The 56505-nt window shown below is 71.7% G+C and carries 52 protein-coding genes, 1 tRNA gene, 1 pseudogene and 1 riboswitch (2 of these 55 only partly in view); of the genes and pseudogenes, 27 read left to right on the top strand and 27 right to left on the bottom strand.

Annotated elements, in window-relative coordinates; translation table 11 throughout:
* The 3 genes in view from ABZ406_RS12225 to ABZ406_RS12215 are tightly spaced (at most 8 nt apart) and all read right to left on the bottom strand, a layout consistent with a single transcriptional unit that may run on beyond the window.
* On the bottom strand, positions 1-827 hold the 5' portion of the coding sequence (locus tag ABZ406_RS12225) for a ferredoxin reductase family protein (RefSeq protein ID WP_357759440.1). It extends 592 nt beyond the left edge of the window; only the first 827 of its 1419 coding nucleotides appear in the window; it begins with the start codon at positions 825-827; the stop codon falls past the left edge of the window.
* Positions 824-2206, bottom strand: a complete 1383-nt coding sequence (locus ABZ406_RS12220) for a DUF1501 domain-containing protein (protein WP_357759437.1) — start codon at positions 2204-2206, stop codon at positions 824-826. The genes ABZ406_RS12225 and ABZ406_RS12220 overlap by 4 nt, the downstream gene beginning before the upstream one ends.
* A gap of 8 nt (positions 2207-2214) precedes the next feature.
* Positions 2215-4296 (bottom strand): DUF1800 family protein, encoded by a 2082-nt coding sequence (locus ABZ406_RS12215; RefSeq protein ID WP_357759434.1) that lies wholly within the window; start codon positions 4294-4296, stop codon positions 2215-2217.
* A gap of 430 nt (positions 4297-4726) precedes the next feature.
* On the opposite strand from ABZ406_RS12215, the gene ABZ406_RS12210 reads away from it, so the two are divergent.
* The gene (locus tag ABZ406_RS12210) at positions 4727-4984 is read left to right on the top strand and encodes a DUF3040 domain-containing protein (protein WP_124817015.1); all 258 of its coding nucleotides are present in this window, start codon (positions 4727-4729) and stop codon (positions 4982-4984) included.
* Between the two features lie 46 nt (positions 4985-5030).
* Here the strand turns inward: ABZ406_RS12210 and ABZ406_RS12205 are convergent, their stop codons facing one another.
* Positions 5031-5930 (bottom strand): SWIM zinc finger family protein, encoded by a 900-nt coding sequence (locus ABZ406_RS12205; RefSeq protein ID WP_357759431.1) that lies wholly within the window; start codon positions 5928-5930, stop codon positions 5031-5033.
* Positions 5931-5957: 27 nt separating this feature from the next.
* On the bottom strand, positions 5958-9413 hold the full coding sequence (locus ABZ406_RS12200) for a DEAD/DEAH box helicase (RefSeq protein WP_357759428.1): 3456 nt from the start codon (positions 9411-9413) through the stop codon (positions 5958-5960).
* Positions 9414-9647: 234 nt separating this feature from the next.
* On the opposite strand from ABZ406_RS12200, the gene ABZ406_RS12195 reads away from it, so the two are divergent.
* Positions 9648-10520 (top strand): PfkB family carbohydrate kinase, encoded by an 873-nt coding sequence (locus tag ABZ406_RS12195; protein ID WP_357759425.1) that lies wholly within the window; start codon positions 9648-9650, stop codon positions 10518-10520.
* A 10-nt stretch (positions 10521-10530) separates the two neighbouring features.
* On the opposite strand, the gene ABZ406_RS12190 is transcribed toward ABZ406_RS12195, so the two are convergent.
* Positions 10531-11049 (bottom strand): DinB family protein, encoded by a 519-nt coding sequence (locus ABZ406_RS12190; protein ID WP_357759421.1) that lies wholly within the window; start codon positions 11047-11049, stop codon positions 10531-10533.
* 82 nt (positions 11050-11131) lie between these two features.
* On the opposite strand from ABZ406_RS12190, the gene ABZ406_RS12185 reads away from it, so the two are divergent.
* Complete coding sequence (locus ABZ406_RS12185; protein WP_030488784.1) at positions 11132-11338, top strand: hypothetical protein; 207 nt, start codon at positions 11132-11134, stop codon at positions 11336-11338.
* A gap of 10 nt (positions 11339-11348) precedes the next feature.
* Here the strand turns inward: ABZ406_RS12185 and ABZ406_RS12180 are convergent, their stop codons facing one another.
* Together ABZ406_RS12180 and ABZ406_RS12175 are read right to left on the bottom strand one after the other, a co-directional pair.
* A complete protein-coding gene (locus tag ABZ406_RS12180; RefSeq protein ID WP_357759418.1) occupies positions 11349-12491 on the bottom strand; it encodes a polysaccharide pyruvyl transferase family protein in 1143 nt (380 codons plus the stop codon).
* Positions 12492-12585: 94 nt separating this feature from the next.
* A complete protein-coding gene (locus ABZ406_RS12175) occupies positions 12586-13065 on the bottom strand; it encodes a GNAT family N-acetyltransferase (RefSeq protein ID WP_357759415.1) in 480 nt (159 codons plus the stop codon).
* 116 nt (positions 13066-13181) lie between these two features.
* Between ABZ406_RS12175 and ABZ406_RS12170 the strand changes: the two genes are divergently transcribed.
* Positions 13182-14381 (top strand): glycosyltransferase, encoded by a 1200-nt coding sequence (locus ABZ406_RS12170; protein WP_357759412.1) that lies wholly within the window; start codon positions 13182-13184, stop codon positions 14379-14381.
* A 186-nt stretch (positions 14382-14567) separates the two neighbouring features.
* On the opposite strand, the gene ABZ406_RS12165 is transcribed toward ABZ406_RS12170, so the two are convergent.
* From ABZ406_RS12165 to ABZ406_RS12135, 7 genes are all read right to left on the bottom strand, one after another.
* The gene (locus ABZ406_RS12165; RefSeq protein WP_357759410.1) at positions 14568-15185 is read right to left on the bottom strand and encodes an HAD-IA family hydrolase; all 618 of its coding nucleotides are present in this window, start codon (positions 15183-15185) and stop codon (positions 14568-14570) included.
* Positions 15186-15637: 452 nt separating this feature from the next.
* Positions 15638-15709, bottom strand: a tRNA-Val gene (locus ABZ406_RS12160).
* Between the two features lie 76 nt (positions 15710-15785).
* Positions 15786-16250 (bottom strand): peroxiredoxin, encoded by a 465-nt coding sequence (locus ABZ406_RS12155; protein ID WP_357759407.1) that lies wholly within the window; start codon positions 16248-16250, stop codon positions 15786-15788.
* A gap of 88 nt (positions 16251-16338) precedes the next feature.
* Positions 16339-16776, bottom strand: a complete 438-nt coding sequence (locus ABZ406_RS12150; RefSeq protein WP_354942412.1) for a DUF3052 domain-containing protein — start codon at positions 16774-16776, stop codon at positions 16339-16341.
* A 112-nt stretch (positions 16777-16888) separates the two neighbouring features.
* The gene (locus ABZ406_RS12145) at positions 16889-19564 is read right to left on the bottom strand and encodes a thiamine pyrophosphate-dependent enzyme (RefSeq protein ID WP_357759405.1); all 2676 of its coding nucleotides are present in this window, start codon (positions 19562-19564) and stop codon (positions 16889-16891) included.
* A 51-nt stretch (positions 19565-19615) separates the two neighbouring features.
* On the bottom strand, positions 19616-20020 hold the full coding sequence (locus ABZ406_RS12140; RefSeq protein ID WP_357759758.1) for a MarR family transcriptional regulator: 405 nt from the start codon (positions 20018-20020) through the stop codon (positions 19616-19618).
* 435 nt (positions 20021-20455) lie between these two features.
* Entirely contained in the window at positions 20456-20860 is a 405-nt protein-coding gene (locus ABZ406_RS12135; protein ID WP_357759403.1) for a YjbQ family protein, read from the bottom strand.
* Between the two features lie 681 nt (positions 20861-21541).
* Here ABZ406_RS12135 and aceE point away from each other — a divergent pair.
* Positions 21542-24280, top strand: coding sequence for a pyruvate dehydrogenase (acetyl-transferring), homodimeric type (gene aceE, locus ABZ406_RS12130; RefSeq protein WP_357759400.1), 2739 nt, complete (start codon positions 21542-21544; stop codon positions 24278-24280).
* 133 nt (positions 24281-24413) lie between these two features.
* Here the strand turns inward: aceE and ABZ406_RS12125 are convergent, their stop codons facing one another.
* A complete protein-coding gene (locus tag ABZ406_RS12125; RefSeq protein ID WP_357759397.1) occupies positions 24414-24860 on the bottom strand; it encodes an SRPBCC domain-containing protein in 447 nt (148 codons plus the stop codon).
* Positions 24861-25048: 188 nt separating this feature from the next.
* On the opposite strand from ABZ406_RS12125, the gene ABZ406_RS12120 reads away from it, so the two are divergent.
* The 3 genes from ABZ406_RS12120 to gltX all read left to right on the top strand — a co-directional run bounded on the left by ABZ406_RS12120 (position 25049) and on the right by gltX (position 29146).
* A complete protein-coding gene (locus ABZ406_RS12120; RefSeq protein ID WP_357759394.1) occupies positions 25049-26398 on the top strand; it encodes a GH1 family beta-glucosidase in 1350 nt (449 codons plus the stop codon).
* A complete protein-coding gene (locus tag ABZ406_RS12115; protein ID WP_357759392.1) occupies positions 26395-27672 on the top strand; it encodes an MFS transporter in 1278 nt (425 codons plus the stop codon). Before ABZ406_RS12120 ends, ABZ406_RS12115 begins: the two co-directional genes overlap by 4 nt.
* A gap of 64 nt (positions 27673-27736) precedes the next feature.
* A complete protein-coding gene (gene gltX / locus ABZ406_RS12110) occupies positions 27737-29146 on the top strand; it encodes a glutamate--tRNA ligase (RefSeq protein WP_357759390.1) in 1410 nt (469 codons plus the stop codon).
* Positions 29147-29323: 177 nt separating this feature from the next.
* Here gltX and ABZ406_RS12105 read toward each other — a convergent pair whose 3' ends face one another.
* The gene (locus ABZ406_RS12105; RefSeq protein WP_357759387.1) at positions 29324-29950 is read right to left on the bottom strand and encodes a copper resistance CopC family protein; all 627 of its coding nucleotides are present in this window, start codon (positions 29948-29950) and stop codon (positions 29324-29326) included.
* A gap of 243 nt (positions 29951-30193) precedes the next feature.
* Here ABZ406_RS12105 and ABZ406_RS12100 point away from each other — a divergent pair, with 243 nt between their 5' ends.
* Complete coding sequence (locus tag ABZ406_RS12100; RefSeq protein WP_357759384.1) at positions 30194-30844, top strand: hypothetical protein; 651 nt, start codon at positions 30194-30196, stop codon at positions 30842-30844.
* 78 nt (positions 30845-30922) lie between these two features.
* Here ABZ406_RS12100 and ABZ406_RS12095 read toward each other — a convergent pair whose 3' ends face one another.
* Positions 30923-31228, bottom strand: a complete 306-nt coding sequence (locus ABZ406_RS12095) for a hypothetical protein (protein WP_357759381.1) — start codon at positions 31226-31228, stop codon at positions 30923-30925.
* Positions 31229-31406: 178 nt separating this feature from the next.
* Positions 31407-31565 (bottom strand): hypothetical protein, encoded by a 159-nt coding sequence (locus ABZ406_RS12090; RefSeq protein ID WP_357759378.1) that lies wholly within the window; start codon positions 31563-31565, stop codon positions 31407-31409.
* Positions 31566-31684: 119 nt separating this feature from the next.
* Here ABZ406_RS12090 and ABZ406_RS12085 point away from each other — a divergent pair, with 119 nt between their 5' ends.
* The 7 genes and pseudogenes from ABZ406_RS12085 to fabF all read left to right on the top strand — a co-directional run bounded on the left by ABZ406_RS12085 (position 31685) and on the right by fabF (position 38396).
* Positions 31685-32866: a histidine kinase gene (locus ABZ406_RS12085; RefSeq protein WP_357759376.1), complete on the top strand. Its 1182-nt coding sequence runs from the start codon at positions 31685-31687 to the stop codon at positions 32864-32866.
* The gene (locus tag ABZ406_RS12080; protein WP_357759373.1) at positions 32863-33564 is read left to right on the top strand and encodes a response regulator transcription factor; all 702 of its coding nucleotides are present in this window, start codon (positions 32863-32865) and stop codon (positions 33562-33564) included. The genes ABZ406_RS12085 and ABZ406_RS12080 overlap by 4 nt, the downstream gene beginning before the upstream one ends.
* A gap of 24 nt (positions 33565-33588) precedes the next feature.
* Positions 33589-34896, top strand: coding sequence for a helix-turn-helix domain-containing protein (locus ABZ406_RS12075; protein WP_357759755.1), 1308 nt, complete (start codon positions 33589-33591; stop codon positions 34894-34896).
* Between the two features lie 78 nt (positions 34897-34974).
* A pseudogene (locus ABZ406_RS12070) lies at positions 34975-35883 on the top strand (ACP S-malonyltransferase); the annotation flags it as partial.
* A gap of 14 nt (positions 35884-35897) precedes the next feature.
* Positions 35898-36842, top strand: a complete 945-nt coding sequence (locus ABZ406_RS12065; protein WP_357759370.1) for a beta-ketoacyl-ACP synthase III — start codon at positions 35898-35900, stop codon at positions 36840-36842.
* Between the two features lie 85 nt (positions 36843-36927).
* Positions 36928-37167, top strand: a complete 240-nt coding sequence (locus tag ABZ406_RS12060) for an acyl carrier protein (protein ID WP_030330276.1) — start codon at positions 36928-36930, stop codon at positions 37165-37167.
* A gap of 2 nt (positions 37168-37169) precedes the next feature.
* The gene (gene fabF / locus ABZ406_RS12055; protein WP_357759367.1) at positions 37170-38396 is read left to right on the top strand and encodes a beta-ketoacyl-ACP synthase II; all 1227 of its coding nucleotides are present in this window, start codon (positions 37170-37172) and stop codon (positions 38394-38396) included.
* Between the two features lie 51 nt (positions 38397-38447).
* Here fabF and ABZ406_RS12050 read toward each other — a convergent pair whose 3' ends face one another.
* The 3 genes from ABZ406_RS12050 to ABZ406_RS12040 form a co-directional block, all read right to left on the bottom strand.
* A complete protein-coding gene (locus ABZ406_RS12050) occupies positions 38448-38666 on the bottom strand; it encodes a hypothetical protein (RefSeq protein WP_357759364.1) in 219 nt (72 codons plus the stop codon).
* Between the two features lie 57 nt (positions 38667-38723).
* On the bottom strand, positions 38724-40457 hold the full coding sequence (locus ABZ406_RS12045) for a glycoside hydrolase family 3 N-terminal domain-containing protein (RefSeq protein WP_357759361.1): 1734 nt from the start codon (positions 40455-40457) through the stop codon (positions 38724-38726).
* Positions 40458-40553: 96 nt separating this feature from the next.
* Positions 40554-41045 (bottom strand): DUF3145 domain-containing protein, encoded by a 492-nt coding sequence (locus ABZ406_RS12040; protein WP_091409261.1) that lies wholly within the window; start codon positions 41043-41045, stop codon positions 40554-40556.
* Between the two features lie 308 nt (positions 41046-41353).
* On the opposite strand from ABZ406_RS12040, the gene ABZ406_RS12035 reads away from it, so the two are divergent.
* The gene (locus ABZ406_RS12035) at positions 41354-41683 is read left to right on the top strand and encodes a hypothetical protein (protein WP_357759358.1); all 330 of its coding nucleotides are present in this window, start codon (positions 41354-41356) and stop codon (positions 41681-41683) included.
* Between the two features lie 70 nt (positions 41684-41753).
* On the opposite strand, the gene ABZ406_RS12030 is transcribed toward ABZ406_RS12035, so the two are convergent.
* On the bottom strand, positions 41754-42377 hold the full coding sequence (locus ABZ406_RS12030) for a carbonic anhydrase (protein ID WP_357759355.1): 624 nt from the start codon (positions 42375-42377) through the stop codon (positions 41754-41756).
* Between the two features lie 171 nt (positions 42378-42548).
* On the opposite strand from ABZ406_RS12030, the gene ABZ406_RS12025 reads away from it, so the two are divergent.
* From ABZ406_RS12025 to ABZ406_RS12005, 5 genes are all read left to right on the top strand, one after another.
* Positions 42549-43520: an alpha/beta hydrolase gene (locus ABZ406_RS12025; protein ID WP_357759352.1), complete on the top strand. Its 972-nt coding sequence runs from the start codon at positions 42549-42551 to the stop codon at positions 43518-43520.
* Positions 43521-43628: 108 nt separating this feature from the next.
* The gene (locus tag ABZ406_RS12020) at positions 43629-45746 is read left to right on the top strand and encodes an AAA family ATPase (protein WP_357759349.1); all 2118 of its coding nucleotides are present in this window, start codon (positions 43629-43631) and stop codon (positions 45744-45746) included.
* A gap of 106 nt (positions 45747-45852) precedes the next feature.
* Positions 45853-46770 (top strand): cation diffusion facilitator family transporter, encoded by a 918-nt coding sequence (locus tag ABZ406_RS12015; RefSeq protein ID WP_357759346.1) that lies wholly within the window; start codon positions 45853-45855, stop codon positions 46768-46770.
* A gap of 117 nt (positions 46771-46887) precedes the next feature.
* A riboswitch (cyclic di-AMP (ydaO/yuaA leader) is annotated at positions 46888-47019 on the top strand.
* Positions 47020-47075: 56 nt separating this feature from the next.
* On the top strand, positions 47076-48089 hold the full coding sequence (locus ABZ406_RS12010) for a hypothetical protein (RefSeq protein ID WP_357759752.1): 1014 nt from the start codon (positions 47076-47078) through the stop codon (positions 48087-48089).
* A 142-nt stretch (positions 48090-48231) separates the two neighbouring features.
* Positions 48232-48741, top strand: coding sequence for a hypothetical protein (locus ABZ406_RS12005; RefSeq protein WP_357759343.1), 510 nt, complete (start codon positions 48232-48234; stop codon positions 48739-48741).
* 137 nt (positions 48742-48878) lie between these two features.
* Here ABZ406_RS12005 and ABZ406_RS12000 read toward each other — a convergent pair whose 3' ends face one another.
* Together ABZ406_RS12000 and ABZ406_RS11995 are read right to left on the bottom strand one after the other, a co-directional pair.
* Positions 48879-49343, bottom strand: coding sequence for an SRPBCC family protein (locus ABZ406_RS12000; RefSeq protein ID WP_357759340.1), 465 nt, complete (start codon positions 49341-49343; stop codon positions 48879-48881).
* A gap of 282 nt (positions 49344-49625) precedes the next feature.
* Positions 49626-49988, bottom strand: coding sequence for an STAS domain-containing protein (locus tag ABZ406_RS11995; RefSeq protein WP_357759337.1), 363 nt, complete (start codon positions 49986-49988; stop codon positions 49626-49628).
* Positions 49989-50372: 384 nt separating this feature from the next.
* Between ABZ406_RS11995 and ABZ406_RS11990 the strand changes: the two genes are divergently transcribed.
* Both ABZ406_RS11990 and ABZ406_RS11985 read left to right on the top strand, forming a co-directional pair.
* Entirely contained in the window at positions 50373-50510 is a 138-nt protein-coding gene (locus ABZ406_RS11990) for a hypothetical protein (RefSeq protein WP_357759334.1), read from the top strand.
* Positions 50511-50664: 154 nt separating this feature from the next.
* On the top strand, positions 50665-51063 hold the full coding sequence (locus ABZ406_RS11985; protein WP_357759331.1) for a hypothetical protein: 399 nt from the start codon (positions 50665-50667) through the stop codon (positions 51061-51063).
* Between the two features lie 153 nt (positions 51064-51216).
* On the opposite strand, the gene ABZ406_RS11980 is transcribed toward ABZ406_RS11985, so the two are convergent.
* A complete protein-coding gene (locus ABZ406_RS11980; protein ID WP_357759328.1) occupies positions 51217-53970 on the bottom strand; it encodes a cellulose binding domain-containing protein in 2754 nt (917 codons plus the stop codon).
* Positions 53971-54326: 356 nt separating this feature from the next.
* On the opposite strand from ABZ406_RS11980, the gene ABZ406_RS11975 reads away from it, so the two are divergent.
* From ABZ406_RS11975 to ABZ406_RS11965, 3 genes are all read left to right on the top strand, one after another.
* Positions 54327-55013: a BON domain-containing protein gene (locus ABZ406_RS11975; RefSeq protein WP_357759326.1), complete on the top strand. Its 687-nt coding sequence runs from the start codon at positions 54327-54329 to the stop codon at positions 55011-55013.
* Between the two features lie 79 nt (positions 55014-55092).
* Positions 55093-55590 carry a redoxin domain-containing protein gene (locus tag ABZ406_RS11970; RefSeq protein ID WP_357759323.1) on the top strand — a complete coding sequence of 166 codons (498 nt, stop codon included), beginning with the start codon at positions 55093-55095 and terminating at the stop codon, positions 55588-55590.
* Complete coding sequence (locus ABZ406_RS11965; RefSeq protein WP_357759320.1) at positions 55587-56135, top strand: DsbA family protein; 549 nt, start codon at positions 55587-55589, stop codon at positions 56133-56135. The genes ABZ406_RS11970 and ABZ406_RS11965 overlap by 4 nt, the downstream gene beginning before the upstream one ends.
* A 5-nt stretch (positions 56136-56140) precedes the next feature.
* Here ABZ406_RS11965 and ABZ406_RS11960 read toward each other — a convergent pair whose 3' ends face one another.
* Positions 56141-56505 carry the 3' end of a LuxR C-terminal-related transcriptional regulator gene (locus tag ABZ406_RS11960; protein ID WP_357759317.1) on the bottom strand. The gene runs 2482 nt beyond the window's last position, so 365 of the gene's 2847 nt are visible here — the last part of the coding sequence; its start codon lies beyond the right edge, outside the window; its stop codon occupies positions 56141-56143.

Below are 56505 nucleotides of genomic sequence, written 5' to 3'. Positions count from 1 at the left end.
CGGCCGAGCCGCTCCCCGGTGAGGTAGATGGAGATGGTGTCGGGGCTCTCGGCGACGACGTCGGCGACGCGCAACCTGTACCGCAGGTTGAACGCCAGCGGTGCGATCACCCGACCCCAGAGCAGGGCGGCGACCACCAGCAAATAGAGAGCGATCCAGCCGGTGCGCACCGGTCCGGGCCGGTACAGCTGCGCGCCGTGGGTGAACTGGTGGCCGTAGCCGAGGAGCAGGATCAGGTAGCTGGACAGGTGCAGCGCATGCCACAGCTCGTAGGGCAACGCCCGGCGGATCGCCCGGATGCTGCTGAACCCGACAAGCATCATGATGCCGGCGGCGACGAACGCCGAGAGCATGTCCTCGTAGTCGCCGAGCAACGTGCCGACCTCGGCGAGGATCGACTGTTTACGCAGGTCGGCGTAGCCGACGAGGATCAGCGACATGTGCGCCAGCACGGTGACCAGCAGGGTGGCGCCGATGTCCCGGTGCCAGCGGGCCGTCTGCTCGCCGCCGATCCACCGTTCCAGCACCGGCAACCGGCTCATCATCAGCACCTGCACCAGCAGCAGGTAGCCGGCGATCAGGCCGGTGATCCGGCCGGCCGCGGTGACGGTGGCCGCTGTGGTCCGCAACGATCCGGCCGGGGTGCCCAGCCACCAGGGCAACAAACTGGCGAGCAGACCGACCAGGAGCAGCACACCCAGCAGCCGTCGGCCGCCGGGCCCGCGCCGGGCCGGGATCTGCGGGGGTACGGGTGCAGCCGACCGGCCGCCGTGCCGGGACGAGGTCCCGGTACGACGGCCGGCGGCGTGGGTGTGCGGATGCGTCACGCGTACAGCTTCATCGGGGCGTACTTCTGGCGGGGGAAGACCTTGTCGACCTCCGCGTTGGTGAGCCCGAACCGGCCCTGCGCGACCGAGCCGTAGACGTTGAACATGTTGTTGTACTCCGGCACGTCACCGGAATCCAGCTTGTCCAGGCCGTTCCAGGTGCCGAGCAGCGAACCGGCCAGCTTCTTGCCGGAGAGCACCGTGACGACGCCGCCGTGGCCGTGGTCGGTGCCGCCGGTGTTGGAGCCGACCCGACGGCCGAACTCGCTGGACACCATGATCGTCACGTCGGCGGCCTTCGGGCCGAGGTCGGTGAAGAAGGCGGCCATCGCGCTGGCCAACTCGTTCAGCCGGCGGTGCAGCTGGCCGCCCTCGCGGGTGCCCTGGTTCTCGTGGGTGTCGTAGCCACCCATGCCGACAGTGGCGACGCGCACGTTGGCGCCACCCTTGATCAGCTGTGCGAGTTGCTGGAAGGCGTTGCCGACACCCTCGTACTTGACGCCCTCGGCGGGCTGGTACGGCTTGGAGGCGAGCTGCTGGGCGGTGGCCAGCGCGCCCATGCCCTCCTTCACTGCCTCCTCGACCGGGTGGTTGATCCCGGTGAAGAGTCCCTTGATGGCCTTCTCGGTGGCGGCGCGGTACCGCTCGTCACCGTTGAGCCGCAGGGAGCCGACGCTGTTCAGCGAGAGCGCGCCGTTGTTGCCGACAAGCGAGCGGGGCAGCGTACTGCCGATACCGACGCTGCGGAACGCGGTGCCCTTGCCCAGGTTGTCGACCAGACCGTCGAGCCAACCCCGGCCGCCGGTCTCGTTGGGCAGCCCGCCCAGGTTGCAGGCGTCCGCGGCCTGGAAGTGGCTGCGGGACAGCCGCTCGTCGGAGACCGCCGGGATGAAGCCCAGTTGTCCGGCCGTCAACCACTTCTCGAGGGGCTTGAAGGCACTCGTCAACTTGAAGCCGCGGCCCAGGGCCAGCGAGTCGTTGCCGAGCAGCAGGTCGGGGCGGGCCTTGTTGAGCGTCGCGTCGTTGTCCGGCGCGACGAGGCTCAGCCCGTCCAGCCCCCCGTAGAGGAAGACGTGGATCAGGGTGCCGGTCTTGGTCGCCGCGAACGACGCCGAGGTGGTGACGAACTGGGCGGTGGCCAGCGCGGTGGCGGTGGCCGCGGCACCGGCGACGAACGTCCGCCGGGTCACGCCCCGCCCGTCCTGCTGGGCCTCCTCCAGGTTCTCCAGGGTGCGGTACCTGTCGAACTCGGCGGCGTTCTCCGCGGCGACGATGTCCGCCTCGGCACGCAGCAACGCCTCGGCCGGGTTGTCGGCCAGCCGTCGCACGTCGGGGCATTCGGGGTGCAGGGGGAAAGAGTTGTACACAGTCTTCTCCATCGGGTGCCTCACCGGAGGTGGTGCTGGGGGGAAGCGAGGATCGCCCGCGCGACGGCGGTGATGGCCCCGTTGAACGTGGCGTCGACCTTGGCGGTCGCCGCCACACCGGCCACGCCGAGGATGAGGTTCTTCTCCCGCGTGCTCAACTTCTGGCCCACCAGCCGCTGGGAGAGCGCGTCCACGTACGCCCCGGCCGTCGCCGGCGGCTTGGCCACCAGCTTCTCCGGAGCCGTGTACGTGAAGGTGGTGCGGTAGCCGGCGAGGATCTCGCCCGCCTCGTTCCAGCCGTTGACCATGGCACCGGCGGAGGTCCAGGCGACGTAGACGTCCGGGTAGCCGTCCGGGGTGGGTTGCCCCATCGGGTACTGGCCCAGCTCGCGCATCTTGTCGTGGATCTGGCGCAGCCCCCGGGCGTACGCGGTGCGCTTGCTGTCGCCGTTGTCGTGCTTCGGCGACGCCTCCGGCGACACACCCAGGGTGCGGTACGTGGCGACCAGGTACTCCATCGGCCGACGCACCTTCTGGCCCACACCGGCCCAGAACTCCGAGGAGCAGAACAGCGTCATCAGGACCGGCTTGATCATGCCCTTGTTCGTGGTGTACGTCTTGGCCAGCCGGTCCACCAGGGACTTCGGCGGGGTGTCCGAGACGAACCGGGTGGCGAGGCTCTGCGCCACGTACTTCGCTGTCGACGGGTGCGTCGCGATGTAGGTGATGTACGCGTCGATCGCCGCTTCGGCCTTCTTCGGGTCCGCCGAGTTGTTCGCGTGGGTGAAGCCGAGGATCTTCACCTTGCCGACGTAGTGCTGCTCCGGGCGGAAGACGTACTTGCCCTTGTCGTCGACACCGCGGCCGGTCTGCAACATGGCTGCCTGCCGGACGTCCGGCTCCTTGTAGCCGCCGTCGACACCGACCGAGTAGAGCTCGAGGTTCTCCCGGGCGAGGTTCTCGTTGATGGCGTCCTTGCGGGAGTCCTTCTGGTTCAGGTAGATCAGCAGCGCGGGGTGCTTGTTCGCGGCGACGAGCATCTCCGGGTAGCTGCCCAGCGCGTGCTTGCGCACGACGTCCTGGTCGAACGAGTTGCGGTACACCTCGCCGCCGTCGAAGTCCGCCGCGACGTGCAGGAAGTCGTTCCAGAAGTCGACCATCACCTCGAACAGTTGGCGCTTGGACCAGATCTGCCGGGCGATGGTGGCGTCGACCATCTCCCGCTCCGGGCTGGCGTCCTGCTCGTTGAGCTTGTCCCGCTGGTCGCGCAACTGCTGCACGGAGAGCTTCTGGGTCGGCAGCTCGGCGAGCTTCAGCTCACCCTTGCTCGGCTCCACCTTGTCCGGGTCCATCTGGGCGCGGATCCAGGCGTCCATGCCCTCGCGCTTGATGTCGGCGATCACGGCGGGCGTCGCGCCGAAGGTGGCACGCCGGGCCAGGTGCAGGATCGGGTCCTTGGCCAGCACCGTCTTGACTGTCACCTTGGTCGCCGCCGCGGCAGCGGCCGGCCCGGAGAAGGTCCGCCCGGTGGCCGGCGCGTTCTTCTTCAGCGCCTCACCGGCCCGGGAGCCCATGTAGCTCTCGTTCTGCTCGGTGTACGTACGCACCGTGCTGGGCTGCTGGCCGCTGGGCCGCGCCGCGGTGCCGTCGGTCACCGTGCTGCCGGTCGCGTCGCCGGCCGCCGCCTCGTCGCCGAAGAGGCCACGGATCTGCGGGGTCATGGCGAGCGCCGCGCCACCGGCGACGACGGCGGCGGTGCCACCGAGGGCCACCATCGCCTTCCGTCGGCCGACCTTGCGACCCGGCTCGCCGTCATCGTCGAGGGTGGGCAGTCCGGTGCCGGCCGGTCGTGCCGGGGCCGGGCGGCCGAGGCCCTCCGGGCCGACCCACTGCGGACCGCGCGGGGCGGGCGCGGGCTGTCCGGCGTACTGCTCACGCGGGTCGGCCTGCGCGGCGTACCCGCCCTGGTAGGGGTGAGGCGAGTCGTAGCCGTAGGGCGCGGGCGGGTGGGGGTCGCCGTAACCGTCAGCGCTGGGGTGCTGGTGTCCGTCCCAACCGCGGTCGTCCCGCGGTCGACGTGGTGGCACATTCTGGTCGGCCATGTACCAATCCCGATTTCTGATGAGCGCCGAAGCTGCTACCGGGCAGGTGCGGCAGGTGCGGCGACTGTTGCCTGAGGGGGTTGCTACGGCAAGGTAACCAAGGCCCCAGGGCCCTTCAAGGTGGCCGGAACCCACTCGTGAGGGCACTTAAGACAGCGCTCAGCGCGACGGCGGCGACAGACGGTGGGCCGGGCCAGCCCACAGACCTTCCCAGCAGGGCGTACGCGCGGCAGCCGAGCACGGATCGGACCACTTCGCCGTACGCGACACTTTCGGCGGCGTTCAACACCAAAGGCAAACTTAAGGTTCAGGTAAGCCGGACATGAGGCGCGCTCGCGTGGAGGAAAAGTAGCAGCAGCGGGCGAGCGTGAGCCACCACCGCAGCGGGTATGCCGCCGAACCGCTGAACGCGTGAGGGGAAGGCAGCGCCATGCTCAGCAAAGAGGATCAGCGCAGATTCGACCAGATCACCCGTCAGCTCCGGGAAAGTGACCCGGCCTTCTTCAACCGGCTGGACCACCGGGTCCGGGCCCGTAGAGGCCGCTACCTGATGTTGTTGACCATCGTGCTGTGGGCGTCGCTGCCGGCGATAGCCGTGTTCGCCGGTCGACTGACCGGCGCGATCTGCGCGGTGGTGCTGGTGGCCAACGCGGCCATCATGTGGCGGTTCCGCCGCCGCTGGACGTGACCGCTCGACCGCCCGACCGGGCGGCTGAACCGGTGGACGTGACGAGTCACCGGTCGGCCGGGCCGAATGCCCGGTACGCGCGGCGCAACCGTTCGAGCAGTCCCGGCCCGCCGATGGCCGGGGCCGGCGCGCCGAGTTGGCGCAGCAGCAGGTCGGTGCCGGTCACCAGTCGAGGCGGCCGGTCCGGCAGCGGCACCGGCGCCGACCAGAAGCGGTCCGCCGTCTCCGCCAACGGCGTCGCCGCCAGGCCGGCGAGCGCGCGCGCGGCGCCGACAGGTGCTGGCAGGTCCACCGCCGACACCAGGCCGTCCGGTTCGGACGGTGGGTCGACCGGCGGGATGGCACCGGTGGCCGCGGAGCGCCGGGCGCGGAGCGCGTCGAGCAACTCCGTGCGGGACCGGCCGCGCCAGTGCAGCAGCTCGAACGGGTCCGCGTCGAACGCCTCGGCCAGCAGGTAGAACGTCGCCGCGAGGTGCTTGCACGGCACGGCGAAGTCGGGGCAGTTGCAGCGCTGGGTCAACTCGTCCACCGCGGCGGGGAACAGCGGCGCTCCGGCGGCGGCGAACAGCTCCTCCAACTCGTCGGGGAGGTCCCCGGCGAGCAGCCGGGCACTGAAGAACGCCTGCCCGGCCAGCTCGTCCTCGAGTCGGGACCAGAGCGCCGTCGGGAACGGCTTCACCGCGATCGACACCTGGTACGGCTGCGGCCGGGAGCCCTGCACCACAGCACTGACCCGGCCGGGGCCGACGTCGAGGGTGAGCACCTGACCGGCTCGCGCGTACGACCGGCCCCGGGTCAGCCGGGTGCCGAGCGCGAACGACTCCAACACCTCGAGGAAACGCCGCGACCACCAGGACCGGCCGATCGCGCCCCGGGCGCTGCGTGCCCGCAGACCCCCGTCGACCCGACGCGGACGCCCGTAGTCGGCAAACCGGTCAGTGCTCACGCCGGTGCTCCACAGTGCTCCAACCGCTCACTCCACCACCGCGCCGGCCTCCAGGGCGAACAGGTCCCGCAACTGACCCGTGGACAGCTCGGTGATCCACTGCTCGCCGGTGCCGACCACCCGCTCGGCGAGGCTGCGCTTGTCGGCGATCATCGCGGCCACCTTCTCCTCGACGGTGCCGGCGCAGACGAACTTGCGCACCTGCACCCGTCGACGCTGCCCGATCCGGAACGCCCGGTCGGTGGCCTGGTCCTCCACCGCCGGATTCCACCACCGGTCCACGTGCACCACGTGGTTCGCGGCGGTCAGGGTCAGCCCGGTGCCACCTGCCTTGAGGGACAGGACGAACAGCGGCGGGCCCTCCGCCGACTGGAAGCGCTGCACCAGCGCGTCCCGCTCGGCCTTGCCGAGACCACCGTGCAGGAACAGCACCTCCCGGCCGAACCGCGCGGACAGATGACCGCGCAACATCGCACCGAACTCGGCGTACTGGGTGAAGAGCAGCGCCCGCTCCCCCGCCGCCAACACCTCCTCCAGGATCTCGATAAGCCGGGCCAGTTTGCCGGACCGGCCCTCCAGCGGCGAACCGTCGCGCAGAAGCTGGGCGGGGTGGTTGCAGACCTGCTTGAGTCGGGTCATGGTGGCCAGCACCAAACCGCGTCGCTCGATGCCGTCGCTGGTCTCGATCCGGGCGAGCATGTCGTCGACCACCACCCGGTACAGCGCGGCCTGCTCGGCGGTCAGGTTGCACAGCACCTCCATCTCCAGCTTCTCCGGCAGGTCCGAGATGATGGACGAGTCGGTCTTGAGCCGGCGCAACACGAACGGGCCGGTGATCCGGCGGAGCCGCTCGGCGGCCTCGGCGTCGCCGTGCCTCTCGATCGGCTCGGCGAACTTCTTCCGGAACGTCGCCGCCGGCCCCAACAGACCCGGGTTGGCGAACTGCATGATCGACCAGAGGTCGGCGAGGCGGTTCTCCACCGGCGTACCCGTCACCGCCACCCGCTGCCGGGCGGGCAACGCGCGAACCGCCTCGGCCTGCCGGGTCGACGCGTTCTTGATCGCCTGCGCCTCGTCCACCACCACCCGGTGCCAGTCGATGCCGGCCAGGTCGACGGCGTCGCGGGCCGCCACCGAATAGGTGGTGAGGACCAGGTCCGCGCCGTGCGCGGCCGCCGTGAACTCCGCCCCCCGCGCCCGCTCAGCACCATGGTGTACGTGCACCCGCAGCCCCGGGGTGAACCGTGCCGCCTCCCGCTGCCAGTTGCCGACCAGCGACATCGGACAGACCAACAGGGTCGGCCCGGCCTCCGGCGGGTCACCGGCGAGCAACGCGAGCAGCTGCACCGTCTTGCCCAGCCCCATGTCGTCGGCGAGCACACCACCCAGGCCGAGCGAGCGCAGGAAGGCCAGCCAGGCCAACCCTCGCTGCTGGTACGGCCGCAGCGTCCCCTGGAAGCCCGGCGGCGGGTCCAGCGGGGTGAGCCGCCGCTCGACCGCGCCGGCCAGCAGGTCGCCCAGCGCCCCGTCGGCCGTCACCTCCAGCACCGGCAGCGCGCCGGTGGCCTCGCCGTCGGCCAGCCCGAGGCGGAGCAGGTCGGCGACTGTCAACTCACCCGCGGAGCGGAGCAGGCGCAGACCTGCGGCGAGGCGGCCCGGGTCCAACTCCACCCACCGGCCGCGGAGCCGTACCAGCGGGGTCTTCGTCTCGGCCAACGCCGCCAACTCCTCGGCGGAGAGCGGGTGGTCACCGAGTGCGATCTCCCAGCGGTAGTCGACGAGGGCGTCCAGGCCCACCCCGGCCTCGGTGCCGCCCACAGTGCCCGGCGCGGTACGGCTGCGCGCCTTCAACCGGGCACCCAGTCGCGCCGACGGACGCTGCCACCAGGACGGCAGCAGCACCCCGAACCCGGCCGCGTGCAGCACCGGCGCACCCGCGCTGAGGAACCGGTGCGCGCCCTCGACGTCGAGTTCCATCGCCTCCGGGGCAGCGGTACGCAGCGCGACGTCCAGGTCCGGCCAGAGCCGGCTGGCCCGGCCCAACTCGGCGAGGAGCGTCTCCTGCGGGCTAAGGGTCCGACCGGCCAGACCACCGAGCGCCGGCGACGCCCGCCAGACCTCCGCGGCATCCACGTGCAGGCCGGGCTCGTCCGCCGCCTGCAACCCGAACTCCAACCGCCAGCGCCCACCACCGGCCGATTCGACTGCTGCACTGTCGACGGACCCCGGAGCACTGTTCGCAGGCCCCGACGCGCTGTTGGCCGGCCCTGGCGCGCTGTTGGTGGGCACCGCCCGGGTGGCCAGGATCGGTTCCGTGACCTCGTCGGGGGCCGGTTCCACCAGGCGGAAACTGGCCCGCACCGGGCCACCTGCGGCGTCGCGTTGCCACGTGTCCAACTCGGCGGCGAGGGTGTCCAGCCCGGCCGGGTCGATGGCGAAGTCCCGCTGCGGGCCGGCGAGCGCAGCCAACCAGGCCGGCGCCGGACCACCCGGGCGCAGCCCACGGGCCAGCGTGGTGGTGGCCAGCGCGGCTCGCGCGGCGGCGTCGGTAAGGGCGTCCAGCGCATCCGTGACCAACGCGGCAGCGGTCAGCTCAAGCCCGCCCGACCCGGCTGTCGCCGCAACGGCGGCGCTCCCGGTGGACCGCTGAGCAGCGGCGCCGCCGCCGGGCGTCGGCAGCGCAACGGCTCCACGTGGCAACGCGGAGGTAGGAGCTGGCAACGCGGCGGTGGCGGGTGCCGCAGCGGTGGCGGCGGGTGCCGACGCGGCGTTGGCGGGCGGCAGGACGGCGGCTCGGGCGGCCGGTGGCAGGGCCAGTGCCAGCGAGCGCGCCCAGGCGGCGTCGGTGCCGGTCAGCAGCGGACGCCAGACCGCCTGCGCGGGCACCTGCCCGGGAGTGCCTGACACCGCCACGCTGTTCTCAGGCATCTGGTCGGCCGTCGCCGTGCCGACGTCAGGTGACCAGTTGCCCGCCGGGGCGCCCAAGCCGGACGTCTCGTTGCCCGACGGCCTGCGCACTCCGGGGAGGACCCGGCCACGGGTCACCAGGTCGGCGGCGAAGTCAGCCAGCTCGGCGAGGTGGCGCAGGGTGGCCCCGGGCACCGCCGGGATGTCGTCCAGGGCGTGCAGAAGCGACAGGGCGTGGTCGGGGGCGTACACCAGGATGGGAACCCGCCACCCGGCAAGGGTGAGCCGACCGCGGGCCGCGGGTGCGACGGTGGTCCGGATCAGCTCGGGTGAGTCGGTGGGCGCACCCGCCAGGCTGGGCAGGGTGAGCAGCGCGGTGTCCGGTCTACTCGGCTCGGCGGCGTCGGCGAGCACGGTGGCCAGGTCGGTGTGCCCGGCGGCGAAGGGGTGCGGGCGTTCCCGGGCCGGTCGGCCCGAACGCCGAGCCGGCATCGGCGCGGTGCTGTCCTCGGCCCAGACGGCCAGGCCACCGGTCGAGCTGTCACCGGGCAGCCACAGCCCATGGATGACCAGCACCTGCTCCCCCTAGTACGCCGCCCGCCCCCAGCTTAGGCGGCCCACCCGACCAGACTCCCCCACCCACCGCCCCACCTACGCGATCTTGCACTTTGTGTCGACATTCTGCGAAGACTGCACCTTTTGTCACCACCGAAACTGCAAGATCGCCGGGGCGAGGGGCGGGGGCGGGGGCGGGGGCGAGGGGCGGGGCGGGGGCGGGAGCGGGTAGCGACGGCGGGCTAGCTTCGGGGCGTGGTTGATTTGCTGGTTCTTGGGGGGCTCGGGGTTGATGTGCGGGTGCGGGTGCCCGCGTTGCCGTTACCGGCCGCCGATTCCCACGCCGTCGAGCCGATCGAGCTGCGGATCGGCAACACCGGGGCCGGAGTGGCGTTGGCCGCCCGGGCGCTCGGCCTGCGGGTGCTCGTTGTCGACACCCTCGGTGCCGATCTCGCTGGTGAGCTGGTCCGGGCGGCGTTGACCCGGGCCGAGGTGCCGTCGCTGCTCGTCGAGCACCCGGGCGGCACCCGCCGGTCGGTGAACCTGGTGGACCCGGGTGGGCGGCGCACGTCGCTGTACGACCCGCGCCCGTGGCAGGGTGCTCCGCCGTTTCCCGCCGCCGAGTTGGCCGCACTGGTCCGCGACGCCCGACACGTCCACCTTTCGATCATGGATTGGGCGGTGCCGTTGCTCCCCGCCGTGCGGGATGCCGTTCCGGCGGGCGTGACCCTCTCCACCGACCTGCACGACTGGGACGGCGAGAACACCTACCATCGGCCGTTCGCCGAGGTCGCCGACCTGGTGCTGCTGAGTGGGGTGCGGTTGGGCCACCGGGCCGCGGCCCTCGCCGGCACGCTGGCACCCCGGACGGTGGTGGTGACCCGCGGCGCAGACGGGGCCGAGCTGTACCCGGGTGACGCGACTGTGGTGCCCGTGCAGCCTGCAACGCCGGCGAAGCCGGTGGTGGACAGCAACGGGGCCGGCGACGCCTTCGCGGCCGGGCTGATCGCCGGCCGGTTGCGCGGGGAGCCGCTGCCGCAGGCCGCCCGGTACGCAGCGCGGGTGGCCGCTGCGGCCTGCACTCACGACGGGATGGAGTACCCGTCGGGCCTGCTGCCCACCCGTTGACGGGTGCGCTTCAGAACGCGCCGGACTCGCCGTCGGTCAGCTCGCGCAGGATGTCGGCGTGACCCGCGTGCCGGGCCGTCTCCTCGATCATGTGCACCAGGATCCAGCGCACCGACACCTCACCGAGCTGCGGGTGCGGCACCACGTGGTCGAGGTCGACGGTCGCAGCGACCTCCCGGGAACGGGCGCAGGCCCGCTCGTACGCCTCGGTGAGCCCAGCGACGGTTTCCTGCTCGGCGAGCGTGAAACTGGCGACGGCGTCCTCCTTCGAGGTCAGGTAGACGGCGCCGGGCTCGGGGGCCAGCAGGGTCGGGAACCAGTTCCGCTCGACCAGGGTCAGGTGCTTGACCAGCCCGACGAGTGTGGTGGCCGACGGCACCAGTCGGCGGCGGGCGTCGGCGTCGGAGAGGCCGCGCAGTTTGCGCAGCAGCACGCCCCGGTGGAAATCGAGGAACGAGGTCAGGACGGCGCGCTCGTCGCCGGTGCGGGCGAGCACCGGACCGAGCATCGGATCGATCGTCTGCTCCATCCGCCGACCCTAGTCACGGGCCCGGCTCGCCGCTGCCCCGCTATCCGCTGCGGGCCGGCGCTGCGGCGGGCAGGATGGGCGCATGGCTTCATCCGTGCAGATCCTTCTCGTCGGCGGCACGGCGGACGGGCAGACCATCACCGTCGAGCTGGACAGCAACGGCCGTCCACCGCTGACCCACCACCACCTCGGCTCCGGTGGGCTGGCCGACGCGCAGATCTACGAGTTGGAGACCGCCCGCGAGGAGGCCCGCGAGTGGCGCTACCGGTGGACCGGCCCGGCGGTGTGACAGGCCCCGCTCAGACCCGGGTGAGGGTCTGGCTGCGCAGACTCTCCAGCACCCCTCGGGTGACCTCCGAGGTGCCCCGCGCCTGATCGCACACCTCCGCCACCCGGCGTGCGGTGGCTTCGGCGCGTTGCTCACGCTCGTCCCAGAGTCGGTCGACCTCGGCCAGCAGCGGCCCCTCGACCTCGCGTTCCACGCCGCGCAGCGCCGGCACCCCGAGCCGTTGGGCCAGGTCGAAGACCTTGCCGGCGTACGGCAGGGGCAGGAACGGCGTGCCGACCATCGCCGCGAAGATCAGGAAGTGCAGGCGCATGCCGACGGCCAGGTCGAAGTGGCGCATCAGCCCCAGCACCTGCTGCGGTGAGTAGGTGCCGTGCAGGATCCGGCCGCGATCGGCGGCGACCATGTGCGACAACACCCCGTGCGAGTGCCTGATGTCGTCGCGTTCCATTGGCACGAACAGCACGTACGCGTCGATCCGGTGCACCAGGAAGTCACCGATCTGGGCCAGGAGCCGGTGGTAACCGTCCACGTCGAGACGTTCGGCGGCCCGTCCCGGCTCCCGCACGCTGATCCCGACCAGCCGCTTGCCGACCGGTACGCCCTCCTCGGCGAGCAGTTGGGCCGGGAACTCCTCCGGTTGCAGGAGGAACGCCGGGTCCGCGGTGACGGTGATCGGGTTCAGCAGACCGGCTTCCTCGAGCACCATCCGGGACTCCTGGTCGCGGACGGTGACCTGGGTGGCACTGGAGAGCGTTTCCCGGACCATGCCGGTGTCCACCCCGTCGCTGAGCGGTCCCACCCCCACCGCGTACGTGATCAGCGGCAGGCCCCGCTCCTGGGCGACCCGGACCACCCGCAGGTAACGGCGGGCCTCCCGGTCGTAGAGGATGCCGCCGCCGCCCAGGATGAGCAGGTCGAGCTGGGCCAGGACCAGGGCCGAGTCGGTACGGCTCACGCCCTCCCAGGGCACCGCTTCGACGTCCGGATGTGCGGCCCGGGTGTGCTCCGGGTTCCGAGAGAAGACGATGATCCGGGCGTTCGGTTCCTGCGTGCGCAAATCGGTGAGCAGGCCGGTGAGGATCGCCTCGTCGCCGAGGTTTCGCCCACCGTACGAGCCGAGCACACCGATGGTCAGTCCGGCGCCGTGCGTCATCCGTCGCTCCTCCCCAGGTGCGGTCCGCGCCGGTTTCCCGCTCGGCAGGTGAACAGTCCTGCCGAGAGGACCCGACCCAGGGCTCACCGCCGGTTCAGCTCGACGGGGTGAGGCGCTTGACCATCTGCTGTGAGGTGACCTCGAAGCCCAGGCTGCGGTAGAGGCCGACCGCCACGGTGTTCACCCAGAAGACGTTCAGACCCAACTCGGGTACCCCGTGCTGGGCGAGTTCGGCCTCGATGAGCTGGATCATCCGCCGCGCGTACCCGCGTCCCCGGTGCTCCTCGTGCACCTCGATGTTGTGGATCCACGCCTGGTTCGGGGCGGCGGCCGTGGGCAGGCTCACCCAGATCCAGCCGACCTCGGTGTCGCCGACCCGGCCCGTCCGCAGCAGCGAACCCTCCGTGGCCGCGCCCTCCGGCAGCGACTCCCGGACCTGGCTGACCGACCGTTCGAGGGCCGATTCCGGGGTCATCCCCCGGTGGGCCACCAGGTCCTCGGCGTACCCCTGCTCCAGTGCCCTCAGCAGGCGGGCCAGGTCCTGCTCCGTCACCGGCGTCAACGTCAACTCCACCACGTCTCTCCTTTCGTCGTTGTCCGCGCGGGTAGTGCAACAGAACAGACCCGGACGCGCCAACCGTTTCCCCGCCGGACGCCGGCGGGGGTGCGCGGTCCGGCGACGATGGCACTGTGCGGATCGCCCACGTCAGCGACAGCCACCTCACCAACCCGGAGGGGGTGGCCACCTCGGTCGGCACCACAGTGGCGCTGCTGCGCGCCGCTGGGCACCGGGTCGTGCTGTACTGCCCCGGCCCGCTGTCCCGGCGTCGCCGCCGGTCGGGCGAGGTGCCCTCGCTGTCGGTGCCGACCCGGCCGTACCGGCTGGCGTTGCCCCGCCCGCCCCGAGCACCGGTGGACGTCGTGCACGTGCACACCACCGGTCCGCTCGGCGTCGCCGGGCTGCGCTGGGCCGCGACCCGGGGCGTACCGACAGTGCTGACGTGGCACACCGACGTCGTCGCGTACGCCGCGCACTATCCGGAGATCCCGATCGGGGCCGCGTACGCCGGTCTGCGGTTGGGTCTGCGGTGGCGGGCCCGGGACCTGTGGGCGCTCGCCCACGCCGGGCCGGGTCGACAGGCCCGGCTGGTGGCGCTCGGGCGGACCCTGCTGGCCCACAGCACCGTCCTGGTCGTCCCCTCGGCGAAAACCGCGACGATGATGGCGGCGATGGCGGGGCGCACGCCGATAGTGGTCCTGCCGACCCCGGCCGCCGCGCCACATCCCGATGCCGACGACCGGCGGCGGCTGCGGGCCAGGCTGGGCATCCCGGCGGACGCGCCGGTCCTGCTGTCGGTGGGCCGGGCCGCGCCGGAGAAGAACCCGGAGCTGCTGCTGGCCGCGTTCGCCCAGGTCCACCGCGAGTTGCCGGCCGCCCGGCTGGTGCTGCTCGGGGCCCGCCGGCACCGGCTCGCGGTCCGTCGGCTGGCCCACCGGTACGGCGTCGGCGGCGCGCTGCACCTGCTTCGTCCGGTGCCACGCCACCGGGTCGGCGCCCACTACCGGGCGGCGGACGTGCTCGCGTTCGCCTCCACCACCGACACGCAGGGTCTGGTGCTCGCCGAGGCCGAGGCGTACGGACTACCGGTGGCCATTGTGGACGCCCGACTGGCTGAGCGGCCCGGCACCGGCACCACCCGGCCGGTCGCCGAGCCCACCCCGACGGCGTTCGGGGCGCTGCTCACCCGGCTGCTCACCGAGCGGGAGCTGCGCGCGACAGTGATCCGGGACGGCCGGACGGCGGCGACGGGTTGGTCCGAAGAGCGCTACCTGACCGAACTGGTCAAGCTGTACGCGTCGCTCCCGCCGGTCGGCCCGACGTCGGGATGACCCTCGGGGTGCCTTCGGCGGGGCCGAGGACCGTTATCTCTACCCGTTCCTCGACGTACCCCGGCTCGGGTATCCCACAGTCGCCCGCAACGCCCTGCTCTTCGGCGTCACCCTGCTGCTGGTCGCCCTGACCGCCGTCCGGCTGACCAGACGGCGCACTGGTTGAGCAGGCGGGCGAGGTCAGGGTTACGGCGATTCCAGGCGGCGGGCCAACTGGGCCAGGTCGGCCAGGCGCAGGTCGCCGTCGAGCCCCTTCAGCGCCGCGGTCATCGCCCCCGCCGCCCGCCCGGCCCGCAGGCCGACCTCGGCGTCCTCGACGACAAGGCAACGCCCCACGGGTACGCCCAACAGCGCCGCGCCCCGCAGGTAGCCCTCCGGGTCCGGTTTGCCGACGCTGACGTCCTCCACAGTGACCACCACCGGTGCCGTGATGCCGGCGGCGCCGAGCCGGGCCTCGGCGAGCCGCCTGTCGGCGCTGGTCACCACCGCCCAGGGCAACCCCAACCGGCCGAGCGCGTTCAGCAGCTCGTGCGCCCCGGCGGTGGCCGTCACGTCGGACAGGTCGTCGTACTGCAACGCCAACTGCAGGGCCGCCGCGACGGCGACAGCGGCCTCGTCCAGCGCGGGCAGCAGCCGGCTGATGGTCCGGTCGGCCGGGCTGCCGTGCGCGATCGCCAACGCCGCCGCCGGGTCGACGCCGTACTCGGCGGCCCACCGCTCCCAGGCCCGCTCGACGGCCGCATCGGAGTCGACGAGGGTGCCGTCCATGTCGAACAGCACCGCGCCAACGCCTGCCAGTTCCACGGCCCCACCTCCCACGCCGGCCACCCTCCCCCACCCCCATGATCCGCGCAACTTCCGCGTTCCTGCTGTCCGGCCGGCCGTTGAGGCAGCAGGATCCGCGTAGTTGCGCGGATCATGGATGCCCGCCCGGCTCGTTCGGCCGTCGACTGTCGCGGGTATCGGACCTGGCGCTCCGGGCGAGACCTCCGATGGCCGCCAGACGGAAGGTCGCCGCCGTGAAGCTGACCCCTCGACCCGGGGCGCGCCCGCCAGCCCTCGATCCCTGGCAGCTCAGCAGGTCGACATGCCGAGTGCTGCCCTGCTGAGCTGCCACGGATCGCTTGTACATGTCGGGCTGCCAACAGAAACGCCACGCACCGATCGCTGGTCGGATCAGCCGGGTGATCCGGCTCGGGCACGCCGTCGGCGAAGAGGTGGATGCCGCCTCAACGTTTTGCGTTGGTGGTGCAGGGTGGGCGCGGCAGGTTTCGAACCTGCGACCCCCCGCTTGTAAGGCGGGTGCTCTCCCGCTGAGCTACGCGCCCGGATCGCCCGTGTGGCGGGCCGGTGGCTGGCAAGCTTACCTGCCCGCCACCGACCCGGGCGCACGGCGTACCCCGGTCAACTGGTGGCTTCGGCGATGGCCTTGCGCCAGCCCTGCTGGTCGCGGGCCTCGCCCGGGCCGTTCATCTCGGCGAAGCGGACCACGCCGGTCCTGTCGATGACGAAGGTGCCGCGGTTGGCGAAGCCGGCCACGTCGTTGAAGACCCCGTACGCCTGGGCGACGCCGCCATGCGGCCAGAAGTCGGCAAGCATCGGGAACTGGTAGCCCTCGCGATCGGCCCAGACCTTGTGGCTGTACGCCGAGTCGACGCTGACGGTCAGCACCTGGACGTCGTCGTTCGCGTACTCGCCGAGGTTGTCTCGCACCTCGTGCAGCTCACCCTGGCAGGTGCCGGTGAAGGCGAGCGGGTAGAAGACCAGCAGGACGGTACGCCTGCCCCGGAAGTCCGAGAGTCGGACCTCCTGGTTGTTCTGGTCCTTGAGCACGAAGTCCGGTGCCTCGGCACCAACCTCGATCGGCATGCGAACTCTCCTCGCGTCGAGTCGGGTGAACGGCACCGGTCGGCGACCCGGCGGTGGGCGGACCGTCGGGTGAGCGGAGCGGGGCCGGCTACTTCTTGGCCTTGGCCCCTCGACGCAGCACCAGACGTGCGCCGCTCCAGTCTCGGCCGGCGTTGACGGTCGAGGTCTGCTGAAGGCCTGCGGTGGGCGCGGACTCCGCGACCTCGCTCGGTTCGACGTGCCCCTCGCGCCCCGCCTTCGGGGTGAGCAGCCACACGACGCCGTTGTCGGCCAGCGGGCCGAGGGCATCGACGAGCAACTCGAAGAGATCGCCGTCGCCGTCCCGGTACCAGACCAGCACCGCGTCGACCACCTCGTCGGTGTCCTCGTCGACCAGATCTCCACAGCGGTCGGTCAGGGCGTCTCGGAGATCCTGGTCGACGTCGTCGTCGTACCCCATCTCCATGACGACCATCCCCGGTTCCATCCCGAACCGGTCCGCCAGGCTGCGTACCCCGTCGGCGGCCTGACCAGCGGTCGCGCTCACTGTCGCGTGCCTCCTCATCTCGTCCCTGCTCGCGGCGTCGGTGCGACGCCGTCAGGCAGAGTCCACACAGTTGTTGGTCTGCGCGCAAGTGGCGCACCGGGTGGAACGGAATTTACCGTGCCAGCAGCGTACGGGCACCGTCGGTAATGGCTTCCGCGGAGACCAGTACGTGACGTGCTGCCGGACCTAATGGTACAAACGAGTCAACTCCCGCCACTCGACGCGCGGCACCGACATATCCGGCGTCGACCAACGCGGCGATCACCCCCTCGCCGACCCCGCCGGAGCGGCGCGTCTCGTCCACGACCAGCACCCTTCCGGTCGCCGAGGACTCCCGGATGATGTCGGCCACCGGCAGCGGGGCGAGCCAGCGCAGATCCACCACGCGGGTGCCCACCCCCTCCTCGGCGAGGACGGCAGCGGCCCGCAACGACATCCGCACCCCGTTACCGAAGGTGATGATGGTGAGGTCGTCCGCCGAGCCGACCCGGTAGACGCGAGCCCGTCCGACCGGCACGTGCTCGGCCACCCACCCGCCCGGCTCCGGATAGCCCGCCAGCCACTCACCGTCACCCTCCGCGTACAGATCGCGGGTGTGGTAGAGCGCTATCGGTTCCAGGAACACGCACACACTGCCGTCCACCGCCGCGCTCGCCAGACAGGTCCGCAGCATGGGCGCGGCATCGTCCGGCCGCGCCGGCACCGCGACCACCAGACCGGGCACATCCCGGAGTACGGCCACCGAGTTGTCGTTGTGGAAGTGCCCGCCGAACCCCTCCTGGTACGCCAGGCCCGCCACCCGCAGCACCATCGGGTTGCGGAAGGCCCCCTGCGAGAAGAAGCGCATGGTGGCCGCCTCACCACGCAACTGGTCCTCGGCGTTGTGCAGGTACGCCAGGTACTGGATCTCCGGCACCGGCAGCATCCCGGCCAGCCCGGCACCCAGGCCCAGCCCCAGCACCGACGTCTCGTCGAGCAGGGTGTCGAAGACCCGGGCCGCCCCGAACCTGTCCCGCAGGCCCTTCGTCACCCCGTACACGCCGCCCTTGGCAGCGACGTCCTCACCGAAGATCGCCATCTGCGGGTGGTCGAGCATCCCGTCGGCGAGTGCGGAGTTGATGCTCTGCGCCAACGTCATCGGCCCGGCCAACTCCGGCGGCTTGCCACCGAACGCCTCCGCCCGGGCACCCGCACCCGGCCCGCTGGCCCGCGCCGCGGCGTCGGCCACCGCCCGCGCCACCCGCACCGGACGGCGAGGTGCCAGCGCCGACACCACGTCCGCCGCGGACGCCAACTTCGGCTCGCCCAGCACCTCCTCCGCCAACCGACGCACCTGCCAGCCGGTCTCGTCGTACCTGGCCAACAGCTCCTCGCCCGTCGCCACCCCGGCCTCCACGAGCAGCCGCGCGGTGGCGGCCACCGGGTCCCGGTCCAGGTCCTCGGCCAGCTCGGCGGGGCCCCGGTACGCCGACTCCGCATCCGCCCCGGCATGACCCATCAGCCGCACGGTGCGCAGGTGCAGCACTGCCGGCCGCCGGTTGCGGCGTACCCACGCCGCGGCCTCCGCCGCCACCACGTACGTCCCCACCGGGTCGACCCCGTCCGCCTCGAAGTAGCGGATGCCCGGCTTGGCCCGCAGGGTCGCCGCCACCCAACCCTCCGGTGACCGGACACTGATGCCCAGCCCGTTGTCCTCACAGACGAAGAGCACCGGAATCCGCAGGCCGGCATGGTCGTACCACCCGGCGGTGTTGAAGGCGGCCGTCGCGCTGGCGTGGTTGACCGAGGCGTCGCCGAAGGAACACACCACAATCGCGTCCGGCGGCCAGGGGGCGTGCGCGGCGCCCGCGCCGCTGCCCACCCGCACCCCGACTCCGGTACGCCGTCCAGCGCTGTCCAACCGGCGCAGCCGCTCGACAGCAAGTCCCATCCCGACCGCGCGGGGCAGGTGCGAGGCGATGGTGGAAGTGGTCGGCACAATGGCCAGGTCGGCCCGGCCGAACACCTTGTGCCGGCCCCCGGCGATCGGCTCAAGGCTGGACGCCACCATCCCGCGCAGCACGTCCCTGGCCGCCTCCGCGTACGCCCCGAACCCGTCGGCCGCCGCGGTCGGTTCGGTCCCGGACGGTTCCGGTTCGGACATCTCCCGATCGGCTGTCGACCCGGGGTCACGGTCCGCCGGTCGACCGTCGGTCGGCTCGGGGTCGGCGATCCGGGCTGCGGCGGCGGTCCTCGCCGGATCGACGATCCTGGCGTCGTCGACGATCCTCGTGCCGTCGGCGGCCCTCGTCGGGTCGGCGATCCTCGTCCCGTCGGCGGTCCGGGCTGCGTCGGCGGTCCTCGTCGGGTCGACGATCCGCGTCTCGTCGGCGGCCCAGGTTGGGTCGGCAGTCCGGGTTGGGTCGGCGGTCCTCGTCTCGTCGGCGGCCTGGGACGGGTCGGCGGCGGCCTGGGCGGCGCGGAGGCAGTAGAAGGCGCCCGAACGGTAGTGCAGCAACGCCGGATCGGTGGGACGCAGCGCGGCGGCGACCGCGGCGTTACCCTCGTGCCCGGCCGAGCCGATCGTGTAGAAACCCTCCCCGAAGCTTCGCAACCAGCGGCCGGCCAGGTCGAGCTGCCGGCTGGTCACCTGCGCGTCGAACAGGTCCAGCACCTGCGCGCCGGTCAGTGGGGCGTCGTCGGTGACCGGGTCGGCGGGGTCACGCCGCCGCTCGGCGGCGGGCAGCGCCGCCAGCGTCTCCCGGAACCGGTCGTCGAGATCTTGCGGGGTGGTCACGTCGGACAGCATTACCGACGGAAGCCCTGCTCGCCCAGTGGGACACGGCCGGCACTGGTGCTCTCACTCCGCCTCGAAGGACTCCGGACAGCCGCCGTCGGACACCTTCCAGACCAGCTCACGAAGGGTACGCAGCTCCTCGTCGCTCAGCCCGGACAGGAGTCGGGAGTCGGACATCACCTCGATCACCTGGGCCCGCACGACGCGACCCTCCCCGGTCACCAGCAGTGTCTTCTGCCGCCGGTCCGTTGGGTCGGTACGCCGCTCGACAAGCCCGGCCTGCTCCAGCTTGTCGACCAGCACGGTCACGTTGGACCGGTCACAACCGAGCTGACCGGCAAGATCCCGAGCCGGCAGCGGGTGGTCCGGGTCCAATTCCCGCAGCGCCCGGGCCGCCGCCGGGGTGAGCCCCAACTCGGCGAACGCGGAGCCCTGCCGGTGTCGCAGCGCGTCGGTGACATGCGCCATCCGCCGCTGCACCTCTGTGGCGAGACCGGCCCGATCCACCGGCCCGCCCACTGCGGAATCCACCTGCCGCGTCACGACCACATCGTACGGTGAACACGCGTCCACCCAGCTCATCGATCAGGCCCAGGCCCACCGCCCAGACGGACCGCACCTTCGCTGGATCGCGATCCGCCTACTGCCGCGCGACCTCTCCGCCGCGCGCAACATCCTGGATGTAGTGGCCTGCCCAGCCCTCCGACCCCACTACAACCACGATCGAGCACGATCTTGCCCCCAGCACCCGCGCCCACCCGCCCCGCCGGCCCACAGCAACCTCTTCCGCGCCGATCTTGCAGTTTCGGTCGTCGAAATGCGCGGGATGCCCCTTATGTGAGGACAGGAAGTGCAAGATCGGCGCAAAGAGGGGCGCGCGGAGGCAACACGGAGGGCAGGGCGTCAGGCGGGGAGGAAGGAGAAGCGGACCTGGCGGGTCGGGTTGTCGCCGTTGGTGTCGACGAGGCAGACCGACTGCCAGGTGCCCAGCGCCAGCCGGCCGTCGAGCACCGGGAGGGTGGCGTACGGCGGAATGAACGCCGGCAGCACGTGGTCTCGGCCGTGGCCGGGTGAGCCATGTCGGTGCCGCCAGCGGTCCTTGGTGGGAAGCAGGTCGTCCAAAGCGCTGAGCAGGTCGTCGTCGGAGCCTGAGCCGGTCTCGATGATCGCCAGGCCGGCGGTGGCGTGCGGCACGAAGACGTGCAGCAGGCCGTCGCCCTCACCGGAGACGAACTGCTGGGCCTCGGCGGTGATGTCCCGGACCGTCGGCCGGGAACCGGTCTGGACAGTGATGACGTCGCTGCGCATACGTCGCATTCTGCCGTAGGGCGAGGTCAGGAACCGCCACCACCACCGCCGGAGTCACCGCCGCCGGACCAACCCCCACCGGAATCAACGCCGGATGAGCCTCCGCCGGAGTCACCGCCGGACCAGCCCCAGCCGGACCAGCCGCCGCTGGAGTCGGTGCTGCCGCCGGAGCCGTTGCGGTCACCGCTGGAGCTGTCGCGGTCACCGTCCCGCTGACGATCGACGTGCCGACCACCGCCGACGTCACCTGTGGCCCTCGGGTAGGCGGGGTACCCGGGGCCGTTCCGGTCCGGGCGGCGTTGATTTCGGGATTCGTGGGCGAGTCGAGCCTCGCGGCTCGCCTGCCACAGCCTGACCACGCCCAGGACACCCACCAAGGTGCCGAAAGCCCCTGCCCCCTTCAACGCTCTGTCATCGGAGACGAGCCCGAATACTCCGGTCGCCACTCCCACGACTCCGAAAAAGATCATGGTCCCGTGAAGCGCGACGATGTCTCTTTCCATGGCTGTGACGGTAGGAGGGGCGGGCAAACCGCTCAGGTTTCGTCGGGCCGTCGCGCTAAGTTACCGGTGAGTACCTGTGTTCAGCATCGCGTCGGGGGGACCTAGACGTGACGACGGGTGCCACCAGGGGGCAGGATGGCGCTAGAGACCTATCCCACACACAACCGAGGGAACGCCTGTGGCTACGGAACGCAAGCGCCCGGTGATCAGCGACGGCCTACCGAGCCAGCTTCCGGACATCGACCCTGAAGAGACAAGCGAATGGGTCGAGTCGCTTGACGGTGTCATCGACGAACGCGGCGCCAAACGCGCTCGCTACGTCATGCTGCGCCTGCTGGAGCGGGCCCGTGAGCGCCAGGTCGGGGTTCCGCCCCTGACCACCACCGATTACATCAACACCATCACGTCGGAGCGCGAGCCGTGGTTCCCGGGTGACGAGCACGTCGAGCGGCGGATCCGGGCGTACGTCCGGTGGAACGCCGCCATGCTGGTGCACCGGGCGCAGCGCCCGGAGATCGGCGTCGGCGGGCACATCTCCACCTTCGCCAGTTCGGCGTCGCTCTACGAGGTGGGCTTCAACCACTTCTTCCGGGGCAAGAACCACCCGGGTGGTGGCGACCAGATCTTCTACCAGGGCCACGCCTCGCCCGGCATGTACGCGCGGGCGTTCCTGGAGGGGCGGCTCAGCGAGCACCAGCTCGACGGGTTCCGCCAGGAGCTGTCGCACCCCGGTGGCGGGCTGCCCTCGTACCCGCACCCTCGGCTGATGCCGGACTTCTGGGAGTTCCCCACCGTCTCGATGGGTCTCGGTGGTCTGAACGCGATCTACCAGGCCCGGTTCAACAGGTACCTGCAGCACCGCGGCATCAAGGACACCTCCCAGCAGCACGTCTGGGCGTTCCTCGGCGACGGCGAGATGGACGAGCCGGAGACGCTCGGCGCGATCGGCGTGGCCGCCCGCGAGGAGCTGGACAACCTCACCTTCGTGATCAATTGCAACCTGCAGCGGCTGGACGGCCCGGTCCGGGGCAACGGCAAGGTCATGCAGGAACTGGAGGCGTTCTTCCGGGGTGCCGGCTGGAACGTGATCAAGGTTGTCTGGGGTCGTGAGTGGGACCCGCTGCTCGCCGCGGACACCGACGGCGCGTTGGTCAACCTGATGAACACCACTACCGACGGCGACTACCAGACCTACAAGGCGGAGTCGGGCGCGTACGTGCGGGAGCACTTCTTCGGCCGTGACTCCCGGACCCGCAAGATGGTCGAGCCGCTCAGCGACGACGAGATCTGGAACCTCAAGCGGGGTGGGCACGACTACCGCAAGCTCTACGCGGCCTACAAGGCGGCCACCGAGCACACCGGTCAGCCCACTGTCATCCTGGCGAAGACGATCAAGGGTTGGACCCTCGGCTCGCACTTCGAGGGCCGCAACGCGACCCACCAGATGAAGAAGCTGACGCTGGAGGATTTGAAGACCTTCCGGGACCGGCTCTACCTGGACATCCCGGACTCGGCGCTGGAGGACAACCCCTACCTGCCGCCGTACTTCCACCCGGGCGAGAAGTCCGAGGAGTTGGCGTACCTCAAGGAGCGGCGCGAGCAGCTCGGCGGGTACCTGCCGTCCCGGCGGACCAGCACGAAGCGGCTGGCCATCCCGGGCCCGGAGCGGTTCGCGGACATCAAGCGCGGCTCGGGCAAGCAGAAGGTGGCCACCACGCAGGCCTTCGTCCGTCTGCTCAAGGACGTGATGAAGGACAAGGAGTTCGGCAAGCGCTGGGTGCCGATCATCCCGGACGAGGCCCGTACCTTCGGTCTCGACTCGATCTTCCCGACCGCGAAGATCTACTCGCCGCACGGCCAGCGCTACACCTCGGTCGACCGCGAGTTGTTCCTGTCGTACAAGGAGTCGACCTCCGGGCAGATCCTGCACGAGGGGATCAACGAGGCTGGTTCGGTGGCCTCGTTCACCGCGGCCGGCTCGGCGTACGCCACGCACGACGAGCCGATGATCCCGATGTACATCTTCTACTCGATGTTCGGGTTCCAGCGGACCGCCGACGGGCTGTGGGCGGCGGCCGACCAGATGGCCCGGGGCTTCCTGCTCGGTGCCACGGCGGGTCGGACCACGCTCAACGGTGAGGGTCTTCAGCACGAGGACGGGCACTCGCTGTTGATCGCGGCCACCAACCCGGCGGTGGTGGCGTACGACCCGGCGTTCTCGTTCGAGATCGCGCACATCATGGAGCAGGGTCTGCACCGGATGTACGGGGACGCGCAGGAGAACGTCTTCTACTACCTGACGGTCTACAACGAGCCCACCCTGCAGCCGGCCGAGCCGGCCGACGTGGACGTGGAGGGCCTGCTCAAGGGCATCTACCGCTACTCGCCGGCACCGCAGGTCGACGGCCCGAAGGCCAACCTGCTCGCCTCGGGCACCGGGATGCAGTGGGCGCTGAAGGCTCAGCAGCTGCTCGCTCAGGACTGGGGGGTGGGCGCGAACGTCTGGTCGGTGACCTCCTGGACGGAGCTGCGCCGCGACGCGGTGGAGACCGAGGAGTACAACCTGCTCAACCCGGGCGCAGAGGCGAAGGTTCCGTACATCCAGCAGAAGCTGGCCGACGCGGAGGGCCCGAAGGTCGCGGTGAGCGACTTCATGCGGGCGGTGCCGGATCTGATCTCCCGCTGGGTACCCGGCGACTACACGTCGCTCGGCACCGACGGGTTCGGCATGTCGGACACCCGGCACGCGCTGCGCCGGCACTTCCACGTCGACGCGGAGTCGATCGTGGTGGCCACGCTGCGGCAGCTCGCCCGCAGCGGCGCGGTGGCGACAACGGTTCCGGCCGAGGCCGCCAAGAAGTACGCGATCGACGACGTCAACGCCGCCCCGGTCGGTGAGACCGGCGGCGACAGCTGACCGCAGCACCACTGAGGAGGGCCCGGCGCGCATGCGCCGGGCCCTTTCGGTGTACGGAGCGGCGGTGGCCCGGGAGCCCTGGCGGGGATCCGGACCACCGCCGTCGCGGGTGACGCCGGGAGGATGGCGCTCGTCAGCCGACGGCGGCCAGGTCGGTGAGCCGGGCCAGCGAGTCCTCCAGGTCGGCGCCGACCCGACGCAGTCCGAGGCGCAGCAGGGCCGCCTTGACCGGGCCGGCCGGCCAGCGGACCACGATGAGGCGCACGATCGTCCCGCCCTCCTCGTCGTCGCCGGTGAGCTGGACGTAGATCTCGGTGCGCGCCTCCGCCCGAGATCCAGCGCCCTTGGCCCGTTCCCGCCAGCCGATGAGTGTCGGCTCCTGGTAGGCGATCACCTCGGCCTCATGCGCCGAGCCGCGCCCCGCCTGGACCAGTTGTCGCCGCCCGAAGCCCTCTCCTGAGAGCACTTCGGCCGCGCGGACCCCGGCCAGCCAGGCCGGCAACTGCTCGGCCCGCTGAACGACATCCCAGACCACTTCAATTGGCGCCGCCACGTGCGCACTGCGTTCCACGAGGATCATTTCCGTCTTTCCTCCGGTGAGGACATCCCACGATATCGGCACTCTATGCGTTAAATCGGACTTACCTGGACGGGTTCGGAAAAAGACACGCCGATCAACCATTGCGGAATGCGCCAGCCCGGCCTATGGCGCATTCATCGAGAGCGCCCTAAAGTCCCGAGCACGTTTCACGTTCTCCGGGAGGGCGCATGTCGACAGCACCGATGCCCCAGTTCCCCACCGGCTTCCGCTGGGGCGTCTCCACATCGGCCCACCAGATCGAGGGCGCCGCCACTGCCGACGGCCGGGCTCCGTCCATCTGGGACACCTTCGCGGGCACCCCCGGGCGGATCAGCGACGGCAGCAGCGGTGCGGTGGCCTGCGACCACTACCACCGGCACACCGAGGACGTGGCGCTGCTGGCCGGTCTGGGGGTTTCCGCGTACCGCTTCTCCATCGCGTGGCCCCGGGTCCAGCCCACCGGCACCGGCCCGACCAACCCGGCGGGTCTGGACTTCTACGACCGGCTGGTGGACGAGCTGCTGGCCGCCGGCGTCGACCCGGTGGCCACCCTCTACCACTGGGACCTGCCGCAACCCCTCGAAGACGCCGGTGGCTGGCTGCACCGCGACACCGCCGCCCGGTTCGCCGACTACGCCGAGAAGACCGCTGCCCGGCTCGGCGACCGGGTCCGGCTCTGGATCACCCTGAACGAGCCCTTCATCCACATGAGCCTCGGCTACGGTATGGGCGTGCACGCCCCCGGCCGGATGCTGCTGCTCGACGCCTTCCCGGTCGCCCACCACCAACTGCTCGGGCACGGGCTCGCGGTCGCCGCGCTGCGGTCACACACCGCCAGCCCGGTGGCGATCGCCAACAACTACTCGCCCGTGCGGGTGCTCGGCGACAGCGACGCCGACCGGGCCGCCGGGACGGCGTACGAGGCGCTGCACAACAGGCTCTTCACCGACCCGCTGCTCGGCCGCGGCTACCCGGAGCTGCCCGGCCTCGACCTGGGCGTCATCCACCCCGGCGACCTCGACACGATCGCCACCCCGATCGACGTCCTCGGGGTCAACTACTACAACCCCACCGGTGTACGGGCAGCAGGGGACGGCTCGCCCCTGCCGTTCGACCTCGTCCCGCTCGACGGGTACCCGCGTACCGCCTTCGACTGGCCGGTGGCCCCCGACGGGCTGCACGAGTTGCTCGGCTGGCTGCGCGACACGTACGGCGACGCGCTGCCGCCCATCGAGATCACCGAGAGCGGCTGCGCGTACGACGACGCACCCGACGCCGACGGGCGGGTGACCGACACGGAGCGGATCGCGTACCTCGACGGGCACCTGCGGGCGGTCCGGGCCGCCATCGACGACGGGGTGGACGTCCGCGGGTACTTCGTCTGGTCGCTGCTGGACAACTGGGAGTGGGTCGAGGGGTTCACCAAGCGCTTCGGTCTGGTGCACGTCGACTACGCCACCCAGACCCGTACGCCGAAGTCGTCGTACACCTGGTTTCGCGGCGTGATCGCGGCCAGCCGGCCGGGGTCGGCGCGGTGACCAGCCTCGACCCGACGCCGCCGGCGCTGCCGGCGGCGCTCGCCGAGCCCACGGTGCCGGTGCGGCCCCGCTGGATCGGCCTGGTCTTCGCGGCCAACCTCGGCGTGTGGATGGCGTTCTTCACTCCCATCCAGGTGCTGTTGCCGCAGCAGATCGAGCAGATCGCGCCCGGCCACAAGGAGAACATGCTGGCCGTGGTCACCGGCCTCGGCGCGCTGGCGGCGGTGCTTGCCAACCCCCTCGCGGGCGCGCTGTCCGACCGGACCTGCCTCCGTATCGCCGGCCGCGAGTTCGGTCGTCGGCACGTCTGGACGGCGGGCGGGGCGGTGCTCGGCGCGGGGGCCCTGCTGCTGCTGGCCCAACAGCGGACCATCCTCGGAGTCGCCCTCGCCTGGGTCGCCGCGCAGGTCTGCTTCAACGCGATGCTGGCCAGCCTCACCGCGGCCATCCCGGACCGGGTTCCGGTGCGCCAGCGCGGCGCGGTGTCGGGTTGGGTGGGCATTCCGCAGGCTCTCGGCCTGGTCCTCGGCGCGGTGCTCGTCACCGCCGTGGTCAGCGGCAACGCCGCCGGCTACCTGGCCATCGCCGTGGCCATCGTGCTGTTGTCGCTGCCGTTCGCGCTGTTCACCCCGGACGAGCCGCTGCCGCGTAGCTTCCGGCCGGCGATTAGGACGCGGGAACTGCTGGCCTCCATCTGGATCAGCCCTCGCCAGCACCCGGACTTCGCCTGGGCCTGGATCACCCGCTTCCTGGTCCAGTTGGGCAACGCACTGGGCACCCTCTACCTGCTGTACTTCCTCAGCGACGCGGTGCACCACCCCGACCCCGAGGGCAGCCTGCTGGTGCTGATCCTGCTCTACACGCTCGGGATGATCCTGACCGCTGTGGTCGCCGGACGGATGTCCGACCGCTCCGGCCGACGCAAGATCTACGTGATCGTCTCCGGGCTGATCATGGCGGTGGCGGCGCTGCTGCTCGCTGTCGCGCCGGTCTGGCCGATGGCCATCGTCGCGGCGTTGCTGCTCGGCGCCGGCTACGGGGTCTATCTCTCGGTGGACGCCGCGTTGATCACGCAGGTGCTGCCCCGCGCGACCGACCGGGCCAAGGACCTGGGCATCATCAACATCGCCAACTCGGCGCCGCAGGTGCTCGGTCCGGCGCTGTCCGCCCCACTCGTGGTGTACCTGGGCGGCTACACCACGCTCTACGCGGTCACCGCAGTGGTCACCCTGCTCGGCAGCGCCCTGGTCGTCAAGATCCGCTCAGTCCCGTGAGCCAGGGGCGTCGCCCTGGGGGCGGTGGCGGAAAGCAGTCGCCTACAGCCGTAGGCTGGGGGACGTGACAGTACGTGTGCGTTTCGCCCCCTCCCCGACCGGTATGTTCCACGTCGGCGGTGCCCGCTCGGCGCTGCAGAACTGGATCTACGCCAAGCAGCAGGGCGGCGTGTTCGTGCTGCGCATCGAGGACACCGACGCGGCGCGCAACAAGCCCGAGTGGACCGAGGGCATCCTCTCCGCGCTGGACTGGATCGGGATCTCCCGGGGCAGCTACGAGGGCCCCTACTTCCAGTCGGCGAACGCGGGCGAGCACCGGGCCGCCGCCGCCCGCCTGCACGAGTCGGGCCGCGCCTACTACTGCGACTGCACCCGCGAGGACGTGCAGGCCCGCACCGGCTCGCAGTACCAGGGCTACGACGGCTACCACCGCGACCGTGGCCTCGGCCCGGGCCCCGGGCACGCGCTGCGCTTCCGTACGCCGGACGAGGGCACGACGGTGGTGGTCGACCTGATCCGCGGTGAGCCCACCTTCGAGAACAAGCTCATCGAGGACTTCGTCATCGCCCGGGGTGACGGCTCGCCGGTCTTCCTGCTGGCGAACGTCGTCGACGACATGACCATGGGGATCACCCACGTGATCCGGGCCGAGGAGCACCTGCCCAACACGCCCAAGCAGCAACTGCTCTGGGAAGCCCTCGGGGTCAAGCCGCCGGTCTGGGCGCACGTGCCGGTGGTGGTCAACGAGAAGCGGCAGAAGCTCTCCAAGCGCCGGGACAAGGTCGCCCTGGAGGCGTACCGCGACGAGGGTTACCTCTCCGGTGCGATGCGCAACTACCTCATGCTGCTCGGCTGGGCCCCGTCCGGCGACCGGGAGATCGTCCCGTGGTCGGTCATCGAGGACGAGTTCCGCCTGGACGAGGTGAACCTCTCCTCGGCGTTCTTCGACGAGAAGAAACTGCGCGCGTTCAACGGTGAGTACATTCGCGCGCTGCCGGTGGCCGAGTTCATCGACGCGTGCCAGCCGTGGCTGACCGGCACCGGGACGATCGCGCCGCCGCCGTGGCAGCCGGAGGAGTTCGACGCCGACGCGTTCGCCGCCGTGGCGGCGCTGGCCCAGACGCGCATCGCGGTGCTCAGCGAGATCGTGCCGAACGTCGACTTCCTGTTCCTGGCCTCGCCGTCGATCGACGAGGCCGCGTGGACCAAGACGATGAAGGACGGTTCCGCCGAGCTGCTGGACGACGCCGTGGCGGCGTTCGAGGCGCTGGAGTCCTGGGACACCGATTCGCTGAAGTCGACGCTGGAGGCGGTCGGCGCCGAGCGGGGCCTGAAGCTCGGCAAGACGCAGGCGCCGGTGCGGGTCGCGGTCACCGGCCGCACCGTGGGTCTGCCGCTGTTCGAGTCACTGGAGGTGCTCGGTCGCGAGCGCACGCTGACGAGAATCCGCGCCGCCCGCCTACGCCTGGTCTAACCCTCCCGAGCCCCGCCCTCGCCCCGCCCTGCCCGCCCTGCCCCGCCCTCTAACGCGCCGATCTTGCACTTTCGGTTGTCGAGATGAGCGGGATGCCCCTTGTGCCGGGACAGTAAGTGCAAGATCGGCGAGCCAGGGACGGCGCGGGGGCGGCGGTGCGGGGCGTTGGCGTGGTCGTCAGGCTCTGCGGCGGCGGAACACGAGGCCGGCGGCGAGTGCGGCGAGCACCAGTAGGCCGCCGAGAGCCCAGATCCACCACCGACTGCCGGAGTCGGACTGGTCCGACGCGGCTGGCACCGGGGAGGCCGTCAGGCTGCCGGGTGTGGCCGACGCTGGCCCGGCCGAGGCTGAGGCCGTCGCAACCGTTGACGGGTCGGCCGAGGGTGCGCCGGCCGACGCCGACGGACCGGCGGCCGGCGGTGACGCGGACGGGTCCGCGGAGGTGCCGGTGGTGAGGGTGAACCGCACCTCGCCCTTCACCGGATGCCCGTCGGACGACGCGAGCTGGTAGCCGACGATGTAGAGCCCCGCGGCGGCCGGCTTGAACGGCACCCGCACCCGACTGCCGTCGAAGGCGGGAGTCCCGCCAGCGACCACATTGTCCGGTCCGGTTATTGTGATCTTCGTCGTAGTCGGCGACGGCTTGGCGAGAAACCGCAACTCGATCCGCGCGGGTGCCGTCGCCACGCGAGCGCCGTTGCGCGGGTTGCTGCCGGTCAGCTCGTTGTGAGCGGCGGCCGGCGTCGCCGGCATCAAAAACGACACACCGAACGCCACGCCGAGCACCACTGGCACGACCCGCACCGTCCGTGTAACCCTGCCCCCCATGAACCCCTCCGTAAGGGTACGATCCGCCCGCTGATCAAACGGCTCCTCATTAGTCGAGCAGAGATCGCAGATAGTTCCAAATACTGTTCCGAAAGCTGCAACTCATCGACGTTCTGCGGAGTCTGTAGGAGTGGACGCGACCATCTGGTCGATGCCGCACCGGCAGGTCGGTCCGGAGGTCACGACGAAGCCATCCATCGAACGGGGCGAGGAGGCGGGATGGTCCGACACATGAGGCGGTTGGCCGCCGTGTTGGCGGGCACTCTGGCGGCGACACTGCTGTCGCTGGGCACCGCCGGCTCGGCCTCGGCGGCGCCGAAACCGGCACCCGCCGGAGTGGACATCACCGGCACGGGACTGTCCACGCCGCTACGGATGCACGCGGACAAGGAGCCGGCCCTCGTGGGCGCGGTCATCGACCAGGTCAACTTCCTCGCTCGCACCGGCATGCCGACCGGTCCGAAGGCGGCAAACCTCGGTCCGAAATACACTGTCGTGGTGCTCGCCGGCGACACGCCTAAGCAGACCTACGATCTCTACCCCAAGGCGATCGGCGGCCCCCGTGTGTACCGGCCGGCGAAGCAGCCGGACGGCCGCAAGACGAGCGCCGGCTGGTTCCTGGGTCGGCTCAGCATGTCCGAGACCCTGCGCACCGCCGGTGTGCCGCTGGAGCGACAGTTCGACACCGTCAGCGGCGGCGCGGGCGGCGGCGAGCGGGTGCTCCCGGAGGACACCCTCGACCCGGCGAAGGACCTCGACGAGGCGCTCGGTGACCTTCAGCGCCTGCTGCTGCTCAACGTCGGCGTGATGCTGACCATCACCGTCGGCCTCGCCGGGATCGCCCTGCTGATCCGCCGCCGCACGCGCTGAACCCGCACACACGCACTGAACCCGCACAGAGGCATTGACGCCCGACGCACTCGCTGATCAGCGAGTGCGTCGGTGTGTTCAGCACCAGCGGCGCGGTGGGCGCTCCCGGCGGGTGGCCCGTGGGCGCGGTCGGACCGCACCATGCCGATGCGCCCCGGCCCAGCCGGGAAGTTCGCTAAGGCAACCAGAGGGAACGTCCAGATCGGGCTCGGCGGAGCGCTGACGTGGGATGTCCTCATCGGCCCGGCCGACGAGTGGCTCCCCCGGGTGCGATGGCGCGCCGCCGACCCCCCGGCGGTGCTTGCCGGCCGCCTGCGGGTCGTGGTGCCCCGGCCGGCAGGGCTCGCCCTGGGCGCAGCCGTGCTCGGCCTCCCCGTGCGCCATCCCCGGTCTCCTCACGCTCGTCCCACCCTCGGGTGCTCTCCCCGAGGTGCCCTGTCACCGTACTGGCCGGGACCGACGGGCCGCGCGCAGCGTACCCGGGGTCCGGACCGGCTGGGCCGCGAAGACGCCGCTGAGCGCGGGGCGCGGTTACGCAGTTCACAGCTTCTTCTCGTGCCGTTCAGAGTGGGGCCTGGACGTCCCGTACGCCTTGGCGCTCTTGCGGACGAAGGCGCAGGGCAGCCCGGTGTGCCGGCCGAGGGCGCACGAACGTGCCGGTCAGCCGACAGGTGGTGTCGATCTCGCGGGCCAGCGCGGCAAGGGTTTCCACATCGGTCACGATGATCATTATCGGGTTGGTGGGCGACGGTAGGGGTACCCCTTTCGGCCCATGGCGGTGCGATCGGGGTCCTCCCCCGGTCGGAGTTGGGCGGGCGGCGGCTGTGGTGGGATCGAGGCATGCGTCCGCCACCGTGGCTCGACTCCGGCTCCCGAGGCCGTGACGTTGTGCTGGCCGGCGCGTCGCTGGCCGGTGGCCTGGTGCTGCACGCCCTGGGTTGGCAACCGCAGATCCGTCCGGACGCGGACGTGCCGTCGGCGCTGTTCCTCCCGCCGCTGCTGGCGGTCTGCGTCGCCGTCGGCCTGCGCCGGGTCGCACCGCGCGCCAGCCTGGCCGTGGGGACCGGCGCGCTCGTGGTCGACACGGCGTTGGGCAGTTCGCTGGGCACGGTCCTGGTCTACACGCAGGTGCTCTACGACGCCTGCGTGTACGGCCCGCCCCGGCTGTGGCGGTGGTTGCTGCGGATCACCGTGGCGCTGAGCCTGATCGGGGTGGTCGGCGGGGTCCTCGGGTACGGCCGGCGGGGGGCGGCGCTCGGGGTGCTCGTGGTGCTTGTCGGGCTGCTCCCGGTGCTGACCGGCATCAGTGTGCGGCAGTATCGCGACCAGGCCGCCGCGGAGCGGGCGCGGGCCGAGCAGACCGCCCGGCTCGTCGAGTTGGACCGTCGGCAGGCGGTGAGCGCCGAGCGGGCCCGGATGGCGCGGGAGCTGCACGACGTGGTCGCGAACCACTTGAGCGCGGTGGCCATCCACGCCACCGCCGTGCTCTCCGTACCGGGGTTGGATCGAGGTCAGGTGGAGTCGGCGTTGCGGGTGATCCGGGAGAGCAGCGTGCAGGGCCTCGCCGAGATGCGACAGATGATCGAGGTGCTGCGCGAGCCGGGAACCAGCGGCGGGCCGGTCACGCCGGAGGTGGTCAGCGCGCGGCTCGCCGAGGCGGACGGGCTTGTCGAGCGGGCCCGGGCGGCCGGCCTCGCGGTGCGGTTCCGGACCGCTGGCACGCCGGGCGCGCTGCCGGTCGGGGTGGATCTCGCGGCGTACCGGATCGTGCAGGAGTCGCTGACGAACGCGCTCAAGCACGGTACGGGCGAGGCGGAGCTGACCATCGCGTACCGGCCGGCCGAGGTGGTGCTGACTGTGGAGAACCCGGTGCGTGGGAGCGGGGCCGGGTTGGCGGGTGCCGGGGCCGGGCTGATCGGCATGCGGGAGCGGGCCACGCTGCTGGCTGGCCGGTTCACCGCCGGGCCGCACGACGGCCGCTGGCAGGTGCGGGCCGCCCTGCCCACCGGGGAGACCGGGTGACCGGGTTCGCGCGGTCGCCGGGCGGCGAGGTGGCGGCGACGGTACGGGTGGTGCTCGCCGACGACCAGCCTGCGGTACGGGCCGGGCTGGCCCTGATCCTCGGTGGTTCGCCAGGGATCGAGGTGGTGGGTGAGGCGGACGACGGTGACGCGGCGGTGCGGCTGTGTCGGGAGTTGCGTCCGGACGTGGCGGTGGTGGATGTGCGGATGCCCCGCCGGGACGGGATCTCCGCGACCCGGGCGATCGTCACCGACGGGCTCGCCGACGTGCTGGTGCTCACCACGTTCGACCTGGACGAGTACGTCTTCGGGGCGTTGCGGGCCGGCGCGGCCGGGTTCCTGCTGAAGGACACCGACGCGGACGGACTGGTCAGCGCGGTGCGGACGGTGGCGCGGGGCGACGGGTTCATCGCGCCGACGGTGACCCGCCGGTTGATCACGGCGTTCGCGGCCACCGCGCCGGGGGCGTCGGCGGACGCCCGGGCCGCGCTCGACACTCTCACCCCGCGCGAACGGGACGTGCTGGCCTGCCTCGGGCTGGGTCTGTCCAACCAGCAGATCGCCGATCGGCTGGTGTTGGCGGAGAGCACCACCAAGACCCACGTGAGCCGGATCCTGGCGAAGCTGGACCTGCGCAGCCGGGTGCAGGCCGCGATCCTGGCCCAGGAGGTGGGCCTGCCTCCTCCCCCGCAGTCGTGACACCGCTCAAGTGGGCACGCCGCGCTGACCGGTGCCGGCGCGGTTGGCCTGCTCACGACGTGTCAGGCTAGGGCGGTGAGCACGCCTGGCGGTGGAGAGCTGTCGGCCACGCTGCGCCGGATCGAACGATCGGCGGGGGTGTTGGCCACCTCCAGCGTGGCCCGGATGGACGAGACCCTGCCCTGGTTCCGGGCACTGCCGGCCGACCAGCGTTCCTGGGTGATGCTCGTCGCCCAGGCGGGCGCCCGTTCTCTGGTGCAGTGGCTGCGCGAGGGCGGCGGCACGGCGGACAGCACCCAGGAGGTCTCGGACGACGTCTTCGACGCCGCCCCGCAGGCGCTGGCCCGGTCGATCACCCTGCAGCAGACCGTGGCGTTGATCAAGGTGACGATCGACGTGGTCGAGGAGCAGGTGTCGCAGCTGGCCGCCGAGGGCGAGGAGCAGCTGCTGCGCGAGGCGGTGCTGCGCTTCTCCCGGGAGATCGCGTTCGCCGCCGCCCGGGTGTACGCGCGGGCCGCCGAGTCGCGCGGCGCCTGGGACGCCCGGTTGCAGGCGCTGCTCGTGGACGCCCTGTTGCGCGGTGACTCGCCGGACGTCCTGGCCAGTCGGGCCGCCGCGCTCGGCTGGACCGACGCGCCGCCGGTGGCGGTGGCTGTCGGTCGGTCTCCCGGCGGGGAGGTGTCCGCCGTGCTGCACGTGGTGTACCGGCAGGCCCGCCGGATCGGCGTGGAGGTGATCGGCGGCGTCCACGGCGACCGGTTGGTGATCGTGCTGGGTGGCGCACCGGACCCGCTGACCGCCACCGCGAAGCTGCTGAGCGCCTTCGGGGATGGCCCGGTGGTGGTCGGTCCGGCAGTGCCGAGCCTGGACGAGGCGACCGAGTCGGCGCGGGCCGCGCTCTCCGGGTTCCGGGCCGCGCCGGCCTGGCCCAGCGCGCCCCGGCCGGTGCCGGCCGCGGACCTGCTGCCGGAGCGGGCTCTCGCCGGGGACGCGGAGGCCCGTCGGCGGCTTCGTCACGATGTGTACGGGACACTGGTACGCGCCGGTGGTGAACTGCTGGCGACCTTGGACGCCTTCCTGGCCGCCGGCGGCACGTTGGAGAGCGCGGCCAGGGCTCTGTTCGTGCACCCGAACACGGTGCGTTACCGTTTGCGTCGGATCGCCGAGGTGACCGGGTTCTCGCCGCTGTCACCGCGGGACGCGTTCGCCCTTCAGGTCGCGCTGACCGTGGGTCGGTTGGATCCGGTTCCCCCGCCGGTCCCGACTCAGACAATCACCCCGGGAACCCGGAAATCGGCCCAAACAGAGGATGATCCCCGCCGATCTTTGTAGGAAACCTCCAAAGGTTCTAGTGCGGTTTGGTTGATCGCGGCACCGCGTGGGGGGCGGTTATCCGGGAGAGTCATAGTCGTGCTCGCCGTACTTAGTCCCGGCCAGGGTTCTCAGAAACCCGGCTTCCTGACCCCCTGGCTCGACCTGACCGGCACCGAGGCGCGACTGCGCGAGTGGTCGGTCCTGGCCGGGGTCGACCTGCTGCACCTGGGCACCGACGCCGACGCCGACGAGATCAAGGACACCGCACGTACCCAGCCGTTGCTGGTCGCCGCGGCGTTGCTCGCGGCCGAGCACCTGCCGCTGGACGGCGTCGCGCTCACCGCCGGCCACAGCGTCGGCGAGCTGGGTGCCGCCGCCCTGGCCGGTGTCCTGTCCGCCGACGCCGCGATCAGCCTGGCCGGCGTGCGCGGCCGGGAGATGGCCGCCGCGTGCGCGCTGGAGCCGACCGGAATGGCCGCCGTGCTCGGCGGCGACCCCGACGAGGTGATCGCCGCGATCGAGGCGAACGGGCTCTACCCGGCCAACCGCAACGGGGCCGGGCAGATCGTCGCCGCGGGCGCCCTGGACGGGCTGGACAAGCTCGCCGCCGCGCCGCCCGCCCGCACCAGGATCATCCGACTCCAGGTGGCCGGCGCGTTCCACACCCCGTACATGGCTCCGGCCGAGACCGCGCTCGCCGCGGAGGCCGCCGGGATCACCCCCGCCAATCCGGCCCGGACCCTGCTGTCGAACCTCGACGGCACCGCTGTCGACGACGGCGCGGCCATGCTGCAACGCCTCGTCCGTCAGGTCACCGCGCCGGTGCGCTGGGACCTGTGCATGCGTACGCTGGCCGACCTCGGGGTCACCGGCGTGATCGAACTGCCCCCGGCCGGCACCCTCGCCGGCCTGGTCAAGCGGGAACTCAAGGGCGACGGCGCCCCGGAGATCGTCACCCTCAACACCCCGGACGACCTGCCGGCCGCACGGGACCTGATCGCCCGTATCGGAGGCCGTTCATGACTGGCAGTCGCATCGTCTCGATGGGGCACTACCAGCCCTCCCGGGTGGTGACCAACGACGACATCGCCCAGCTCGTCGACACCAACGACGAGTGGATTCGCGACCGGGTCGGCATCGTCAGCCGGCGGATCGCCGACAGTGAGACGGTCGCCGACATGGCCGCCGCCGCCGCCGGCAAGGCGCTCGCCAACTCGGGCCTGACCGCCGCCGACATCGACCTGGTCGTGGTCGCCACCTGCTCCTCCATCGACCGCAGCCCGAACGTGGCCTGCCGGGTCGCCGGCAAGCTGGGCATCACCGCGCCGGGTGCGTTCGACCTCAACACCGCCTGCTCGGGCTTCGCCTACGCGCTGGGCACCGTCGACCACGCCATCCGGGCCGGGGCGTCGCGCAACGCGATAGTCATCGGCGCCGAGAAGCTGTCCGACTTCACCGACTGGACCGACCGCTCCACCTGCATCATCTTCGCCGACGGCGCCGGTGCCGCGGTGGTCTCCGCCACCGCTGACGACGAGCCGACCGGCATCGGCCCGGTGGTCTGGGGTTCGGCGCCGGACAAGAGCGATGCGGTACGCATCGAGGGTTGGCGCCCGTACATCCAGCAGGAGGGCCAGGCGGTGTTCCGCTGGGCCACCACCGCTATCGCGCCCCTCGCGCTTCAGGCCTGCGAGCGGGCCGGGGTCGACCCGTCGGAGCTGGCCGCGTTCGTGCCGCACCAGGCCAACGCCCGGATCATCGACGGCATCGCCAAGCGGCTCAACATCCCCGACGCGATCATCGCGAAGGACATCGTCGAGTCCGGCAACACCTCTGCGGCAAGCGTGCCGCTGGCCCTGTCCAAGCTGGTCGAGCGCCGGGAGGTGCCCTCGGGCGCACCGGTGCTGCTGTTCGGCTTCGGCGGTGGCCTGACCTACGCCGGTCAGGTCGTCCGCTGCCCCTGATGACCCCCTCGGGCGCGTACGCGTCGAGGAGCGGCGGTCGGCGACGCCGGCCGCCGGAGAACCCCGATGAAAGGAACCAACCGCAATGACCCGTGACGAGATCACCACCGGCCTCGCCGAGATCCTCGAAGAGGTTGCCGGAGTGAACCCGGACGACGTGGCCGAGGGGAAGTCCTTCACCGACGACCTCGATGTCGACTCGCTCTCCATGGTGGAGGTCGTGGTCGCGGCCGAGGAGAAGTTCGGCGTCAAGATCCCGGACAACGAGGTGCAGAACCTGAAGACCGTCGGCGACGCTGTCAGCTACATCGCGGCGCAGTCCTGATCATGAGTCGTTCCGACGTCGTCGTCACCGGGCTCGGCGCGACGACCCCGCTCGGCGGGGACGTCGCGTCGACCTGGGACGCCATGCTCGCCGGCCGCTCCGGGGTGAGTGCCCTCACCCAGGAGTGGGCCGAGCAACTGCCGGTCCGGATCGCCGCCCAGTTGGCAGTGGAGCCGTCCGAGGTGCTGGACCGGGTCCGCCTGCGCCGCCTGGACCGTTCCGAGGCGATCGCGATCATCGCGGCGCAGGAGGCCTGGGCGGACGCCGGCCTCGCCGGCTCCGACCTCGACGGAGAGCGGTTGGCGGTCAGCGTCGGCTCCGGCATCGGCGGTGCCACCACCCTGCTCGCCCAGGACGACATCCTGGAGGCCTCCGGGCCACGGCGGGTCTCCCCGCACACCATCCCGATGCTGATGCCGAACGGTCCGGCCGCCTGGGTCGGGCTGGAGCTGGGCGCCAAGGCCGGCGTGCACTCGGTGGCCAGCGCCTGCGCCACCGGTGCCGAGGCGATCGCCCTCGGTCTGGACATCATCCGTTCCGGCCGGGCCGACGTGGTGGTGGCCGGCGGCACCGAGGCGGTCATCCACCCGCTGCCGATTGCCGGGTTCAGCTCGATGCGGGCCATGTCGACCCGCAACGACGACCCGGAGCGGGCCTCCCGCCCCTGGGACCGGGGCCGGGACGGCTTCGTCCTCGGCGAGGGCGCCGGCATCGTGGTGTTGGAGCGGGCCGAGCACGCCGCAGCCCGGGGTGCCCGGGTGTACGCGCGCCTCGCCGGCGCCGGCATCACCTCCGACGCGTACGACATCGTGCAGCCGCACGCCGAGGGCGAGGGCGCCGTCCGGGCCATCGCCAAGGCGATCGCGGACGCGGACATCGCGAAGCGCGACATCGTGCACGTCAACGCGCACGCCACCTCGACCCCGGTCGGGGACATGCTGGAGATCGGCGGGCTGCACAAGGCGCTCGGCGACCACCCGGTGCTGTCCGCCACGAAGTCGATGACCGGTCACCTGCTCGGTGCGGCGGGTGCGCTGGAGTCGATCGCCACCATCCTGGCGATCCGCGACAGCGTCGTCCCTCCGACGATCAACCTGGACGACCCGGAGCCAGGCCTCACCCTGGATGTCGCCGCGCACAAGGCCCGCCACATGGAGATCCCGGCCGCGTTGAACAACGCGTTCGGCTTCGGCGGCCACAACGTGGCGCTCGTCTTCGCCCGTCCCTGAGATCCTCCGCAAGGGCCCCTCCTCTGGTCGAGGAGGGGCCCTTCGCGTCGTTCAGCCCCGGTTTCGGGGGTGCTGTTTCGCGGAGCGCTCGTTGCCGTGGCGGTAGTTGCCGGTCCAGCGGGCCATCACCAACTGCGGGTCGTCGTCGACCTCGGCCAGGAACTCCGCGGCCCGCGCGCCGCGCAGCGTGCCGGCGACCCGTCCGTGGTGGGTGATCACCACGATGCCGTCCGCCCGTTGCGTGTGAAGGAATCCCGCTGCCGCTCCCATGGGGTGAGGTTGGCAGACCGACCGAGGGCGGGGCGACCGGATTTCCATCGCGGCCGGTCAGGTCCGACAGGTCGTGGCGGGCAGCCCGGGGACCGTCACCGGGGCCCGGCCGCCCGGCCGGGCCTTGCCGGCGAGCACTGCGGCCAGGGCCGTCATCGACGCCCGACTGGACGAGTACGTGGCGAGCAGCGTCGGTGACTTGGCGTCGGCCAGCACGTACGGGGTGTCCATGGCGACAGTGACCGCCGCGTCGGCCCGCAGGTCCTTGGCGCCGTCGCCGTAGCCCACCAGGTGCACTATCGTGCCGCCGCTGGGCTTGACCTGCACCCCGGCGGCGGTCAGCGCGGCGGTGAGGGTGGCCCGGGTGCCGTCCCGACCGCCGGACGACGTGACGGTGACCGGTCCACGTACGGCCGCGCCGCAGGTGCCCCGCAGCTCGGTGACCGCGGCGGCGGCCAGTGCGTCGGCGGCCGCCCGGTGCGCCGGGGTGTTGAGCGTGGACATCTGCGCCGCCGGTTGCTGCGCTAGCTGGAACTTCATGGTCAGCACCCGGGTGACCGCGTCGACCAGCCGGGTGCGGGGCAGTGATCCGCCGCGCAGCGCGGCGAGTAGCCCGTCGTACGCCTGGCCGACGTTCGGGGTCATCAGGATGAGGTCGTTACCGGCGTTGAGCGCCCGGACGGCCGCCTCACCGGGAGCCCAGCGCTTCGCGGGCGGCATGTTCATCCCGTCGGTGATCACCACGCCCTTGAAGCCGAGCTGGCCACGCAGGACGTCGGTGAGCAGCTTGTGCGAGAACGTCGCCGGGGTCCCCGGGTCGATCGCACGCGCGTCCAGGTGACCGGACATCACGGCCATCGCGCCCGCGTCGATTCCGGCGGTGAACGGCGGCCACGCGCCGCTCTGCAACGCCGCGGCGGACTGGGTGAGCACCGGAAGATCCTTGTGCGAGTCGTCGGCGCTGTGGCCGTGCCCGGGGAAGTGCTTCAGGGTGGCCGCGACCCCGGACGCCTGGAGGCCACGAACCGCGCCGCCCACCTGACTGGCGGCCTGCTTCGGGTCGGCACCGAACGACCGGGAGCCGATCACTGTGCTGCGGGTGGCCAGCACGTCGGCCACCGGGGCGAAGTCGATGTTGATGCCCATCGCGGCCAGTTCACTGCCGGCGGCCCGCCAGGCGGCCTCGGTGAGCTTCGGGTCACCTGCCGCGCCGGCCGCGAGGGCGCTGGGCAGCACGGTGACCCCGTTCGTCACCCGGGTGACGACGCCGTACTCCTGGTCGGTGCCGACCAGGAGCGGTGCGGGACCGGCGGCGAGCCGACCGGCGGCGGCACGCAACCCGGTGGTGAGTTCGTGCACCTGCTTGGGGTTGTCGACGTTGGTGGTCTCCTGGTTGCCCTTCGTCGGGTCGTCGGCGCTGAAGCCGACCAGGATCAGCCCACCCAGTCGGTACTTGGCGATCATCTCGGCGGGGGTGTCGACAGCGGCGAGGGCCTGGTTGCCGGCCGCCGAGCCGGCGGAGACCTTTGTCGCCGAGTCGCCGTAGGCGTACGGCATCAGCACCTGGCCGACCAGGTCCTCGTCGGAGAGCGTCGCGACAAGCGCGGCGGCCCGGCTGGCGGGGTCGCCGGGCGGCGGCGCGGCCGGGACGCTCGGCGCCGCGGACGTGGAGACCGGGCTGGGCGTCGGCGTGGGGCGGGGCGAACCACCCGAGCAGCCGGAGACGAGCAGGGCGGTCAGGGCGGCGACAGTGACGGGGACGCGCCACGGGCGATTCGACACGCCACCCATCCCACCAGGTTCTCCCTTATCGGGGCAACTTGACCTTACCGGTCGCAGGCTGCGCCGGCGGCACGCGCGCACGTCGCCGACTCGCGGACCGTCAGATCAGCCGACCCGAGTGAGCAAGGTCACCGGTGCGCCGTCGCCCGCGTACCGGTAGGGCTCCAGGTCAGCGTCCCACGCCGTGCCGAGTGCCTTGTCGAGGGCGTGCGCCAGGGCCTCGGGGGCCCGGGAGGCCGCCATCAGCGCCCGCAGCCGGTCCTCGCCGAGCTGGATGTCGCCGGCCACGCCGACCGTTGCCCGGAACAGGCCACGGGCCGGCACGTACATGAAGCGTTCACCGTCGGCGCCGGGACTCGGCTCCTCGGTGACCTCGAAACGGATCATGGGCCACTGCCGTAGGGCAGCAGCCAGCTCGGCGCCCGTCCCCGGACGACCGGTCCACCCGCACTCGGCCCGGCGTGCGCCGGGGTCGACGGGCTGAGCCGTCCACTGCAGGTTGACCGGCGCGGCTAGGACGCGCGCGATCGCCCACTCGACGTGTGAGCACACGGCGAGCGGGGTCGAGTGGACGTATACGACGCCACGCGTTGGCACGGTGACCTCCCGGAGAGCGAGGTGCGTCTTCCCCTACGACCTCGTCCACCCAGGTGGCTGCTGCAACACATGATGACTCGTGTGACGCGTGGTGCGCCAGGGAATCGGAAAAAACGCCGGGTGGAATAGCCGGACGGGTGGTCGCCGTTGCCTCTCAGGACACCGCGACGACCAGCATGATGTCGTGGTCCTGTACAGTTCCACCGGCGGCTTATGCCGCGTTACACCTTCGCGGGCCGAGTCACGTACGACCCGCACACAGCCCCCGGACGTCCAGTCCTCCCGTACGTCTTGCAAGGAGTACCTCCGTGGCGAGCAACACCTCTAAGACCGCGCGCGCGTCCGTCCGGGCCGGCCAGGCTGGCCAGGGTGGCGCCCTCAGCGTGCTGGGCGAGTTCAAGTACCTCATCCCGCTCAACGGCGGCAAGCACGCCTACGTGCGGAACCTGACCAACGGCAAGACCGCGCACCTGCGCACGGACTCCGACGCCTTCGTCGAGGAGATCCGCGTGCTGGCCGCCGCCGGCCACGCCAACAAGATCCGGGCGGAGATCAACAACCTGGCCGCCACCTACCCGGGTGACGGCTGGGAGGCCACCGAGAAGCGTCTGGTCGCGGCCGGCGTCTTCGAGGGCTGAGCCCTCCCCCACCGCACCACCGAAACCGCCCACCGGGAGTTCCCGGCGGGCGGTTTCGCGTGTCCGACGCTCAGTTCGGATCGAGCAGGGCGACCTCACCGGTGGCCAGTTCGTAGAGGCCACCGACCACTGCCACCCGACCGGCGTCCACCGGCCCGGCCAGCAGGGCGTCAGCGCGCAGGGTGCGCACCGTGCGCCGGACGTGCCGGCGGATCGCCAACGGCAGCACCGCCGGATCGTCGATCCCCGCCTCGGTCACCGCCGGGGCGATCTCGTCCACCAGGTGCGCCAGGGACCCCCCGGGACGCTGCCCGGTGCGCAGCGCCGCCACGGTGGCCTCCACCGCACCGCACCGCTCGTGGCCGAGAACCATCACCAGCGGTACGCCGAGCTGACCGACCACGTACTCGATCGAGCCGCAGACCGCGCGATCGAGCACGTGTCCCCCGGTACGGATCACACAGATCGCACCGAAGGTCTGGTCGAAGATCGCCTCCAGCGGCACCCGGGAGTCGATGCAGCCCAGCACCACGGCGTACGGCTGCTGGTCGCCGGACGCCGCGGCGGCGGCCGTGACGTCGTGCCCATGCACCGGCTGACCACTGACGAACCGGCGATTACCCGCGAGCAGATCGGCGAGCGCGGCGCGGGGCGTACCGCCGGCCTGCCGCCCCTGCCCCGACGTCGCGCCCATGGGCGCTCCCGACGACCCCATGCCGTTCAGCTTGGCCCCCCGCCGTCCCGGCCGGGCGCAGTCGGGAATGTTCGCCACCGTGCGATTGGCGTGGTGTCATGACGGGTAGCCGGTGTTACCGCCGGGTATCGGAGGTGCTGGTGGTACTGGGCGGGCCCTGGGGAGGTGGCGATGCCGGAGCGGTTCGAGGTCGGTCTGCCGGACGGCGTACGGCTCAACGTCGAGGCGACGGGTCCGACGGACGCCCAGGTGACGGCCATCCTGCTGCACGGCTGGACGCTTGACGGGCGCGCCTGGCACCGGCAGGTCGACGCACTGACCGCGCCGCCGTTCGACGGCACGGTACGGGTGGTCGCCTACGACGCGCGGGGGCACGGACGGTCCAGTTGCATGACGTTGCCGACGGCCACAGTGGCCCAGTTGGGTGACGACCTGGCCGCGGTGATCGACGCCGTGGCGCCGAGCGGCCCGGTGGTGCTGGTCGGGCACTCGATGGGTGGCATGACGATCATGGAGTACGCGCACCGCCATCCCGCGCACTTCGCCGCCCGTACCGCCGGACTGGTGTTCGTCTCGACCACCGCCGAGGGGCACACCCACACCGTCTACGGGCTCTCGCCGCGGATCGCCCGGTTGATCCGGCTGGCCGAGACGACAGGCGCCGGCGTGCTGGCCCGGTGCGGCTCGTGGCGTGCGCCCCGGGCACTGCTGAACGCGCTGCAACCGAGCATCAGGTGGATGCTCTTCGGTGACCGGTGCGAGCCGGCCGACATCCGCCTGGTGACGTCGGCGGTGGCTCGGGCCTCGCTGCGCTCGATCGGCGGGTTCCGCGCCTCCATCGGCACCCAGCACCGACTGGACACCCTTGCCGCGCTGGCCCACCTGCCGGCCGCCGCCCTGGTCGGCGACCGGGACCGGTTGACCCCACCGCCGTGCGCCGAGTCGATAGCGGCGGCTCTGCCGGCCACCGAACTGACCGTCTGCCCGGGCGCCGGGCACATGCTGATGATGGAACGCCCGGACGAGGTGAACGCCGCGCTGACCGGTGTGCTGCGACGGGTGCTTCCCGGATCGCCGCCGGCCCACCTCGGCGCGTCGCCGCCGGCTGACCGTGCCGCGACCCCCGCCGAGACGGGTGTCTGAGCGTGTTCGCGCACCTCGGGCGCGGCGGGTCGGGCCCGGGGCCGTACCCTTCTGCGGTTGGCCCGCGCGGTTCCCGCCGCCTGCCGGCGACCTTTGAAGGAGCATGCGTTGACCGACCAGACCGGCCTCGAGCAGGAGATCGCCGTCGAGCAACGACACCTCGACCGGGTGTACGCCCGACTGGCCGAGCTGCGGCAGTCGGCTGTCCGCGCCGAGCGTGACGGGTACCGGATGGCCCGGGTGGGCACGCACGGTGCTCTGGTCGAGCGCGACGCGATGGTCTTCCACGCGGCACAGCGACGGCACGTTCTGGACGCCGAGCACGAGGGGCTGGTGTTCGGCCGGCTGGACCTTCGCGACCGTCAGGTGCTGCACGTCGGGCGCCTCGGCATCCGCGACGAGGACGCCCGCACGCTCGTCGTCGACTGGCGTGCGCCGGCCGCCGCCGCCTTCTACCAGGCCACCCCGGCGCAAGCGCTGGACGTGGTGCGGCGGCGCACGATCCAGTCCCGCGCCGAGCGGGTCACCCGGATCGAGGACGAACTGCTGGACCCGTCGGCCACCCCGGAGGGGATGACTGTCGTCGGTGACGGCGCGTTGCTGGCCACTTTGTCCAAGGCCACCGGCCGGGGCATGCGCGACATCGTCGCGACGATCCAGCGGGAGCAGGACGAGGCGATCCGCTCGCCCGGCTCCGGGGTGACGATCGTGGCGGGCGGCCCGGGCACCGGCAAGACGGCTGTCGCCCTGCACCGGGCCGCCTTCCTGCTGTATTCCGACCGGAGCCGCTACGCGGGCGGCGGCATCCTGGTGGTCGGCCCGTCGTCGGTCTTCGTCGAGTACATCGGCTCCGTGCTGCCGTCGCTGGGTGAGGACACCGCGACCCTGCACTCGCTGGGCACGCTCTTTCCGGGGATGACCGCCACCCGCCCCGACCCGCCCGAGGTGGCGGCGGTGAAGGGCTCACTGCGGATGCGCCGGGTGCTCGAGCGGGCGGCCCGCGACGCGGTGCCGGGCGGCCCGGGTGAGCTGCGGTTGCTCTACCGGGGCACGTTGCTGCGGCTGGACCGGGCCGCGCTGGACCGAATCCGGGACCGCGCGCTGCACCGCGGCGCACGGCGCAACGAGGTGCGTCGGGCCGGTTTCGACGGGGTGTTCGCCGCGCTCTGGGCGCAGGCCCGTGAGCTGAGCAGCGGTCGACTGCCGGAGCAGCCGGCCTTCGAGGCGGAGATCGCCGAGCGGCCCGAGTTCCGGGAGTTCCTGAAGGCGTGGTGGCCCCGACTGCACCCCCGGCACGTGCTCGGCTGGCTGGCGAAGCCGGACCGGCTGCGCCGCTACGCCGGGGGGATCCTCTCCTCGGCGGAGATCCGGCTGCTCGACGCCGCGTACCGGAACCTGGACCAGGACGGGCTGACCATCGCCGATGTGGCCCTGCTGGACGAGTTGGACGCGCTGCTCGGTAAGCCCGCGCAGCCGGCCCGGGCGCGACGCGACCCGTTCCAGCTCGCGGGCGGCGTCCGCGAGCTGAGCACCCTCGGCGAACGGCAGCGGGCCGCCCGCGCGGCGGCCCGGGAGCGCCCGGAGGACTACCGGGAGTACGCGCACGTGGTGGTGGACGAGGCGCAGGACGTCTCGCCGATGCAGTGGCGGATGGTCGGTCGACGCGGCCGGCTGGCCTCCTGGACGGTGGTGGGCGACCCCGCGCAGACCGCGTGGACCGGCGATCCGGAGGAGCTGACCCAGGCCCGCGACCAGGCGCTGGGCCGGCGCAAGCGACACGATTTCACCCTCACCACCAACTACCGCAACTCGGCGGAGATCTTCGCGGTGGCGGCGGCGGAGATCCGTCGGCTCTATCCCGACCTGCCGCTGCCGACGGCCGTCCGCTCCACCGGGGTCGATCCGGTCGAGCTGGCAGTGTCCGCGGCAGAACTGAGGACCGCGACGGTCGAGGCCGCCGCCGGCCTGCTGGCCGAGGTGGAGGGCACGGTAGGGGTGATCACGCCGGTGCCCCGCCGGGACGAGGTGGCGGGTTGGCTCGGCGCGCTCGGGGCGTCGAGGTTGCAGGTGGTGACCAGCCTGGAGGCCAAGGGCATGGAGTACGACGGTGTCGTGCTTGTCGCCCCGAGCGAGATCCGGGCCGATCCGGGCGCCGGGGTACGGACCCTGTACGTGGCGCTCTCCCGGGCCACCCAGCGGCTCACCACCATCGACCCGACCGGCTGACGTCTGCGGACTGCCGCCGGCCGGGAGCGCTGCTCGCACACTTGCACACATAGCGATGTGAACATACATTTGACCGGGTCCCGACCAGCGGCGGAAGGTGGTTCTCGTGGGAGCAGGTCATGACCACCACCACGGGTCCGTCGCCAATGCCGCACACCAGCACCGAGGTCGACTCTGGGCGGCGTTCGGGCTGCTCGCCACCCTGATGGTGGTCGAGGCGGTGGCCGCCCTGCACACCGGCTCACTCGCCCTGCTCTCCGACGCCGGGCACATGTTCACCGACGTGCTCGGCATCGGGATGGCGCTCGCCGCGATCACGGCGACCCGGCGGGCCACCGGCGACCCGCAGCGCACCTTCGGGCTCTACCGACTCGAGGTGCTCGCCGCGCTGGCAAACGCCGTCCTGCTCTCCGGCGTCGCGATCTACGTCGTGATCGAGGCGATCCGCCGCTTCGGCGACCCGCACCAGGTCATCACCGGCCCGATGCTCGTGGTCGCCGTGCTCGGCCTGCTCGCGAACGTCACCGCCTTCGCCCTCCTGCGTGCCGGGGCCCGGGAAAGCATCAACCTCCAGGGCGCCTACCTGGAAGTGCTCGGCGACCTGCTCGGCTCGCTCGGCGTCATCGGCGCGGCACTGCTCATCACCGTCACCGACTGGTGGTGGGCCGACCCCCTCGTCGCAGTCGCCATCGGCGTGTTCATCCTGCCGCGCACCTGGCGGCTGGCCCGCGCCGCCGTCCGCATCCTCGTGCAGGCCGCCCCGGAACACCTCCAGGTCACCGCCGTGCACGACCGACTGGCCGCCGTTCCCGGTGTCGTCGAGGTGCATGACCTGCACGTCTGGACACTCACCTCCGGCATGGACGTGGCCTCCGCACACCTGACCATGGCACCCGGCGCGGAGGTCGGCGCGGTGCTCACCGCAGCGCGTACCGCGCTGCACGACGACTTCCGCATCGAGCACGCCACCCTGCAGATCGAGCCCGGGGCCGCCTCCGGCGCGTGCGGCTCCATCGAATGGTGACCTGGCCGTCATTTTCTGTCATGACGCACGCACCGTCCGTCACATTGGCTGCAGCCGCCCCACCGGCACCGGTAGGCTCGGTTCCGACCTCCACCAGGAGGCGCCTCCCGGCGCCGGTGGTGGTCGCCGCCTAATCGCCCTCCTGGGCGAACCGGGGAACCATGTTCCTGGGGTGTATCCGCGTCAGCGGTAGGGATCTTCCGTCCCGAACCCGTCAGCTAACCCGGTCGGCGGCTGACGGAAGGACATGCGCAGTGGCACCAGCACGACCACCCGCCGCCCGACTGGCGGCCCTGATCGTCGCGATGTTCACCCTCGGCGTCGCGATGCCGGCCGGCACCGCCTCGGCCGCTCCCCCGACCGGCCTGCGAGCCGCCGCACCCGACTCCGACGAGGAGGGCGGCACCCCGGCGTTGCGCGCCCAACTCGAGGCGGCCAGCAAGGGCTACCTGGACGCGAAGCGCGCCCTGGACACGTCCGTACGACGGCAGCAGGAACTCGCCACCCAACTGAAGACCATCGAGGTCGAGATCGAGCAGCGCAACGGCAAGGTCGGCGAGATCGCCGAGGTGGCGTACCGCACCGGCCGGCTCGGCGCGATGTCGGCGCTGCTCAACAGCAACACCCCGGAAGGCTTCATGGACCGCGCAGCCGCGCTGGACGCCGTGGCCGCCAACGAGGACCGGGTGCTGCGCGACCTGCTGGCCAGCAAGGACAAGGCCAACCGCACCCGGGTCGCCCTGAACGGCGAGATCAACGAGCAGCGCAAGCAGGTAGCGGTGATGGCCAAACGCAAGGACCAGGCCGAGCGGGCCCTGACCGTGGCCACCACACCCAAGCCGCAGACCACCGCCGACGCCGGCTCCAACCGGGGCACCTCCAGCGCCAACGCGAAGGCGGCGCCGCGCAACTCCGACGGCTCCTGGCCGTCCGAGTCGTGCAGCGTCAACGACCCCACGCCGGCCAGCGGCTGCATCACCCCGCGCACCCTGCACGCGCTCAACCAGGCCAAGGCCGCCGGCTTCACCAGGTACGTCTCGTGCCACCGCCCGAGCGGCTCCGGTGAACATCCGAAAGGCCGGGCCTGCGACTTCGCCGCCCAGAAGAACGGCTTCGGCGGAAACGCCACCGGCGGCGACAAGACGTACGGCAACAACCTGGCCGCGTACTTCATCCGCAACGCCGACCGGCTCGCCGTGCTCTACGTGATCTGGTACAGGCAGATCTGGCTGCCCAGCAGCGGGTGGAAGTCGTACAGCGGGGCGCACGGAACCCCGTCGACCGATCACACGAACCACGTACACCTGTCGGTCTACTGACCCACGCGTCGTGATGCCTGTGAGTCATCGTGATGACTCACAGGCATCACCTGCGTCCGGGAAGGGACTACGTCGCCGGGCGTACCCCTGATGTCGTCGCTCGTCGGACGACCCGGCAAGGGCCGGCGGGCAGCATCGCGGTATGCCTCGGATCCGACCCACCACCCGCAAGGCGCTGCTCACACTGCACCTCGTCACCTCGCTCGGCTGGCTGGGCGCCGACCTGGTGCTGCTCACCCTCGGCATCGCCGTCCAGCGGGGCGCCGACCCGGCGGTGGTCTATCCGGTGACCGCCCTGGTCGGCACCGTGCTGTTCGCGCCGCTGAGCGTCCTGGTCTGGCTGATCGGCGTCGCCAGTTCGCTGCTCACCCCGTGGGGCCTGCTGCGCCACCGCTGGGTGCTGGTGAAACTCGTACTCACCACGGTGATGGTCGGGCTGGTGCTGTTCCTGCTCACCCCGAACCTGCGCCACGCCGGAGCGGTCGGTGCCGCCCTGCCCGCACGCGAGCGCGCCGACCTGGTCATCGCGCCGGCGGTGTCGACCAGCCTGATGATCATCGCGACGGTGCTGTCCACGTACAAGCCGTGGGGCCGGCGCACCACCGCTCGAACCGCCCGCCCGAGCCGTTATCGCGCCTCAGCAAAGATCTAGCGGCACCCCGCCCTGCCCCGCCCCGCGCGACTCGTCGATCTTGCACTTACTGTGCCGACATTTGGGGCATCCCTCGGATATCGACAACCGAGACTGCAAGATCGGCGGCAGCGGGCGGGGTGGGGTTCGGGGGTGGGTTAGGGGTGGGGGGGATTGTTGGGGCGGTCGAGGGCCGCGCCCAGCCGGGTGGCGAGGGCTAGGTGAGCGGCCCGGGCCTGGCGGAACGCGTAGCGGAACAGCGGCGTCGGCGCGGTCAGGGTGATCTCGACATCGATGCGGACCAGGCCGTCCGCCTCGGCGTGCAGTCGGGTGTGGTTGCGCACTGTCGTGGCCGGCCACTGGCGGGCCACCATGACGATCTCGTCGGCCTCGCTGACCAGCACGTCCGCGTGGTAGGTGGTCCGGAAGCGCAGCGGACCGGCCGCCAACCTGTCGTTGATCGTGTAGCTGGCCAGGGCGCCCGGCCGGGGCGGCACCTGGCGGACCCGGACGATCAGCGGATGCAGTTCGCCCTGCCGGGTGAGGTCGCTGAGCAGTGCGGCCGCCTCGGCGAGTGAACACCGGGCCTGGACGGTGTAGCTGAACGTGTCGCTGCTGAGCACACCGTCTCCCGCCGTCGTTTGTCGCCCGATCGTGCCGTACCGATGTCTGCCTGGCAACGCCCGGAGCCCTCAGCATCGAGCCGGAGCGGCCCGACTGGACGGCCTGGCCAGCGTCGGTCAGGTCAGATGACGGTGGCCGAGGCAGGCCGCAGAGCGGGTACGGACGTGGCGTTGCTGGCCGCAGGGTACGCGTCGGTGACGGCCGTCCGGGTGGTCACCGAGGCGACCGACATCGACCTGACCGGCTTGGACGAGCAACCCTCACTGGGTGCCGCGGCGCGCTCAGGCGCCGGGGAGCACCTCGGGGGTGACCGCGCCGGCGAAGTAGGGCTCCGGAGCACCGAAGAGGCCGAGCAGGCCGGTCACCCAGAGCTGGCGGTGCACGAAACGGCTCGGCTGTGTGACGGCCAGCTTGACGTCGCTGACCTCGGCGGTCTGGAAGCCGGCGACCATGGCACTGATGCCCACCGAGTCGATGAAGGTGACCAACCTCATGTTGAGCTCGATGCGCAGGGGGCGGCCCTTGGCCAGCACCTCTGCGATCGCTTCGCGCACCTCGTACGCTGTGTCGACGTCGATCTCACCCCGTGGGGCGATCTCCACGACACCTCCGGACAGGACCGACTTCACGATCGACAGGCTCACGCGAGCACCTCCACCCGCCCGTCCCCCGGGCGCCTCATCAGTACGCGGGCCGCGACCGAGAGTATTCCTCCGACGGCCTCGGTCGCCACCCCTCGGGATGAGCAATTCGCGGATCCGGGCCCACAAAGCAGCCCATATCCGTACTTTTCAGTATCTGATTACTCAAGACTTTTTGTTATTTGAGCGCCGCCGATCGGTCGTGACCGGCGCGCCGCCGGACCAGGGTAGCGGTCCGGCGCCGGCTCAACCGACAACCGGCCCACCACGACCGCCGCCCCGCGTGCCGTCGGCGTGTCGCCACCGCCGGTCGGCGCGATCCGCGCCAGTGGTTGCCGACGCGCCCTAGCATCGGCCGGGACACCACAGCGACGGAGAGGATCTTCGATGATCAAGCGACTTGCTGGGCTGGCTGGCGTCGGTGTTCTGCTTGCCCTCGTCCTGGCCTGCGGTTTTGGTGGCGGGGACGACGATGACGACGATGACGACTTCGCCCGGGGCGTGGCCGTCTCAACGGTGCGCTGAGACGGCCACCCGCCGAGCTGCCGCTGCTCCACGGTGGTCGGGGTTTGCGTCCGGTTGACGCGGGGCACTGCGGGGTAGGCGACACCGTGACGCGCTGGAAAGACGCCGAAGTCCGAAGTGGCCGGCGGCTTCGGTACCTGAGGAGGTAACCACGATGTTCGGAACCAACCTGCTGGACCGCCGCAGCAAGCCGGAGCGGATCGCGGACCAGGCCTGGGAGCATCTGCTCTCCGCCGTCAGCTACGCCGGAGACAGTGTGCGGGACACCGCCCGCTCGGCTCGCCAGAACAGCAGCGACCTCGCCGACGGGGCGGGTGACCTGGTGGGATCGGCGGCCGAGGAGGCTCGACGCCGCGCCTCGCTGGCCTTCGACGCGCTCGCCGGCCGCCAGCCGGCACTGCCCTGGACGCTCCTGATCGGCGCCGCGCTCGTCGGCGCGGCGGTCGGCTGGGCCGTCGGCTCCGCCGCGCGGGCCGCCGGCAGCCGGGACGACCGTGCCGTCGAGGACGTGGAGTTCGTCGACGTCGACCGTCCCAGCTCCCCGGCAGTCTGAACGACAGCACCACGGCGGGCCCCGATCGACTCAGGTCGAGCGGGGCCCGCCGTGGTGCCGGGGTGGAACCGGTCCGCCGGGTGCCGGACCCCTCAGGCGGCCCGGCGGACCGGTGTCTGGTGGTGACCCGAGCCCTCGGCCCGGATCACCTGCTCAGCGACTGGTGCAGGTGACGGCGGCCGGGGACGTGTTGCGTCCGGTCCACGAGCCGAGGAAACCCGCCGTGGTGCTGGCCCCGGCGGCGAGCGCGCCGTTCCAGCCGCTGTCCCGGACCGACACGGCCGCGCCGGTCTGGGTGTGGGTGCCGCCCCAGAACTGGTCGATCCGCTGCCCGTCGGCGAAGGTCCAGCCCAGCGTCCAACCGGCGATGGGGGCGCTTCCGGTGTTGCGGACGACCAACTCGGCCTGGAAACCGCCTGACCAGGAGCCGGTCACCCGATAGGTCGCCGCGCAGCCGGCAGACGGCGGGGGCGTGGTCGGGGGCGGAGTGGTCGGGGGCGGCGTGGTGGGCGGGGGCGTGGTCGGGGGCGGCGTGGTCGGCGGGGGCGTGGTGGGCGGGGGCGTGGTGGGGGGCGGCGTGGTGGGGGGCGGCGTGGTGGGGGGTTCACCGCCGGCGCGGTCGGCGACCAGGATGCCGCGACCGTTGGTGCCGAGGTAGACCCGTCCGTAGACGCGCGGGTCGCCGGTGAGTGCCTCGGTCGGATTGCCGTACTGGTGGCGGTCGTCGTTGACGCGTACCCAGGTCGTGCCGGCGTCGTCGGAGCGGTGCACGCCCGGTTGACCGTCGACTGTGCCGTAGAGGAACACGGCGGGGTTGGTCCTCCCGGGTGCCGCCTTGCCGAAACCCACGTTGCCGGAGGCGCTGACGCCGGCCAGCCTGGTGAAACTGGCACCGGAGTCGGTGGAGCGCCACAGACCGCCGGGGCCGGCCAGCCACAGTTCGCCGGCCCGGCCCGGCAGGGCCTTGAACCGCACGTCGGTGCTGGGCAGCCCGGTCGCCGCGGTCGGGGCAAAGCTGGCTCCGCCGTCGGTGCTCAGGTAGAAACGCCCGCCGCTAAAGCCGTAGAACCGGGTGGGGTCGACCCGGTCGGACTCGATCGTGGCGTTCGCCGGAATGCCCGTGGACGCTGCCCAGGAGTTGCCGAACCCGACCGAGTGGACGACCCGTTGGCCCGCGTCACCGGGAGCCCACACGAAGCGGCTGCCGTCGGCCGCGGCGGCCACCGTGCCGCCCACGTTGACCCCGGACGGTTCGGTGCCCTGGAACCAGGTGGCGCCACCGTCGGTGGAGAAGGCGACATGACTGTCGTTGGGCCGGTCGGCGTCGGTGAAGCTGCCGGCGCGTACCAGCACGGCGGGCTTGCTCTCGGCGTAGTCCAGGCTGGTGGTGGTCGTGAAGACCGGCTGGGTGAACAGCATCGACGGGATCGCGTCCAGGTCGGTGTGTCGGAAGCCGCCGACGTCGCCGAGCGCGCTGATCAGGGGTGCGCCGCTGGGCGGGCTGATCAGGTCGAGGACGGCGGTCTCCTCCAGCCCTCTGACCATGGGCCGGAGGGTGAGCTGACCACCGGTGTCCCACCTGGTCAGGTCGGTGGTGCCGTAGATGGTGGCGCCGGTGCCGTACATCATGCGGTTGGAGTCGTGCGGGTCGATCTCCACCGACTCGTTCATCCAGCCGAGCTTGGGCGTGTCCTCCGGGGGTGCCGGGTTGAGGCCGAAGGTCAACCAGGGCACCGAGCTGATGTCCATGGTGTAGCGGCGTGACCTCTGCGGATAGTTCGTGAAGTCCCAGATCCGCGTCCAACTCGCCCCGCCGTCGGTGCTGCGGAAGAAGATGGCGTCCGGCCACCAGGAGACCTGGGTGGCCACCATCAGGGTGTTCGGACGTTGCCGGTCGATGGTCAGCCCGCTGTAGCCGAAGTAGGCGTCGGCGCTCGTGGAGGGCACCGGGCTGATCCGCGTCCAGGCACCTGTGGACCTGGTGAACTTCCAGACGTCTCCCTTGCCGCCGTCGTACGGGCCGCCGGTGTCGCTGGTGGCGATGTAGAGGTGACCGCCGACCGGGTCGACGACGCCCTTGTGGGCCAGGTACCCGGTGGGTTGACCGGGGATGCGCGACCAGGTGACGCCACCGTCGGTGCTGCGGTAGACCGGGTTCTCCTTGTCCGCCACGCCCACGTAGATCGTCTGCGTGGTGGAGCCGGCGGCGCCGGTGCTCTTGTCGAAACTGACCCAGGTCAGGCCCTGGTTCTGCCCGTTGTAGCCGTTCGGGTCGCCGGGGTCGGCCCGGTAGTTGCCGACGTTGGGGAAGGCGGCGACGCGGGCCCAGGTCACGCCGTGGTCGGTGCTGCGCCAGAGCCCGTTGCCGCCCTCGGCGCCGTAGTACACGATGCTGTTCCGGTTGGGGTCGACGGCGAGCCGCTCCCCCATTCCCCGGCCCGGCATGTTGCCACCGTTCTTGAACGGCAGCTCGGTGGCCTGCCAGGTGGCACCCTTGTCGGCCGAGCGCAGGATCGCGCCGTTGTTCGGGTCCCAGCCGTTCGTGTACATGCCGACGGCGGCGTACACCCGGTTGGTCTGCACCGGGTCGGTGGCGATGCTGACCACGCCGTTGTAGCCCCACCGGTCGGCGCCGACCCAGTCGAGCAGCGGCGTCCAGGACTGGCTGGTCTGGTCCCAGCGGTACGCCCCGCCGATGTCGGTGCGCGCGTAGATCAGGTTCTTCTCGGTGGGGTTGAAGACGATGCCGGGTACGAAGCCACCGCCGCCCACCGGGACGTTCTTCCAGGTGTACGCCTCAGCTGCGGCCGGGGTGGGGGCCGACCCAGCGGCGGTGAACGGGACCGCCACGACTGCTGTGGCGGCGGCCAGCACGGACACGACAGTGCCGGCGAGACTTCTCCGCATCTGCGGTTCCTCTCGGGTGGAGCCCCGGGGGACGGGGTCGATCGCCTGGGATGCGCCGTGGCCCGGGGGACGAGCACGACGACGGGGACGGGAAGAGCTGCCCTGGCTCCACCACCCGACGCGACGGCTCCCGCGATCGAGGAACGCGATTACCGTAACCGAAAGCAGCCCACTATGGAAGCGCTCCCATCATCGATGTTCGTCCGTTCGTCCGACAGGTTGCGCCAGGTCCGACCCGGCCGTCACCCGGTCCGGGCGAGGACGGCTCACCCGGGACGGCGGGACGATCGCGGCACGGCGGACCTCCGGCCGCGGCCACCACCCGGTCCGCCACCGGAACAGCGGAGGAGGGACAGATGGCCATCGCGGAGATCAACCGCACCGACCAGGACATCCAGTCCGCCGTGCTCGACGAGCTGACCTGGGAACCACGGGTCCAGCCACACGAGATCGGCGTGACAGTCGCCGAGGGCGTCGTCACCCTGACCGGCCGAGTGGACAGCTACGCCAAGAAGTGGGCCGCCGAACGGGCCGCCCACCGGGTCGCCTCGGTCCGGGCGGTCGCCAACGACGTGGCAGTGCAGCTCACCAACGACACCGAGCGCTCCGACAGCGACCTGGCCGCCGCGGCCAGCCACGGGCTGGAGTGGGACGCGTTCGTGCCCATCGAGAAGCTCCAGGTCACCGTCTCGGCCGGCTGGGTGACACTGCACGGCGACGTCGAGTGGGAGTACCAGCGCCGCGCCGCCGAACGGGCCGTCTCCCGGCTCACCGGCGTCCGTGGGGTGAGCAACGGCGTCGTCGTCCGACCGGCCACCGCACCGGACGGCCGCGACCTTGCCGACCGGATCGTCGACGCCCTCGCCCGGGCCGGAGCGACCGAGGCCGAACGGATCAGCGTCCGGGTGCACGGCGACACGGCGATCCTCGCCGGCTTGGTGCACTCGATGCCGGAACGGGTCGAGGTCGAGCAGGTCGCCTGGTCCGCGCCGGGCATCCGGGAGGTGCAGAACCACATCGCCGTCGCCCCGGTGCTGCGCTGACCGGGCGCGGGCCGCCCGAGCGCGGAACCACCCGGGGTGGGTGAGGCGGCCTCACCCACCCCGGAAGCAGGCTGGCCACATGAGTGATCCGAACGGGCTGATCCAGCCGGGGCGTACCGCGCCCGGTTTCACACTGCCGGCGACCCCGGACGGGGCTCTGCTGGGGCCTGAGCAGTTCCGTGGACGGCCGGTCGTGCTCGCCTTCTACCCCGCTGACTGGAGCCCTGTCTGCGGTGACCAGATGTCGCTCTACCAGTCGGCGGCACCCGTCTTCGCCCAGTACCGAGCGGCGGTGCTCGGCCTGTCGGTGGACAGCATCTGGTCGCACCGGGCGTTCGCGGAGAGCCGGGGCATCGAGTTTCCGCTGCTTGCCGACTTCGAGCCGAAGGGTGAGGTGGCCCGCAGCTACGGGGCGTACATGCCGAAGGGTGAGGCGGCCCGCGCGCTCGTGGTGCTGGACCCGGAGGGGACGGTGACCTGGAGCTACCTGTCCCCACCCGACGTCAACCCCGGCGCCGACGGCATCTTCGACGCGCTGGACCAACTCGCCGCCGAGCGGAAGGTGATGGCCGGATGAGCACGCCACTGCAGGTGACCGCCCGACTTCGGGACCCGGTGACCACCGAGGACCACGTGCGGGGGCCGGCCGACGCGGCGGTGACAGTCGTCGAGTACGGCGACTTCCAGTGCCAGTTCTGCGGTGCGGCGTACCCGAATCTGCACGAGTTGCTGCGGCAGCGGGCGGACACCGTCCGGTTGGTCTACCGGTACTTCCCGATCGCCAACGTGCACCCGTACGCCGAGCGCGCCGCCGAGACGGCCGAGGCCGCCGGGGTGCGGGGCCGGTTCTGGGAGATGCACGACTGGCTCTACGAGCACCAGGACCAACTCGACCCGGTGCACCTCTCGCTCGGTGTCGAGCAGGTCGGGTTGCCGCCGGACGAGTTGAACGCCGAGGTGGAGAACCGGGCGCACGCGGACCGGGTGCGCCGGGACTTCGTGGGAGGCATCCGCAGCGGGGTGAACGGCACCCCCACCCTGTTCGTCAACGGTGTCCGGCACGAGGGCGGGTACGACCTACCCGACCTGCTGACCGCTGTGGACGCCGCCGCCAACCCCTGACCCGCTCAGATCAGTCGCAACTCGCGCGCCCGCCGGACCGCCTCGCGCCGGCGGGTCGCGTCGAGTTTGCGGTAGATGTTGCGGACGTGGGTCTTCACCGTGTTGACCGACAGGGACAGCTCACTGGCGATCTCCACGTTGGACAGGATGCTCTGCAGGTACCGCAGGATGGTCAACTCCCGCTCGGTGAGCGGCTCGTCGAGCGTGCCTCTCGGCCCGACGGCCGGCCCGGCGGTGCTCTGCCCCGCGCCCCGCACCAGGTCACCGACCAGCGCGAAGTGCGCGGTGCCCGCGTCCAGGTGCGCGGCCAGCAGATCCCGCACCTGTGGTGCGGCGCGGGTGAAGACCCGTCGGCAGCCCTGCGGGCCGG

This window comes from Micromonospora sp. NPDC005710 (assembly GCF_040630995.1).
Classification (GTDB): Bacteria; Actinomycetota; Actinomycetes; order Mycobacteriales; family Micromonosporaceae; genus Micromonospora.
Note: the sequence above shows the minus strand (reverse complement) of the source record. Positions and strands in the feature narration are given on the sequence as shown.

Excerpts from the sequence above, each read along its gene's own strand:
- ABZ406_RS12220 (WP_357759437.1), bottom strand. The coding sequence starts at position 2,206 with ATGGAGAAGACTGTGTACAACTCTTTCCCCCTGCACCCCGAATGCCCC.
- ABZ406_RS12215 (WP_357759434.1), bottom strand. The coding sequence starts at position 4,296 with ATGGCCGACCAGAATGTGCCACCACGTCGACCGCGGGACGACCGCGGT.
- ABZ406_RS12210 (WP_124817015.1), top strand. The coding sequence starts at position 4,727 with ATGCTCAGCAAAGAGGATCAGCGCAGATTCGACCAGATCACCCGTCAG.
- ABZ406_RS12190 (WP_357759421.1), bottom strand. The coding sequence starts at position 11,049 with ATGGAGCAGACGATCGATCCGATGCTCGGTCCGGTGCTCGCCCGCACC.
- ABZ406_RS12185 (WP_030488784.1), top strand. The coding sequence starts at position 11,132 with ATGGCTTCATCCGTGCAGATCCTTCTCGTCGGCGGCACGGCGGACGGG.
- ABZ406_RS12180 (WP_357759418.1), bottom strand. The coding sequence starts at position 12,491 with ATGACGCACGGCGCCGGACTGACCATCGGTGTGCTCGGCTCGTACGGT.
- ABZ406_RS12155 (WP_357759407.1), bottom strand. The coding sequence starts at position 16,250 with ATGCCGATCGAGGTTGGTGCCGAGGCACCGGACTTCGTGCTCAAGGAC.
- ABZ406_RS12145 (WP_357759405.1), bottom strand. The coding sequence starts at position 19,564 with ATGCTGTCCGACGTGACCACCCCGCAAGATCTCGACGACCGGTTCCGG.
- ABZ406_RS12140 (WP_357759758.1), bottom strand. The coding sequence starts at position 20,020 with ATGGCGCATGTCACCGACGCGCTGCGACACCGGCAGGGCTCCGCGTTC.
- ABZ406_RS12135 (WP_357759403.1), bottom strand. The coding sequence starts at position 20,860 with ATGCGCAGCGACGTCATCACTGTCCAGACCGGTTCCCGGCCGACGGTC.
- ABZ406_RS12125 (WP_357759397.1), bottom strand. The coding sequence starts at position 24,860 with ATGATCCTCGTGGAACGCAGTGCGCACGTGGCGGCGCCAATTGAAGTG.
- ABZ406_RS12120 (WP_357759394.1), top strand. The coding sequence starts at position 25,049 with ATGTCGACAGCACCGATGCCCCAGTTCCCCACCGGCTTCCGCTGGGGC.
- ABZ406_RS12100 (WP_357759384.1), top strand. The coding sequence starts at position 30,194 with ATGGTCCGACACATGAGGCGGTTGGCCGCCGTGTTGGCGGGCACTCTG.
- ABZ406_RS12095 (WP_357759381.1), bottom strand. The coding sequence starts at position 31,228 with ATGGCGCACGGGGAGGCCGAGCACGGCTGCGCCCAGGGCGAGCCCTGC.
- ABZ406_RS12085 (WP_357759376.1), top strand. The coding sequence starts at position 31,685 with ATGCGTCCGCCACCGTGGCTCGACTCCGGCTCCCGAGGCCGTGACGTT.
- ABZ406_RS12065 (WP_357759370.1), top strand. The coding sequence starts at position 35,898 with ATGACTGGCAGTCGCATCGTCTCGATGGGGCACTACCAGCCCTCCCGG.
- ABZ406_RS12060 (WP_030330276.1), top strand. The coding sequence starts at position 36,928 with ATGACCCGTGACGAGATCACCACCGGCCTCGCCGAGATCCTCGAAGAG.
- fabF (WP_357759367.1), top strand. The coding sequence starts at position 37,170 with ATGAGTCGTTCCGACGTCGTCGTCACCGGGCTCGGCGCGACGACCCCG.
- ABZ406_RS12050 (WP_357759364.1), bottom strand. The coding sequence starts at position 38,666 with ATGGGAGCGGCAGCGGGATTCCTTCACACGCAACGGGCGGACGGCATC.
- ABZ406_RS12045 (WP_357759361.1), bottom strand. The coding sequence starts at position 40,457 with ATGGGTGGCGTGTCGAATCGCCCGTGGCGCGTCCCCGTCACTGTCGCC.
- ABZ406_RS12030 (WP_357759355.1), bottom strand. The coding sequence starts at position 42,377 with ATGGGCGCGACGTCGGGGCAGGGGCGGCAGGCCGGCGGTACGCCCCGC.
- ABZ406_RS12025 (WP_357759352.1), top strand. The coding sequence starts at position 42,549 with ATGCCGGAGCGGTTCGAGGTCGGTCTGCCGGACGGCGTACGGCTCAAC.
- ABZ406_RS12010 (WP_357759752.1), top strand. The coding sequence starts at position 47,076 with ATGTTCACCCTCGGCGTCGCGATGCCGGCCGGCACCGCCTCGGCCGCT.
- ABZ406_RS12005 (WP_357759343.1), top strand. The coding sequence starts at position 48,232 with ATGCCTCGGATCCGACCCACCACCCGCAAGGCGCTGCTCACACTGCAC.
- ABZ406_RS11990 (WP_357759334.1), top strand. The coding sequence starts at position 50,373 with ATGATCAAGCGACTTGCTGGGCTGGCTGGCGTCGGTGTTCTGCTTGCC.
- ABZ406_RS11985 (WP_357759331.1), top strand. The coding sequence starts at position 50,665 with ATGTTCGGAACCAACCTGCTGGACCGCCGCAGCAAGCCGGAGCGGATC.
- ABZ406_RS11980 (WP_357759328.1), bottom strand. The coding sequence starts at position 53,970 with ATGCGGAGAAGTCTCGCCGGCACTGTCGTGTCCGTGCTGGCCGCCGCC.
- ABZ406_RS11975 (WP_357759326.1), top strand. The coding sequence starts at position 54,327 with ATGGCCATCGCGGAGATCAACCGCACCGACCAGGACATCCAGTCCGCC.
- ABZ406_RS11970 (WP_357759323.1), top strand. The coding sequence starts at position 55,093 with ATGAGTGATCCGAACGGGCTGATCCAGCCGGGGCGTACCGCGCCCGGT.
- ABZ406_RS11965 (WP_357759320.1), top strand. The coding sequence starts at position 55,587 with ATGAGCACGCCACTGCAGGTGACCGCCCGACTTCGGGACCCGGTGACC.